At 59.6% G+C, this 53,794-nt stretch carries 51 protein-coding genes and 2 tRNA genes; 27 read left to right on the top strand and 26 right to left on the bottom strand.

Annotation, left to right across the window (positions count from 1 at the left end; genetic code table 11):
- Positions 1-474: 474 nt before the first annotated feature.
- From ACIPZE_RS22345 to ACIPZE_RS22395, 11 genes are all read left to right on the top strand, one after another.
- On the top strand, positions 475-1,878 hold the full coding sequence (locus ACIPZE_RS22345; protein ID WP_283438696.1) for a polynucleotide adenylyltransferase PcnB: 1,404 nt from the start codon (positions 475-477) through the stop codon (positions 1,876-1,878).
- A gap of 3 nt (positions 1,879-1,881) precedes the next feature.
- The gene (gene folK, locus ACIPZE_RS22350) at positions 1,882-2,367 is read left to right on the top strand and encodes a 2-amino-4-hydroxy-6-hydroxymethyldihydropteridine diphosphokinase (RefSeq protein ID WP_129395542.1); all 486 of its coding nucleotides are present in this window, start codon (positions 1,882-1,884) and stop codon (positions 2,365-2,367) included.
- Positions 2,368-2,765: 398 nt separating this feature from the next.
- Positions 2,766-3,566: a 3-methyl-2-oxobutanoate hydroxymethyltransferase gene (gene panB / locus ACIPZE_RS22355; protein WP_129395543.1), complete on the top strand. Its 801-nt coding sequence runs from the start codon at positions 2,766-2,768 to the stop codon at positions 3,564-3,566.
- A complete protein-coding gene (gene panC, locus ACIPZE_RS22360) occupies positions 3,563-4,423 on the top strand; it encodes a pantoate--beta-alanine ligase (protein WP_400775332.1) in 861 nt (286 codons plus the stop codon). Before panB ends, panC begins: the two co-directional genes overlap by 4 nt.
- Before the next feature lie 150 nt (positions 4,424-4,573).
- Positions 4,574-4,954: an aspartate 1-decarboxylase gene (panD, locus tag ACIPZE_RS22365; protein ID WP_003205654.1), complete on the top strand. Its 381-nt coding sequence runs from the start codon at positions 4,574-4,576 to the stop codon at positions 4,952-4,954.
- A gap of 231 nt (positions 4,955-5,185) precedes the next feature.
- Positions 5,186-6,850, top strand: coding sequence for a glucose-6-phosphate isomerase (pgi, locus tag ACIPZE_RS22370; protein WP_129395546.1), 1,665 nt, complete (start codon positions 5,186-5,188; stop codon positions 6,848-6,850).
- Between the two features lie 225 nt (positions 6,851-7,075).
- A complete protein-coding gene (gene acs, locus ACIPZE_RS22375; RefSeq protein WP_400775335.1) occupies positions 7,076-9,013 on the top strand; it encodes an acetate--CoA ligase in 1,938 nt (645 codons plus the stop codon).
- 51 nt (positions 9,014-9,064) lie between these two features.
- Positions 9,065-9,937 (top strand): oxygenase MpaB family protein, encoded by an 873-nt coding sequence (locus ACIPZE_RS22380; protein WP_283438700.1) that lies wholly within the window; start codon positions 9,065-9,067, stop codon positions 9,935-9,937.
- 148 nt (positions 9,938-10,085) lie between these two features.
- Positions 10,086-11,102: a class I SAM-dependent rRNA methyltransferase gene (locus ACIPZE_RS22385; RefSeq protein WP_283438701.1), complete on the top strand. Its 1,017-nt coding sequence runs from the start codon at positions 10,086-10,088 to the stop codon at positions 11,100-11,102.
- Between the two features lie 198 nt (positions 11,103-11,300).
- A complete protein-coding gene (locus ACIPZE_RS22390) occupies positions 11,301-14,252 on the top strand; it encodes a DUF748 domain-containing protein (RefSeq protein ID WP_400775338.1) in 2,952 nt (983 codons plus the stop codon).
- Positions 14,252-14,548 (top strand): DUF2845 domain-containing protein, encoded by a 297-nt coding sequence (locus ACIPZE_RS22395; RefSeq protein WP_283438703.1) that lies wholly within the window; start codon positions 14,252-14,254, stop codon positions 14,546-14,548. Before ACIPZE_RS22390 ends, ACIPZE_RS22395 begins: the two co-directional genes overlap by 1 nt.
- Before the next feature lie 234 nt (positions 14,549-14,782).
- Here ACIPZE_RS22395 and ACIPZE_RS22400 read toward each other — a convergent pair whose 3' ends face one another.
- Positions 14,783-15,136: a BON domain-containing protein gene (locus ACIPZE_RS22400; RefSeq protein ID WP_129395552.1), complete on the bottom strand. Its 354-nt coding sequence runs from the start codon at positions 15,134-15,136 to the stop codon at positions 14,783-14,785.
- A gap of 299 nt (positions 15,137-15,435) precedes the next feature.
- A complete protein-coding gene (locus ACIPZE_RS22405) occupies positions 15,436-15,858 on the bottom strand; it encodes a pilin (protein WP_283438704.1) in 423 nt (140 codons plus the stop codon).
- Positions 15,859-16,084: 226 nt separating this feature from the next.
- Here ACIPZE_RS22405 and pilB point away from each other — a divergent pair, with 226 nt between their 5' ends.
- From pilB to yacG, 5 genes are read left to right on the top strand one after another with little or no spacing between them, the layout of a single operon-like run.
- Positions 16,085-17,785, top strand: coding sequence for a type IV-A pilus assembly ATPase PilB (pilB, locus tag ACIPZE_RS22410; protein WP_400775341.1), 1,701 nt, complete (start codon positions 16,085-16,087; stop codon positions 17,783-17,785).
- Positions 17,786-17,787: 2 nt separating this feature from the next.
- Entirely contained in the window at positions 17,788-19,005 is a 1,218-nt protein-coding gene (locus ACIPZE_RS22415; RefSeq protein WP_283438706.1) for a type II secretion system F family protein, read from the top strand.
- Position 19,006: 1 nt separating this feature from the next.
- Positions 19,007-19,879, top strand: coding sequence for an A24 family peptidase (locus ACIPZE_RS22420; protein ID WP_283438707.1), 873 nt, complete (start codon positions 19,007-19,009; stop codon positions 19,877-19,879).
- Positions 19,876-20,499: a dephospho-CoA kinase gene (gene coaE / locus ACIPZE_RS22425; protein ID WP_129395557.1), complete on the top strand. Its 624-nt coding sequence runs from the start codon at positions 19,876-19,878 to the stop codon at positions 20,497-20,499. The genes ACIPZE_RS22420 and coaE overlap by 4 nt, the downstream gene beginning before the upstream one ends.
- Entirely contained in the window at positions 20,496-20,696 is a 201-nt protein-coding gene (gene yacG / locus ACIPZE_RS22430) for a DNA gyrase inhibitor YacG (protein ID WP_129395558.1), read from the top strand. The genes coaE and yacG overlap by 4 nt, the downstream gene beginning before the upstream one ends.
- 6 nt (positions 20,697-20,702) lie before the next feature.
- Here yacG and ACIPZE_RS22435 read toward each other — a convergent pair whose 3' ends face one another.
- Positions 20,703-20,918, bottom strand: coding sequence for a hypothetical protein (locus tag ACIPZE_RS22435; RefSeq protein ID WP_007909901.1), 216 nt, complete (start codon positions 20,916-20,918; stop codon positions 20,703-20,705).
- A 65-nt stretch (positions 20,919-20,983) separates the two neighbouring features.
- Positions 20,984-21,673: an energy-coupling factor ABC transporter permease gene (locus tag ACIPZE_RS22440; RefSeq protein WP_283438709.1), complete on the bottom strand. Its 690-nt coding sequence runs from the start codon at positions 21,671-21,673 to the stop codon at positions 20,984-20,986.
- 179 nt (positions 21,674-21,852) lie between these two features.
- On the opposite strand from ACIPZE_RS22440, the gene ACIPZE_RS22445 reads away from it, so the two are divergent.
- From ACIPZE_RS22445 to ACIPZE_RS22465, 5 genes are all read left to right on the top strand, one after another.
- Complete coding sequence (locus ACIPZE_RS22445; RefSeq protein WP_064392452.1) at positions 21,853-22,479, top strand: DUF1780 domain-containing protein; 627 nt, start codon at positions 21,853-21,855, stop codon at positions 22,477-22,479.
- Positions 22,476-23,003 (top strand): MOSC domain-containing protein, encoded by a 528-nt coding sequence (locus ACIPZE_RS22450; protein ID WP_129395560.1) that lies wholly within the window; start codon positions 22,476-22,478, stop codon positions 23,001-23,003. Before ACIPZE_RS22445 ends, ACIPZE_RS22450 begins: the two co-directional genes overlap by 4 nt.
- A gap of 51 nt (positions 23,004-23,054) precedes the next feature.
- Positions 23,055-23,228 carry a DUF3094 family protein gene (locus tag ACIPZE_RS22455; protein WP_003228304.1) on the top strand — a complete coding sequence of 58 codons (174 nt, stop codon included), beginning with the start codon at positions 23,055-23,057 and terminating at the stop codon, positions 23,226-23,228.
- Positions 23,229-23,294: 66 nt separating this feature from the next.
- Positions 23,295-24,593 carry an NAD(P)/FAD-dependent oxidoreductase gene (locus ACIPZE_RS22460; RefSeq protein ID WP_095121769.1) on the top strand — a complete coding sequence of 433 codons (1,299 nt, stop codon included), beginning with the start codon at positions 23,295-23,297 and terminating at the stop codon, positions 24,591-24,593.
- 283 nt (positions 24,594-24,876) lie between these two features.
- Positions 24,877-25,284, top strand: a complete 408-nt coding sequence (locus ACIPZE_RS22465) for an EF-hand domain-containing protein (RefSeq protein ID WP_129395561.1) — start codon at positions 24,877-24,879, stop codon at positions 25,282-25,284.
- A gap of 121 nt (positions 25,285-25,405) precedes the next feature.
- Here the strand turns inward: ACIPZE_RS22465 and ACIPZE_RS22470 are convergent.
- The 5 genes from ACIPZE_RS22470 to rluD form a co-directional block, all read right to left on the bottom strand.
- A tRNA-Pro gene (locus tag ACIPZE_RS22470) sits at positions 25,406-25,482 on the bottom strand.
- 9 nt (positions 25,483-25,491) lie between these two features.
- Positions 25,492-25,567: transfer RNA gene (locus ACIPZE_RS22475), tRNA-Asn, on the bottom strand.
- A gap of 297 nt (positions 25,568-25,864) precedes the next feature.
- On the bottom strand, positions 25,865-28,429 hold the full coding sequence (clpB, locus tag ACIPZE_RS22480) for an ATP-dependent chaperone ClpB (RefSeq protein WP_283438710.1): 2,565 nt from the start codon (positions 28,427-28,429) through the stop codon (positions 25,865-25,867).
- 129 nt (positions 28,430-28,558) lie between these two features.
- Entirely contained in the window at positions 28,559-29,281 is a 723-nt protein-coding gene (gene pgeF, locus ACIPZE_RS22485; protein ID WP_400775345.1) for a peptidoglycan editing factor PgeF, read from the bottom strand.
- Positions 29,278-30,240 carry a 23S rRNA pseudouridine(1911/1915/1917) synthase RluD gene (gene rluD / locus ACIPZE_RS22490; protein WP_122592797.1) on the bottom strand — a complete coding sequence of 321 codons (963 nt, stop codon included), beginning with the start codon at positions 30,238-30,240 and terminating at the stop codon, positions 29,278-29,280. The genes pgeF and rluD overlap by 4 nt, the downstream gene beginning before the upstream one ends.
- 151 nt (positions 30,241-30,391) lie before the next feature.
- Here rluD and ACIPZE_RS22495 point away from each other — a divergent pair, with 151 nt between their 5' ends.
- The 4 genes from ACIPZE_RS22495 (at position 30,392) to ACIPZE_RS22510 (ending at position 34,696) form a co-directional block, all read left to right on the top strand.
- Positions 30,392-31,408, top strand: coding sequence for an outer membrane protein assembly factor BamD (locus ACIPZE_RS22495; RefSeq protein WP_129395564.1), 1,017 nt, complete (start codon positions 30,392-30,394; stop codon positions 31,406-31,408).
- A 126-nt stretch (positions 31,409-31,534) separates the two neighbouring features.
- Positions 31,535-31,774 (top strand): PP0621 family protein, encoded by a 240-nt coding sequence (locus tag ACIPZE_RS22500; RefSeq protein ID WP_129395565.1) that lies wholly within the window; start codon positions 31,535-31,537, stop codon positions 31,772-31,774.
- Positions 31,764-33,353, top strand: a complete 1,590-nt coding sequence (locus ACIPZE_RS22505; RefSeq protein WP_400775377.1) for a sensor histidine kinase — start codon at positions 31,764-31,766, stop codon at positions 33,351-33,353. Before ACIPZE_RS22500 ends, ACIPZE_RS22505 begins: the two co-directional genes overlap by 11 nt.
- A complete protein-coding gene (locus ACIPZE_RS22510) occupies positions 33,350-34,696 on the top strand; it encodes a sigma-54 dependent transcriptional regulator (protein ID WP_283438713.1) in 1,347 nt (448 codons plus the stop codon). Before ACIPZE_RS22505 ends, ACIPZE_RS22510 begins: the two co-directional genes overlap by 4 nt.
- Positions 34,697-34,785: 89 nt before the next feature.
- Here ACIPZE_RS22510 and thiO read toward each other — a convergent pair whose 3' ends face one another.
- From thiO to ACIPZE_RS22545, 7 genes are read right to left on the bottom strand one after another with little or no spacing between them, the layout of a single operon-like run.
- Positions 34,786-35,886, bottom strand: coding sequence for a glycine oxidase ThiO (gene thiO / locus ACIPZE_RS22515; RefSeq protein ID WP_283438714.1), 1,101 nt, complete (start codon positions 35,884-35,886; stop codon positions 34,786-34,788).
- A gap of 57 nt (positions 35,887-35,943) precedes the next feature.
- Positions 35,944-36,345 carry a type IV pilin protein gene (locus ACIPZE_RS22520; protein WP_129395568.1) on the bottom strand — a complete coding sequence of 134 codons (402 nt, stop codon included), beginning with the start codon at positions 36,343-36,345 and terminating at the stop codon, positions 35,944-35,946.
- 15 nt (positions 36,346-36,360) lie between these two features.
- On the bottom strand, positions 36,361-39,444 hold the full coding sequence (locus ACIPZE_RS22525) for a pilus assembly protein (RefSeq protein WP_400775350.1): 3,084 nt from the start codon (positions 39,442-39,444) through the stop codon (positions 36,361-36,363).
- Entirely contained in the window at positions 39,431-39,910 is a 480-nt protein-coding gene (locus tag ACIPZE_RS22530) for a PilX N-terminal domain-containing pilus assembly protein (protein WP_400775353.1), read from the bottom strand. The genes ACIPZE_RS22525 and ACIPZE_RS22530 overlap by 14 nt, the downstream gene beginning before the upstream one ends.
- An 11-nt stretch (positions 39,911-39,921) precedes the next feature.
- Complete coding sequence (locus ACIPZE_RS22535) at positions 39,922-40,635, bottom strand: PilW family protein (RefSeq protein ID WP_400775355.1); 714 nt, start codon at positions 40,633-40,635, stop codon at positions 39,922-39,924.
- Complete coding sequence (gene pilV / locus ACIPZE_RS22540) at positions 40,632-41,081, bottom strand: type IV pilus modification protein PilV (RefSeq protein WP_129395572.1); 450 nt, start codon at positions 41,079-41,081, stop codon at positions 40,632-40,634. Before pilV ends, ACIPZE_RS22535 begins: the two co-directional genes overlap by 4 nt.
- On the bottom strand, positions 41,078-41,551 hold the full coding sequence (locus ACIPZE_RS22545; protein ID WP_400775358.1) for a GspH/FimT family pseudopilin: 474 nt from the start codon (positions 41,549-41,551) through the stop codon (positions 41,078-41,080). Before ACIPZE_RS22545 ends, pilV begins: the two co-directional genes overlap by 4 nt.
- 130 nt (positions 41,552-41,681) lie before the next feature.
- On the opposite strand from ACIPZE_RS22545, the gene ACIPZE_RS22550 reads away from it, so the two are divergent.
- On the top strand, positions 41,682-42,236 hold the full coding sequence (locus ACIPZE_RS22550; RefSeq protein ID WP_400775361.1) for a GspH/FimT family pseudopilin: 555 nt from the start codon (positions 41,682-41,684) through the stop codon (positions 42,234-42,236).
- On the opposite strand, the gene ispH is transcribed toward ACIPZE_RS22550, so the two are convergent.
- From ispH to murJ, 6 genes are all read right to left on the bottom strand, one after another.
- Positions 42,208-43,152: a 4-hydroxy-3-methylbut-2-enyl diphosphate reductase gene (ispH, locus tag ACIPZE_RS22555; RefSeq protein WP_129395575.1), complete on the bottom strand. Its 945-nt coding sequence runs from the start codon at positions 43,150-43,152 to the stop codon at positions 42,208-42,210. The genes ACIPZE_RS22550 and ispH overlap by 29 nt on opposite strands.
- A gap of 206 nt (positions 43,153-43,358) precedes the next feature.
- On the bottom strand, positions 43,359-43,796 hold the full coding sequence (gene fkpB, locus ACIPZE_RS22560) for an FKBP-type peptidyl-prolyl cis-trans isomerase (RefSeq protein WP_174823982.1): 438 nt from the start codon (positions 43,794-43,796) through the stop codon (positions 43,359-43,361).
- A 7-nt stretch (positions 43,797-43,803) separates the two neighbouring features.
- The gene (gene lspA / locus ACIPZE_RS22565; protein ID WP_053123968.1) at positions 43,804-44,316 is read right to left on the bottom strand and encodes a signal peptidase II; all 513 of its coding nucleotides are present in this window, start codon (positions 44,314-44,316) and stop codon (positions 43,804-43,806) included.
- Positions 44,309-47,140, bottom strand: coding sequence for an isoleucine--tRNA ligase (gene ileS / locus ACIPZE_RS22570; protein WP_400775364.1), 2,832 nt, complete (start codon positions 47,138-47,140; stop codon positions 44,309-44,311). Before ileS ends, lspA begins: the two co-directional genes overlap by 8 nt.
- Before the next feature lie 13 nt (positions 47,141-47,153).
- Positions 47,154-48,092, bottom strand: a complete 939-nt coding sequence (ribF, locus tag ACIPZE_RS22575; RefSeq protein WP_038361708.1) for a bifunctional riboflavin kinase/FAD synthetase — start codon at positions 48,090-48,092, stop codon at positions 47,154-47,156.
- Between the two features lie 129 nt (positions 48,093-48,221).
- Positions 48,222-49,760 (bottom strand): murein biosynthesis integral membrane protein MurJ, encoded by a 1,539-nt coding sequence (gene murJ / locus ACIPZE_RS22580; protein ID WP_400775368.1) that lies wholly within the window; start codon positions 49,758-49,760, stop codon positions 48,222-48,224.
- Between the two features lie 252 nt (positions 49,761-50,012).
- Here murJ and rpsT point away from each other — a divergent pair, with 252 nt between their 5' ends.
- Positions 50,013-50,285: a 30S ribosomal protein S20 gene (rpsT, locus tag ACIPZE_RS22585; RefSeq protein ID WP_003228351.1), complete on the top strand. Its 273-nt coding sequence runs from the start codon at positions 50,013-50,015 to the stop codon at positions 50,283-50,285.
- Between the two features lie 128 nt (positions 50,286-50,413).
- Here the strand turns inward: rpsT and ACIPZE_RS22590 are convergent, their stop codons facing one another.
- The 4 genes from ACIPZE_RS22590 to rpmA form a co-directional block, all read right to left on the bottom strand.
- A complete protein-coding gene (locus tag ACIPZE_RS22590; RefSeq protein WP_102900531.1) occupies positions 50,414-50,881 on the bottom strand; it encodes a CreA family protein in 468 nt (155 codons plus the stop codon).
- Positions 50,882-50,891: 10 nt separating this feature from the next.
- Positions 50,892-52,010, bottom strand: coding sequence for a glutamate 5-kinase (gene proB / locus ACIPZE_RS22595; RefSeq protein ID WP_283438724.1), 1,119 nt, complete (start codon positions 52,008-52,010; stop codon positions 50,892-50,894).
- Between the two features lie 137 nt (positions 52,011-52,147).
- Positions 52,148-53,371, bottom strand: a complete 1,224-nt coding sequence (gene cgtA, locus ACIPZE_RS22600; RefSeq protein ID WP_129395581.1) for an Obg family GTPase CgtA — start codon at positions 53,369-53,371, stop codon at positions 52,148-52,150.
- A 193-nt stretch (positions 53,372-53,564) separates the two neighbouring features.
- Positions 53,565-53,794: 50S ribosomal protein L27 (gene rpmA, locus ACIPZE_RS22605; protein ID WP_400775374.1), on the bottom strand; the 230-nt coding region annotated here is incomplete at its 5' end.

Here is a 53,794-nt window from a genome sequence, read left to right on the forward strand (position 1 = left end):
TCCCCCCACGCCGCCCAGCGGCGCCCCGACCGGATTCTTGAGGAGAGGCGCTGTATTTGGGGCTTGCCCCACGACCAGGCCGAGAACAACAAAAACTGTCCTAAGACAGAGCCTGTACTGGTTGGATCGTAAGATCACTGCAATTCAGCGACCAAAGCAATCCGTTTGCTCTTGGCTCCCGATTGGGAGGGTCATGAAGGTAAAGCTTCATGGCGAGGGCACTCAACAAAAACAAGAAGCCCGAATCAATAATAAAAAGAGCACGCAACTACTTCTTGGGGAGCTTCGGCTCCCCTTGTGGTTTCTCCCTCCCGGCAAAATCCTTCGAATTTCCCTTGCTCGACCCTTGCTGCTTGCGGCTTACAGCTCAAATCTGCCGTGTCCTACACCATCCCCCGACTAAATGCTAGAATCTGCGCCCATCATGCGGTCATTCTTTGGTATGGCCGAACATTCCTTCAAACAGTGCATCCCATGCTGAAGAAGTTGTTCCAGTCATTCCGAACTCCCGTGCGTCGTACGCAACACATCCGCAGCACCCCTGAAGTGCTCAACAGCGGCCAACATTCGCTGCAGAAAACGCAGTTCAGCCGCTATGCGGTGAATATCGTCGAACGTCTGCAAGGTGCCGGTTACCAGGCTTATCTGGTCGGCGGTTGCGTGCGTGACATGCTGCTGGGCATCACGCCCAAGGATTTCGACGTCGCCACCAGCGCCACACCCGAGCAAGTCCGTGCCGAATTCCGCAATGCGCGGATCATCGGCCGTCGCTTCAAACTGGTGCATATCCACTTCGGTCGCGAAATCATCGAAGTCGCGACCTTCCGCGCCAATCACCCGCAAAACGAAGACGACGAAGACAGCAACCAGTCTTCGCGTAACGAGAGCGGGCGGATTCTGCGCGACAACGTTTACGGCACCCTGGAAGAAGACGCGCAACGCCGCGATTTCACCATCAACGCCCTGTATTACGATCCGGTCAGCGAGCGCATCCTCGATTACGCCAATGGCGTACACGACATCCGCAATCACCTGATCCGCTTGATCGGCGATCCGAAGCAGCGTTACCAGGAAGACCCGGTACGCATGCTGCGCGCCGTGCGTTTTGCCGCCAAGCTCAACTTCGGCATCGAAAAGCACACTGTGCAGCCGATCCGTGAACTGGCACCGATGCTGCGCGAGATCCCTTCGGCGCGTCTGTTCGAAGAAGTACTCAAGCTGTTCCTCTCGGGGCACGGCGCGATCACCTTCGAAATGCTCGTCGACCTGCAACTGTTCGCCCCGCTGTTCCCGGCCAGTGCCGACGCGCTGGAACACAACCCGGAATACACCCACACGCTGATCAGCGAAGCGCTGACCAACACCGACCTGCGCATCAAGCAGAACAAACCGGTGACCCCGGCGTTCCTGTTTGCCGCGCTGTTGTGGCCTGCCCTGCCGGCCCGCGTGTTGCGTCTGCAGGAACGGGGCATGCCGCCGATTCCGGCGATGCAGGAAGGCGCGCACGAGTTGATTGCCGAACAGTGCCAGCGTATCGCGATTCCAAAGCGCTTCACCATGCCGATCCGCGAGATCTGGGACATGCAGGAGCGCCTGCCACGTCGCAGCGGCAAACGTGCCGACCTGTTGCTGGACAATCCGCGTTTCCGCGCCGGTTACGACTTCCTGCTGCTGCGTGAGAGCGCTGGCGAGGAGACCGATGGCCTCGGCGAATGGTGGACGGACTATCAGGACGCCAACGAAAGCGAGCGTCGCGACATGATCCGCGACCTCAGCGGCAAGGACGAGGGCGGCAGCGGTGCTCCGCGCAAACGTCGCCGCAGTGGCGGTTCCAAGCGCAAACGCGCCGGCGCCCCGAGCGCTTCGACCGGCGAGTAACGCATGGAACGCATCTACATCGGCATGGGCAGCAACCTCGCTGACCCTGCCGAACAATTGCGCAGCGCCGTCGAGGCGCTGGGGCAATTGCCGCAGACGACCCTCGCCGGTGTTTCCGCCTTCTATCAAAGCGATTCGTTGTTGCCCGGCCAACCGCGTTACACCAACGCGGTTGCCGCGCTCGACAGCGCGCTCGCCCCTCTGCAACTGCTCGATGCGTTGCAGGCGATCGAGAATGATCAGGGCCGCGAACGTCTTGAGCGCTGGGGTCCGCGCACACTGGATCTGGACATTCTGCTGTTCGGCGATCGACTGATCGACGAGCCACGCCTGAAAGTCCCGCATTACCAGATTCAGGAACGCGCCTTCGTGCTCTATCCCCTCGCCGAACTGGCTCCGCCGGAGCTGCGCCTGCCCGACGGCCGCAGCCTTCCCGACCTGCTGGCCGCCTGCCCGTTCGTCGGCCTCGAACGCCTCCCCCAGCCCTGACACTACTCCCCTGTAGGAGCTGTCGAGTGAAACGAGGCTGCGATCTTTTGACCTTCAAAACCAAGATCAAAAGATCGCAGCGTTCCGCAGCGCCTACAGGGAATAGCGTTCGGCATGCAGGATTTTTGTCGGACAAAAAGCCCTCGAATCAGGCCCGTCGTGCCGCTGAATCGCATCAGTAACGCCGGTAACACTCCCCTCGTAACATTGCGGTAACACACGCAATTGACTTCCTGTTGGCTCATCACGACTATAGGCGTCCCGCTGCCGCCAACCCGGCACATACGGGCGCAATCCAGGCCTTATAAGCACGACAAAAGAGCGTGCGCCTGAGTAGATGACGAATCACGCGCGTTACTCGCAGTAGTTTCCAGAGCGCCTGAACGAGGATTTTTTACATGCCAGCCATCACCCTGACCACGCTCCAGAGCCTCAAGCAGAAAGGTGAAAAGATCACCATGCTGACTTGCTATGACGCGACCTTCGCCCAAGCCTGCAACGAGGCTGGTGTCGAAGTGCTGCTGGTGGGCGACTCCCTCGGCATGGTCCTGCAAGGTCATGACAGCACTTTGCCGGTGACCACCGCAGAAATGGCCTACCACACCGCCAGCGTCAAACGCGGCAACACCGACGCGCTGATCCTCGCCGACCTGCCGTTCATGGCCAACGCCACCCTCGAACAAACCATGAGCAACAGCGCCATGCTGATGCAGGCCGGTGCGCACATGATCAAGGTTGAAGGTCAGTTGTGGCTGGCCGAGTCGATCCGTCTGCTCGCCGAACGCGGTGTGCCGGTCTGCGCGCACATGGGCCTGACCCCGCAAGCGGTGAACATTCTCGGCGGCTATAAAGTGCAGGGCCGCAACGAGAACCAGGCGCGGCAGATGCGTGCCGATGCGATCTCGCTGGAACAGGCCGGCGCGGCGATGCTGCTGCTCGAATGCGTACCGAGCGAACTGGCCGCAGAAATCAGTCAGGCAGTGAAGATCCCGGTCATCGGCATCGGCGCCGGTAACGCCACCGACGGTCAGGTGCTGGTACTGCACGATATGCTCGGCCTGTCGATCACTGGCCGCGTACCGAAATTCGTCAAGAACTTCATGCACGGCCAGGACAGCATCCAGTCCGCACTGAAGGCTTACGTCAGCGAAGTCAAAGCCACCACGTTCCCTGGTATCGAACACGGATTCTCTGCATGAACACCGTAAAAACCGTACGCGAACTGCGCGCCGCCGTCGCCCGCGCGCGCAATGAAGGCAAGCGCATCGGCTTCGTGCCGACCATGGGCAACCTGCACAGCGGCCATGTTGCGCTGGTGACCAAAGCCACCCAACGCGTGGACTTCGTCGTCGCGAGCATTTTCGTCAACCCGCTGCAATTCGGCGCCGGCGAAGACCTCGACAAGTACCCTCGTACCCTCGCAGCCGATCAGGAAAAACTTCTTGAAGCCGGTTGCTCCCTGCTGTTCGCGCCGACGGTCGAGGAAATGTACCCCGACGGCATGGCCGGGCAGACCCGGGTCAGCGTGCCGCAACTGTCCGAAGGCCTCTGCGGCGCCAGTCGTCCGGGGCACTTCGAAGGTGTCGCGACGGTGGTCAGCAAGCTGTTCAACATGGTCCAGCCGGATCTGGCGATTTTCGGCCAGAAGGATTATCAGCAACTGGCGGTCATCCGCGCGTTGGTGCATGACCTGAACATGCCGATCCAGATCATTGGCGAGCCGACCGTACGCGCTGCCGACGGCCTGGCGCTGTCGTCGCGCAACGGCTTCCTCAATGAGGAGCAACGCGCGGTGGCTCCGGTGGTCTATCGCTCGCTGAGCAACATTGCCGAGTCGATCAAGCAAGGCGAACGCGACTTCCCGGCGCTGATCAACGCTCAGTTGCAACAACTCGAAGCCGCTGGCCTGCGTCCGGATTACCTGGAAATCCGTCACGCCCTGACCTTGCGTCCGGCGACGGCTGAAGACCGTGACCTGGTGATTCTGGTGGCCGCGTTCCTCGGCACTACACGGTTGATCGACAACCTGCACCTGAATCTCGATACCTCGGTTTAACGGCAAGATCAAAAGATCGCAGCCTGCGGCAGCTCCTACCTATTCGCTCTGTAGGAGCTGCCGCAGGCTGCGATCTTTTGCGTTGTATTGCCGGCCCCAAAGCCTTCGGGCACACTGCCCGCCGTTCGATTCCAACCCGGGAAACCCCTCATGCACGCGATCATGCTCAAGGCCAAACTGCACCGCGCCGAAGTCACTCATGCGGTACTCGACTACGAAGGTTCGTGCGCCATCGATGGCGAATGGCTGGACTTGTCTGGCATCCGTGAATACGAGCAGATCCAGATTTACAACGTCGACAACGGCGAGCGTTTCACCACCTACGCAATCCGTGGCGAAGAAGGCTCGCGGATGATCTCGGTCAACGGCGCCGCCGCGCACAAGGCCAAGGTCGGCGACCGGGTGATCATCTGCGCCTACGCCCACTACAGCGAAGCGGAGCTGGTCAATTTCAAGCCGCGCATGCTCTACATGGCTCCGGGCAATGAGCTGAGCCATACCAGCAATGCCATCCCGGTTCAGCTCGCCTGATCGCGTTATCGCCCCGCTCCCCCTCCGTTGGTCGGCCAGTTCCCGCTCTCGATGTTAAAAAAGTACAGGGATCTGGTCAGACAAAGTCAAGACAGAACGCAGCGCGAGGTTTACTGTATTCGCCCTGTGTCCAGAAATCGTGTCGACACAGTTGGCCCCACGCCCAAACATGGCGTGTCGTGGCTGTTCAGTGTTCAAAAGGCCGTTCAAGTAAAAAGGAAAACCGCAGCGATGGCGTACTACCGCACTCCTCACGACGTTACCGCTCTGCCCGCCTGGCAAGCGTTGAAAGATCACCGCCAAGCCATGCAGGATTTCAGCATGCGCGAAGCCTTCAACGCCGATCCGCAGCGCTTCAATCAGTTCACCCTCAGCAGTTGCGGACTGTTTCTCGATTATTCGAAGAATTTGATCAACGCCGAGACCCGCAACCTGCTGGTGGGTCTGGCCAATGAAGTCGATCTGAAGGGCGCAATCAAAGCGCTGTTCGACGGCGAAATCGTCAACTCGTCCGAAGGCCGCCCGGCGCTGCACACCGCCCTGCGCCGCCCGGTGGGCGACAAGTTGTCGGTCAACGGCGTCAACGTGATGCCGGAAGTCCACAAGGTGCTCAACCAGATCACCGACCTGGTCGGGCGCATTCATGACGGTCTGTGGCGTGGCTACACCGAGAAGCCGATCACCGACGTGGTCAATATCGGCATCGGTGGCTCGTTCCTCGGCCCTGAGCTGGTCTCCGAAGCGTTGTTGTCGTACGCGCAGAAAGGCGTGCGTTGCCACTATCTGGCGAACATCGACGGCAGCGAGTTCCACGAACTGACGCAAAAACTGCGTGCCGAAACTACGCTGTTCATCGTTTCGTCGAAGTCCTTCAACACCCTCGAAACCCTGAAGAACGCTCAGGCCGCACGTGCCTGGTACCTGGCGCAGGGCGGTTCGGAAGCCGAGCTGTATCGTCACTTCATCGCCGTTTCGAGCAACAACGCCGCTGCCGTGGCGTTCGGTATCCGCGAAGAAAACATCTTCCCGATGTGGGACTGGGTTGGCGGTCGTTATTCGCTGTGGTCGGCGATCGGTTTGCCGATCGCCCTGGCCATCGGCATGTCCAACTTCAAGGAACTGCTGTCCGGTGCCTACACCATGGACCAGCATTTCCAGACCGCGCCGTTCGAACAGAACATGCCGGTGCTGCTGGCGTTGCTCGGTGTCTGGTACGGCAACTTCTGGGGCGCGCAAAGCCACGCGATCCTGCCGTACGACCACTACCTGCGCAACATCACCAAGCACTTGCAACAGCTGGACATGGAATCCAACGGCAAGAGCGTGCGTCAGGACGGCACCGCCGTGTCGACCGATACCGGTCCGGTGATCTGGGGCGGCGTCGGCTGCAACGGTCAGCACGCCTACCACCAGTTGCTGCATCAAGGTACCCAACTGATTCCGGCCGACTTCATCGTGCCGATCGTCAGCTTCAACCCGGTCTCCGACCACCACCAGTGGCTGTACGCCAACTGTCTGTCGCAGAGCCAGGCGCTGATGCTCGGCAAGACCTTGCCGGAAGCCGAGCAAGAGTTGCGCGACAAGGGCATGAGCGAAGAGCAGGTGCACAAACTCGCACCGCACAAGGTGATCCCGGGCAACCGTCCGAGCAACACCCTTGTGGTTGAACGCATCAGCCCGCGTCGTCTCGGCGCACTGGTGGCAATGTATGAGCACAAAGTGTTCGTGCAAAGCGTGGTCTGGGGCATCAACGCCTTCGACCAGTGGGGCGTGGAACTGGGCAAGGAACTGGGCAAAGGCGTCTACAACCGTCTGGTTGGCAGCGATGAAAGCAACGCTGACGATCCGTCCACTCAGGGCCTGATCAACTACTTCCGCGGTCGTCACCGCGGTTGATTGGATGGCTCGGCCCACAGGCTTTGGCTCAACCCAAATCCTTTGGGCACAGAGATCCTTTGTAGGAGTGAGCCTGCTCGCGATAGCGGTGTATCAGTCAGCGTTGATGTTGAATGACACACCGCTATCGCGAGCAGGCTCAGTCATCAGGTTACCTATCCGGCTTGAACCCTTTGCACTCTCGGCGCATCTTTATTCTTCGCACAACAAGAATAAGGAACCGTCATGTTCGATATCAGCACGTTCCCCAAAGCCGATGCCGTCCGCCGGGCTGCTCAGTTGAGTCAGGACGACTATCAGCGCCTGTACCGCGAATCCATTGAACACCCCAGCACCTTCTGGGCCGAACAGGCCACGCGCTTCCTCGACTGGAGCACGCCGTGGCAGACCGTTCAGCGCTACGACCTGAAAACCGGTGAAGCCGCCTGGTTTGCCGGGGGCAAACTGAACGTCAGCTACAATTGCATCGACCGCCACCTGGAACAACGCGGCGAGCAGACCGCCCTCCTTTGGGAAGGCGACGACCCTGCCGAATCAGCGCAAATCACTTACAAAAAACTCCACCACCATGTCTGCCGACTGGCCAACGTGCTGAAAAGCCGTGGCGTGAAGAAAGGCGACCGGGTGTGCATCTACATGCCGATGATCCCCGAAGCCGCGTACGCCATGCTCGCCTGTTCGCGGATTGGCGCGATCCATTCAGTGGTGTTTGGCGGATTCTCCCCGGATTCCCTGCGTGACCGCATTCTCGATGCCGACTGCCGCACCGTGATCACCGCCGACGAAGGCGTACGCGGCGGCAAGTTCGTGCCGTTGAAACAGAATGTCGACAAAGCCCTGCAAAGTTGCCCGGACGTCAGCACCGTGGTGGTGGTCGAACGCAGCCAAGGCAAGGTCGACTGGGTCGAGGGCCGCGACCTCTGGTATCACCAGGCCGTGCGCGATGTCAGCGACGATTGCCCGCCGGAGCCGATGGACGCCGAAGACCCGCTGTTCATCCTCTACACCTCCGGCAGCACCGGCAAACCCAAAGGCGTGCTGCACACCACCGGCGGCTATTTGCTGCAAGCCGCGATGACCTTCAAGTACGTGCTCGATTACCGCGACGGCGAAGTGTTCTGGTGCACCGCCGACGTCGGTTGGGTTACCGGCCACAGCTACATCGTCTACGGCCCGCTGGCAAACGGCGCGACCACGTTGATGTTCGAAGGCGTGCCGAGCTACCCGAGCAGCTCACGATTCTGGCAGGTGATCGATAAACACAAGGTCAACATTTTCTACACCGCACCCACCGCCCTGCGTGCGTTGATGCGCGAAGGGGCCGAACCGTTGAAGGAAACGTCGCGCGCCAGCCTCAGATTACTCGGCAGCGTCGGTGAGCCGATCAACCCGGAAGCGTGGGAATGGTATTTCAATGTGGTCGGCGAACAACGCTGCCCGATTGTCGATACCTGGTGGCAGACCGAAACCGGCGGCATCATGCTCAGCCCGCTGGTCAGCGCCCAACGGATCAAACCGGGCTGCGCTACCCAGCCAATGTTTGGCGTGCAACCGGTGCTGCTCGACGAGCAAGGCAAGGAAATCAAAGGCGCTGGCAGCGGCGTGCTAGCGATCAAGTCGAGTTGGCCGGCACAGATCCGCAGCGTCTACGGCGACCCGCAGCGAATGGTCGACACTTATTTCAAACCCTACCCCGGTTACTACTTCACTGGCGACGGCGCGCGCCGCGACGAGGACGGTGATTACTGGATCACAGGGCGCATCGACGATGTGATCAACGTCTCCGGCCATCGCATCGGCACCGCCGAAGTGGAAAGCGCGCTGGTGCTGCACGACAGCATCGCCGAGGCCGCTGTGGTCGGTTACCCGCACGACGTCAAAGGCCAGGGCATCTACGCCTTCGTCACGCCCATGAATGGCGCCGAGCCGAATGACGATCTGAAGAAGGAACTGCTGGCCCACGTCAGCAAGGAAATCGGCAGCTTCGCCAAACCGGACCTGATCCAGTGGGCGCCGGCCTTGCCGAAAACCCGCTCAGGCAAGATCATGCGGCGCATCTTGCGCAAGATCGCCTGCAACGAACTCGACAGCCTCGGTGACACCTCGACGCTGGCCGATCCGAGTGTGGTGCAGGGTTTGATCGACAAGCGCCTCAATCAGTAACACTTCGGGCGCGGCCAACCGGTCGCGCCCGCCCATCTTCACAGAGTGGTCATGGAATTCATCCGCAGTCGCATCGAACAGCAACTCATGAGCCTGACCGGGTTGTCCCTCGGCCAACTCGACCTGGAAAATCCCAAGGGCGATCCCGGCCTGTTCGGCCCCGACTCGATCAGTTGGCAGGTGCACGGCGATTTCAGCAGCATGTTGATCGGCGGCATCAGCGCATTATTGCTGCAAGCCCTGCATCCACTAGCGCTGGCTGGGGTTTGGGATCATTCGAACTTTCGCCAGGACATGCTCGGACGCTTGCGCCGCACCAGTCAGTTTGTCTCCGGCACCACGTTTGGCTCCAGGCGTGATGCCGACTGGTTGATCGAGAAAGTCCGCACCATTCACCTGCAAGTGGTCGGCACCGCGCCGGATGGCCGACCTTATGCGGCGAGCGATCCGGACCTGCTGACGTGGGTGCACGTGGCCGAGGTCAGCAACTTTCTCGGCGCCCATTTACGTTATCGCAATCCGCAGTTGTCCGTTTCGGATCAGGATCGTTACTACGCGGAAATCGCCGTGGTCGCCGAACGTCTGGGCGCACGCGATGTGCCCAAGTCGCGGCTGGCTGTGGCCGAATATCTGCAAGGCATGCGCCCACAGTTGCTGTGCGATGGCCGCAGCCGTGAAGTCTTGCGCCTGTTATTGGCCGCGCCGGCGCCGAGTGCTCTGGCGCGACCGTTTGGCGATCTGATGATGAAGGCGGGGATTGATCTGCTGCCGGACTGGGCCAGCGACATGCTTGATGTCCGCCAGAGCTCGTTGCAACGTCAACTGATTCGCGCCAGCGTCAAACGCAGCGCGCCCATGCTGCGCTGGGCGATGCGCAATGGCTCGGTGCAACGTGCCAAACGCCGGATGGGTTTGATCACCTGAAAGCATCGCGAGCAGGCTCACTCCTACAGGAGATTCGTATGCAACATAACTCCCTTGTAGGAGTGAGCCTGCTCGCGATGGTAGCCACTCGATCGCTCGCCAAGCTGATAAACTCCCGCGCCCCCATTCTCTCCAGCAAGGCGCATGCATGTCTTCCTTGAATCAGGCGCTGCGCGCCGCCCTCGATCAACGCCAGGATTTGCTGGCCGAGCTGCACCGCCAGGGCACCGATTGCTATCGGCTGTTCCACGGCAGCCAGGAAGGCGCCGGCGGTCTGACCATCGACCGCTACGGTCCGCAATTGCTGGTGCAGAGCTTTCACCAGACGCTGGAGCGTGACGAACTGCTGCAACTGCACGGCATGGTCAACCAGACCCTGGGCCTGGAAACCCTGCTGGTCTACAACGACCGCTCCCGTGGCAATTCGCGCATTGATCGTGAAGACAGCGTCTATAAAGCCGACGACGCGGCGCTGGCCGATCTCGTCGGTCACGAATGGGGCCTGAATTATCGCGTGCGCGGACGCCACGCCGGACAGGATCCGTTGCTGTTCCTCGACCTGCGCAACACGCGCGGCTGGGTCAAGGATCACGCCAAAGGCAAAAGCGTACTCAACCTGTTCGCCTACACCTGTGGCGTTGGCCTCAGTGCGGCAGCCGGTGGCGCGCGTGAGGTGTGCAATTTGGACTTCGCCGAAGGCAACCTGGCGGTCGGTCGCGAGAACGGTCTGCTCAACCCGCAATTGCCCGAGATGCAATTCATCCAGTCCGATTACTTCCCGGCGATCCGCCAACTCGCCGGCCTGCCGATCAGTCAGCGCCGCGGGCAGAAGCTGCCGAGTTATCAACGCCTCGATCAGCGTCAATACGATCTGGTGCTGCTCGATCCTCCGGCCTGGGCCAAAAGCGCGTTCGGCACCGTCGACTTGCTGCGCGACTATCAGAGCCTGCTCAAGCCAGCGCTGCTGACCACCGCCGACAATGGCGTGCTGATCTGCTGCAACAACCTGGCGAAAGTCAGCATGGACGACTGGCGCGAACAAGTCCTGCGCTGCGCCGAAAAGGCTGGCCGCCCGGTGCGTGAGTGGAGTGTGATGACCCCGGGTGCGGACTTCCCATCCATGGATCAGCAACCGCCACTGAAAACCCTGATCCTGCAGCTATAAGAAGATCCCTGTAGGAGCTGCCGAAGGCTGCGATCTTTTGATTTTGTCTTTTTTAAAACAAGATCAAAAGATCGCAGCCTTCGGCAGCTCCTACACAGTCGTGCATATTTCCAGACAAATCTGAACAATCCTGACCCAAGCGATGTACTTCGGAACCAGAATCGCGTGCCATACTCCAAGGCACTCCGATTCAGACAGATGAAGCCGCACATGCCCAAAGGATTGATTCGCGCAATAGGCGCCTTGTTGACTGCTCTGGCCCTTTACAGCCTGCTGGGGTTTCTGATTTTGCCGGGCATTGCCCTGCGCGTGGCCAACCAGCAACTGGCTAACTACGCCACGGTGCCGGCACACATCCAGCGCATCGAGCTCAACCCGTTCAGCCTTGAGGTCACCCTGTGGGGTCTGGTCATTGGTGAGCCGGGCAAGGAGCAGGTCGGTTTCGAACGCCTTTACGCCAACCTGCAAATCGACAGCCTGTGGACAAAAGCGCTACACCTGTCCGACATCGAGCTGGACAAACCGAAGAGCGAAATTCTCTTCGCCAAAGACGGCAAGCTCAACCTGCTCGGCCTGTTCAATGTACCGCCAAGCGAACCGACACCGACCGATCCGAACGCCAAACCCTTCCCGCTGCGCATCGACAACATCAAACTCGCCGGCGGCGTCGTGCACTTCCAGGATGTGCGTCCCAGCGAGCCCATCGAATTCCTCTACGACGACTTGAGCTTCGAGCTGAAAAACCTCAGCACCTTGCCCGAAGACAGCGCCGACATGACTCTGGTCGCCATCGGCCCTGCGGGCGGGCGGATCGACTGGAGCGGTAATTTCAGCCTGATCCCGTTCACCTCCGAAGGCACCCTGAAAGTCACCGACGGCAAGATGAAAGCGTTCTGGCCTTACGTGCGCGACTCGGTGCCGCTGGTGCTCGAAGACGGCGTGATCAGCCTCAGCACTGAATACAAACTCAATCTGTCGAAACAAACCGAACTGCTGCTGAACAACGTCGCGGTGAGCATCGCGCCTTTCGCGATCAAGGCTCCGGACGGGCGCCAGCTGGCGAAACTCGAACGCCTCGACGTCAGCGAAACCAGCGTTGACCTGGCCAAACAGCAGGTAGTGGTCGGCAAGATCCGCAGCCAGAAACTCGAAACCTGGGCCGCGCTGGAAGCCGACGGCCAACTGGACTGGCAAAAACTGTTCGCCAGCCAACCGTCGAAACCCGCCGCCAAAGCTGCTGCCGAACCGGCCAGTACACCGGCCGCCGCAGATTCGCCGAAAGCCGAACCGACAGCGCCGAGCAAACCGTGGCAGGTACTGCTCAAAGACGTGCAGTTGCGCAACTACACCGTCCATTTGGCTGATCGCTCGGCGAATCCGCCGGTGGCGCTGGATATCACGCCGCTGAACGTCGACCTGGAGGGTTTCGACAGCCTCAACGGCTCGCCCTTCAAGCTCAAGCTCGACAGCGGGCTGGGCAAGCAAGGCAAGATCAGCGCCGACGGCACGGTCAATCTGGCGCCGGTCAACGCTCAGCTCAACGTCAAGACCCAGGACATCGACCTGCGTGTCGCGCAGTCCTACATCAATCCGTTCATTCGCCTGGAACTGCGCAGCGGCATGCTCGGCAGTGATCTCAAGGTCAATCTCAAGAGCACCGCACCGTTGGCGCTCAGCGTGACCGGGCGTGCACAGATCGATCAACTGCACACCCTCGACACCCTGAAAACCCGCGACTTCCTCAAGTGGCAGCAAGTGGTGGTCGAAGGCCTGAACTATCAACACGGCGACAGCCTGTCGATCGACAAGGTCAATCTGTTCCAGCCGTATGTGCGGTTCATGATCAACGACGATCGCACCACCAACATCGACGACCTGCTGATCCCGCAACCCGCCGACGGTGGCGCAAAAACCGCCGCGGCCAAATCAGCCAGCAAAGACAAGCCGCTGGGCATTCACATTGGCGCTATCGCGATCAATGACGGCTCGGCCAACTTCGCCGACTTCAGCCTGACACCGAACTTCGCCACTGCCGTGCAGCAACTCAACGGTCAGATCGGCACCATCGACAGCCGTCAGGCGAAACCGGCCAGCGTCGACATCAAAGGCAAGGTCGACCGTTATGCGCCAGTGACCATCAAGGGCGCGGTCAATCCGTTCGACCCGATGGCCAGCCTCGACATCGCCACCAGTTTCAAACGCGTCGAGCTGACCACCCTGACCCCCTACTCCGGCAAGTTCGCCGGTTACCGGATCCGCAAGGGCCGGCTCAATCTCGACCTGCATTACCTGATCACCAAGGGCCAGCTCAAGGCCGAGAACAAAGTGGTGGTCGAGCAACTGCAACTCGGCGAAAAAGTCGACAGCCCGGACGCCGTCAGCCTGCCGCTGAAACTGGCGATCGCCTTGCTCAAGGACGTCGACGGCAAGATCTCCATCGAATTGCCCGTCACCGGCGACTTGAACAATCCGCAGTTCAGCGTGATGCCGATTGTCTGGCAGACCCTGCGCAACCTCATCGTCAAAGCCGCTGCAGCACCCTTCAAGATGATTGGCGGGCTGATCAGTGGCGGCGGCTCGGAAGACCTTGGCACCGTGTCGTTTGCGCCCGGCTCCAGTGACCTGAGCAAAGATGCTGAAGCGGCGCTGGTGAAACTCTCCCAGGCGCTGAAGGAGCGCCCGGCCCTGCGCCTGGAAATCGAAGGCACAGCCGCCAAAAGCAGTGACGGACCGTTGCTCGCCGAGCAACGCCTGGAACGTGAATACCAGTACAACTACTACAAGATGCTCCAGCGCCGTGGCGACAAGGTGCCGGCTCAAGCGTCCTTGCTGCAAGTGCCGGACGGCGAGAAAGGTCCGCTGCTCGAAGGCATTTATCGCACCCGTCTGAAAACCCAGCCACCGGCCGAATGGAAGGATCTGGGCAAGGAAGAACGTACGGCAAAAATGCGTGAAGGCATCATCCAGTTCTGGAGCAGCAGTGATGTACTGCTGCGTCAGCTCGGTCAGGACCGCGCCAGCAGCATCAAGGATTATCTGGTCGACAAGGGCCAACTCGCGGATGACCGGGTGTATTTCATCGACGCCAATCTTGGTGAAGCCGAAAGCGATGGCCGGGTGGTGACGCAAATGCATCTGGATGCCGAATGATGAACAGCAAATGGATCGCTGCGCTGGCCCTGACGCTCGCGGCCGGTCACGCATCGGCGTCCGATACCCTGCGCTGTGGCAGTCAGTTGGTCAGCCTCGGCGACCGTTCCAGCGAAGTCCTGCAGAAGTGCGGCGAACCGGTGGGGCGTGATGTATTGGGCTACAAGCGCAGCGCCAATCGCCGCGAGGAGTTTCAGGTCGAGGAATGGACGTACGGGCCTAACAACGGCATGTACCAATACCTGCGCTTTGAAGGCAATCGACTGCGGCAGATCAACAGCAAACGCGGTAACTGAAAGAGCAAAAGATCGCAGCCTGCGGCAGCTCCTACATTGGAATGCGTTTCCCTGTAGGAGCTGCCGCAGGCTGCGATCTTTTGCTTCTAGGAAATAGAACAAGCCCCGACACAAGTGGCGGGGCCTGTAATGGCTACATCCGTGTAACCGTTCGCATGAACTCTAAAGTTGCGGCAGACGTATGGCTCGGCCCGTCTGTCGCGCCCTCTCCCGGTCCAGGCGAGAAGTCATGCCTTACTCGGCTTTCAGGCCGTCAGCGGAGACCGCTTTGACGCCTTTGATTTTCTTGGTGATGTTCACTGCGGTGGTTTTCTGAGCTTCGGTGATCGCTACAGTCGACGACAGCGACACAACGCCTTTGTTGGTTTCTACTTTGATGTCGGTGCCTGGGATGCCTTTTTCGGTCACCAGGTCGCTTTTGACTTTGGTAGTGATCCAGGTATCGGAAGTACTTTCTTTAGCCTTGGTCATTTCACCGGCGGCCAGGGTCATAGGAGCCTGGGTAGCCTGGGTGGTTTGTGCGAAAGCGCCGGTCATGGTCAGGGTCAGCGCGGTAGCAGCAGCGGCAGTGATAGCGAACTTCTTCATACGAGTAACTCCTGTTTTTCTGGAAAGTCTGCTGTGTGTCTTGTCAGCAGGGTTACGGTAGATATTGCGAACGCTGTGCCAACTTTTTCAAAGAGATAAAATCGTTATAAATCAAATAGTTACTAATAACGCAAATTTTCGGATTCATGCAATTTGCATGACTGCGGATTAAATCGCATGCAAGTTGCGGTTTTTTGGAAAGTTCCTAACACGCTGAAATTATTGAAGCTTTTGTGAAGTGCCGGGCAATGAAAAATGCCCCGCAGTGCGGGGCATTTGGTTCAGCTCCAAAACGCGGATCATGTACCGCTGGCGGTGCAGCCTTTTGGCGAATAATCCGGGGATACCGTAGTACCGCAAGACCAGCCGTTGGCAGCGGTACGGGTCAGCGTAATGGTTTTGCCCAGCACAGGGGCCGGAGCATTGGCGATCGTGCAAACAATTGTGCCCGCGCCATCGGCAGCAGTGCCCGAAGCGGTCAGCGCGCAGTTGGATGTGGTGGTGCCGGCATCCCCTTTGACCAGAGCGAGCGTCGGGTTGGTACCTTGATTGATGGTGTCTTCGAACGGCACTTTCAGTGCGCTAATTTCCGCCAGGCCCGCCGTTACCTTGGATCGCGCCTGATATTTGGAGTACTGCGGCAAGGCGATGGTCGCCAGAATGCCGATGATCGCCACAACGATCAGCAGCTCGATCAGAGTAAAACCTTGTTGTTTTTTCATAGACACGCTCCATGCATGAGTCGAAATCTCATGATCTGAACAAGGATCAGCACAGCCCATGCCAACGCCGTCCAGGCCCCGTGCATTGGCCGGGAAGCGCAAGCAACGCCGTTTCCTACAACCTGCAACCGCACTATCTGACACTTTTTGTCACCTGCACCTGACGTGTTTGGCGCTGTCACTTGACTAGGCTATAAGTCATGAACTGCTAGCGTGCGGAATCCCCATGAATGACATCGCTCTGAGCGGTCTGGCCAAGCAATTGGTGCAGGCCGAACTGCTTACGGAAAAAAGCGCCCAGCAGGCCTGGCAGCAGGCCCAGCGCAATCGGCTGTCGCTGGTCAGTTATCTGGTGCAGAACAAACTGGTGAAGAGCTCGCAGGTGGCGGAAATCGCCTCGGAGCATTTCGGTATGGCGTTCCTTGATCTCAATTGCCTGGACAAGGAAACCCAGCCCAAGGGACTGGTCAGCGAAAAACTCGTGCGCCAGCATCACGCCCTGCCCTTGTGGCGGCGCGGAAACAAGCTGTTCGTGGGCATTTCCGACCCGAGCAACCATCAGGCGATCAACGACATCCAGTTCAGCACCGGGCTGAGTACCGAAGCCATTCTGGTCGAGGACGACAAACTCACCGAAGCCATCGAAAAATTCTTCGACACCCACGCCAGTGGCCTCGAAGACATGGCCGATGTCGATCTCGACGGCCTTGATGTCGAAGCCATCGACGACAGCAAGCAGGACGCCATTGCCGGACTCGACGCCGACGATGCGCCGGTGGTGCGTTTCGTCCACAAGATGCTGCTCGACGCGATCAAGAGCGGCTCGTCCGACCTGCACTTCGAACCTTACGAGAAGAACTATCGAGTGCGCGTGCGCACCGACGGCATGCTGCGCGAAGTGGCCAAGCCACCGATCCAGTTGGCCGGGCGCATTGCCGCGCGCCTGAAAGTCATGGCCAGCCTCGATATCTCGGAACGGCGCAAACCGCAGGACGGGCGGATCAAGATGCGCCTGTCGAAGAGCAAGTCGATCGATTTCCGGGTCAACACGCTGCCGACCCTGTGGGGCGAAAAAGTCGTGATCCGGATTCTCGACCCGTCCAGCGCGCAGATCGGCATCGATGCCCTCGGCTATGAACCGGCGCAGAAAGACCTGTACATGGCTGCACTCAAGCAACCGCAAGGGATGATCCTGGTCACCGGCCCCACCGGCTCGGGCAAGACCGTGTCGCTGTACACCGGCCTGAATATCCTCAACACCGTCGACATCAATATTTCCACCGCCGAAGACCCGGTGGAGATCAACATGGAAGGCATCAACCAGGTCAACGTCAATCCCAAGCAGGGGCTGGACTTTGCCCAGGCTCTGCGCTCGTTTCTGCGACAGGATCCGGACGTGATCATGGTCGGCGAGATCCGTGACCTGGAAACCGCCGAGATCGCCATCAAGGCGGCGCAGACCGGTCACCTGGTGCTGTCGACCCTGCACACCAACAGCGCCGCGGAAACCCTGACCCGTTTGCACAATATGGGCATCCCCGGTTTCAACATCGCCACGTCGGTCAGCCTGATCATCGCCCAGCGTCTGGCGCGCAAGTTATGCAGCCACTGCAAGAAAGCCATCGAGATCCCTCGCGAAACCCTGCTCAAGGAAGGTTTCCCCGAGGAACGCATCGGCCATTTCACGATCTACGAGCCGCTCGGTTGCGATCACTGCAACGGCGGATACAAGGGTCGAGTGGGGATTTATGAAGTGGTGAAAAACACACCGGAGCTGCAACGGCTGATCATGGCCGAGGGCAACTCGCTGGAAATCGAAAGCCAGATGCGCCGCGACGGCTTCGACGACCTGCGCACCTCAGGGCTGCACAAGGCCATGCAAGGCATCACCAGCCTTGAAGAAATCAACCGGGTCACCAAGGACTGAACATGGCGGTCAAGGCAGCGAAAATCAGCATCTATGCCTGGGAAGGCACGGACCGCAAAGGCAGCAAGGTCACCGGGGAACTGAGCGGGCAAAACCCCGCACTGATCAAGGCGCAGCTGCGCAAACAGGGGATCAACCCTGGCAAGGTGCGCAAGAAGTCCGCCTCTTTGCTGAGTTTCGGCAAACGCATCAAGGCGCAGGACATCGCCCTGTTCACCCGCCAGATGGCGACCATGATGAAGGCCGGCGTGCCGCTGTTGCAGTCGTTCGACATCATTGGCGAAGGCTTCGAAAACCCGGCCATGCGCAAACTGGTGGACGACGTGAAACAGGAAGTCGCGGCCGGTAACAGCTTCGCCACGGCCCTGCGCAAGAAGCCGCAATATTTCGACGAGTTGTATTGCAACCTCGTCGATGCCGGCGAGCAGTCCGGCGCCCTCGACACGCTGCTCGAGCGGGTCGCGACCTATAAGGAGAAAAGCGAACGCCTGAAGGCCAAGATCAAGAAAGCCATGACCTACCCGACGGCGGTGTTATTGGTCGCGGCCGTGGTGACCGGGATTCTGCTGGTAAAAGTGGTGCCGCAATTCCAGTCGGTATTTTCCGGTTTCGGCGCCGAGCTGCCCGCCTTCACCCTGATGGTCATCAGCCTGTCGGCGTTCATGCAGCAATGGTGGTGGGCGATCCTCGGCGTATTGGTGGTGGCGATTTTCGGCACCCGTCATGCGCTGAAAACATCTCAGGCCTTGCGCGACCGCAAAGACACCTGGCTGCTGAAACTGCCTCTGGTCGGCACGCTGCTGTACAAGTCCGCCGTCGCCCGCTTCGCCCGCACCCTGTCGACAACGTTCGCCGCCGGTGTGCCGCTGGTCGAGGCGCTCGACTCGGTTGCGGGTGCCACCGGCAACGTGGTGTTCAAACGCGCGGTGCTGCGGATTCGTCAGGACGTCTCGACCGGTATGCAGCTGAATTTTTCCATGCGCTCCACCGGGGTCTTTCCCAATATGGCCGTGCAGATGACCGCGATCGGCGAAGAGTCCGGTGCGCTGGACGAGATGCTCGACAAGGTCGCCGGGTTTTACGAAGAGGAAGTGGATAACATGGTCGACAACCTCACCAGCCTCATGGAGCCATTCATCATGGTGGTGCTGGGGGTGATCGTCGGCGGGCTGGTCGTGGCCATGTACTTGCCGATCTTCCAACTCGGCTCAGCGATCTGACATGCCTATCGACGAACTGTTTGCCCTGTATCCGCTGGCCTTTGTTTGCACCGCGTTGCTGCTCGGCCTGGTGGTCGGCAGCTTCCTCAACGTGTTGATCTGGCGTCTGCCGAAAATGCTCGAGCGCGATTGGCGTCAGCAGGCCCACGACGTATTGGGCTTGCCTGCCGAACCACCGCTGCCCACCTACAACCTGATGCTGCCGCACTCCGAATGTCCGCATTGCGCGCATCGAATTCGCGCGTGGGAAAACATTCCGCTGCTCAGTTATCTGGCGCTGCGCGGACGTTGCTCAGCCTGCGCGGCAGCGATCAGCAAACGTTATCCACTGACCGAACTGGCCTGCGGCTTGCTCTCGGCATTCATCGCCTGGCATTTCGGTTTTGGCTGGCCGGCCGCTCTGCTGATCTTCCTCAGCTGGGGGTTGCTGGCGATGAGCTTGATCGACATCGAGCATCAACTGCTGCCTGATGTGCTGGTGCTACCGTTGCTGTGGCTGGGTCTGATCGTCAACAGTTTCGGGCTGTTCGTGCCGCTGCATGACGCGTTGTGGGGCACCGTCGCCGGTTACATGGCGCTGTGGTCGGTGTTCTGGCTGTTCAAGTTGCTGACTGGCAAGGACGGCATGGGCCATGGCGATTTCAAGCTGCTGGCGTTGTTCGGCGCCTGGGGCGGTTGGCAGATTCTGCCGCTGACCATCCTGTTGTCATCGCTGGTCGGCGCGGTGATCGGGGTGATTCTGTTGCGTTTGCGCGCGCAGGAAACCTCGACGCCAATCCCTTTCGGCCCCTATCTGGCAATTGCCGGCTGGATTGCCATGCTCTGGGGTGGTCAAATAACCGACTTCTATTGGCAGTTTGTCGGTTTGAAATGAATACCCCTGTGGAAAAACCCTGGATTCTCGGCCTGACCGGCGGCATTGGCAGCGGCAAAAGCGCGGCGGCCCAGCACTTCATCGACCTTGGCATCCATGTTGTGGATGCCGATCATGCGGCGCGCTGGGTGGTCGAACCGGGACGTCCGGCGCTGGCGAAGATTGCCGAACATTTCGGCCCCGGCGTGTTACAAGCTGACGGCACACTCGACCGTGCGGCCTTGCGCAAACTGATTTTCGAGATTGCAGAGGAGCGCCGCTGGCTTGAAGCCCTGCTGCATCCGTTGATCGCCGAAGAGATCGCCCATCATCTGGCGCTGGCAAAATCGCCTTACGCGATTCTGGTTTCGCCGCTGTTGATCGAGTCCGGGCAATACGCGATGACCCAGCGCATCCTGGTCATCGATGCCCCGCAACAACTGCAGATCGAACGCACCTTGCAGCGTGACCAGACCAGCGAGCAGCAGGTTCAGGCAATCCTCAAGGCGCAATCAAGCCGTGAAGACCGTGTGAGCCGTGCCGACGATGTGGTGGTCAACGACCGCGACCTCGCTTGGCTGCAGAGCGAAGTCGAGCGTCTGCATCACTTTTACCTGACTTTATCCGGAGGCCAAGCATGAGCCAGATCCCCACCGTTGAATGCCCAACCTGCGGCGCCCCCGTGGAATTCACGCCTGAAAGCGAATTTCGTCCATTCTGCTCCGCGCGCTGCAAACTGATCGACCTCGGCGCCTGGGCCTCTGAAGAACACAAGATTCCAGTCGCACCGGATGCCGAGGACGAAATGTTTTCCGGGGACTTCGACCCGCGTCACTGATCCCGTTCAGGGGCGCATAAAGCCGTAGTCCTGATCGTCGTCGAGGTTTTCCGCGAGAAAGCGCAATTCGTCGGCCAGGTCTTCGGCGTTGCGCACGGCCTTGCTTTGTTGCACCACCGCACTGAGCAAAGCGCGCAAACTCAAGCCGGGGTCAAACCCCACCTCCTGCGCCATGTCCAGACTTTGCCGGGTTTCCTGCCTCGCCCACTCGTAAACACTCATGCCGCCGCTCCTGAAGGGATTTGCGCGAGCATGAAATTTCCCGTGGATGGCCGGTTTGATGTGGATCAAGACTTCCGATCGTCGTCCTTCCACGGCGCCGAAAGGTAGCGGGTGCGGTTGAAGGTCTCCAGCCATTCCGGGCAGAACACCACCAGGGCGCTGATGACCATGCCGTTGATGAACGCCTCGGGGAAAATGATCAGCCACAGGTAACCGATGAAGTCCTCGAGCCATTCCGGCATGGCGAAGAGACCGTCGTACCAGAGCAGCGTCAGGCTCAGCAGCAGGCAAAACAACGCCGACAGCGCGGCAGCCAGAAACCCCGAACAGAAAATATAAACGAAGGGATTACGCGGCTGCGCACGTTCGACCAGAATCGCCACGCACTCGGTGATCAGCACGGGCAGCAAAATAAACAATGAGCCGTTGACCCCCATCGCCGCGAGATCCTGGCGCCCGAGCAACACCAGACCGATTTGCGCCACCAGCCCGCCGACAATCGCCAAGGGCCAGTCCAGCAGCAAGGTCACCGCCGTCATACCGATAAAGTGATACGACACGCCGGTGTCGAAATCCCTGCGCACCAGCCACAGCAGAAACAACGCGAACACCGTGCCGAACAGCAGGTGTTGACGACGACTGTCACTGAACAATTCGAGCCACGGCACCCTCAAGACCGCCCAGAGCAGCGCCGGCAAGTAAATCAGCCAACCGAATGTCAGACTTGCCGTCGAAAGCAGTTCAGCCCCAATCATGACTCCCTCACCCTCCATCGACATTACCCTATAGGAGCTGCCGCAGGCTGCGATCTTTTGATCTTGTTCTTTTTACAGTCAAAAGATCGCAGCCTTCGGCAGCTCCTACAAGGCCGAGGTGAACGGGCGGTGCAAGCAAAGCTTTCAGCTTGTCGCATTTGGACGCTAAGCTTGGGCTTATGGATGACTCAGATTATTTACGCCTGCTGACCATCGCGGCCGAGCAGGCCAACGCGTTCCTGTCCAATGCCCGCAAATGGGAGCGTGAGCGTTGGGTTTGCCAGCGCCTGCTGCAAGGCTTGAATATTCCCTACCGCGTCGACGAATTCGCGCCGGCCGGTGAACCGCCGGACGTGCTGTTTCGCGAAGCCAATTTCGAAGTGTTCTTCGTCCTCGACGAGGGGCGTCGGCTCAATGACGAATGGCGCGATGAGTTGCAGCGCCGCCGCAGCGCGTTTTCTCTCAGCCAACTGGTTCGCCGCGAAGCCAAGCCCAAGCGCATCCCGGCCAATGAATTCCTCATGCGACTGGCACCGACCTTGCGCAAAAAAGCCCACAACTACAAAGAGCGCGGCATGGATCTCGGTGAACTGGACATCATCGCCTTCGCCAGCCTCAAGCGCGAAGTGCTCGACTTGAACAGCCACTTCCCGCCGCCCACCGAGTATCTGCGTCAGGGCTGGCGCTCGTTGTCGCTCGTCGGCCCGACCTTCGCCCGCGTGCTGTTCGCTCACCCGGACGCGCCGGACTTTCTGCGCAGCAACCTTGGCCGCAGCATCGTCTTCGATGTCGGGATCAGCCTGTGACACCACTTCAGCAATTGATCGCGGATGTGCCGCAGACCGGATGTGTACGCTGGATCGGCGTGCGCCCCGAATCCCGTGGGCCGATGATCGAACTGGATGCGGTGGAAGCGCGGCTGGAAGCAGGGCTGACCGGCGACCACGCCCGCCCCGGTGTGCGTAATGCGCGTCAAGTGACGCTGATCCAGTTCGAACACCTGGCGGTGATCAACGCATTGATGGGCCGCCCTGACGATCAACCGGTGAAACCTGAAGATCTGCGGCGCAATCTCGTTATCAGCGGTATCAATCTGTTTAGTCTGAAAGGTCGGCGCTTTCGCATCGGTCAGGCAATATTCGAAACCACGGGCTGGTGTCAGCCTTGCGCACGCCTGCAGAACAACCTTGGCCCCGGCACCTTTCAGGCCGTGCGCGGGCATGGCGGAATTACTGCGCGAGTGTTACAAAGCGGGATCATTCGCCTCGAAGACAGGGTGAGCGTCGAGCCGGTTCCGGACAGCGGCTATGCTCCGTTCAACCCCGGATAAAAACCGCTGTAGCTTGCGCCCATTCAGCAACGTCTACCTGACGAGGCAATTATGACCAGCCGCCTGAACCCCGAAGACCAGAAACATGTCGAAGAGTACCTGCAACTGTCCCAACACCGAGTCGAGCGCCGGCCATTCCGGCCGTGGATGCTCCTCGTGCTGGTGCTGGCAGTGACCATTGGTCTGGGCCTGTTGAGCCGACTTATCAGTTACCTGACGCTATGAGCAGCCTGGCGCTCGCTTGGGTAATGACGACAAAGATTTCCTTTAAAAACCTTGCGAGTTATCCCTATGTCCCATCGTATTGTTATTGTCGGCGGCGGCGCCGGCGGCCTGGAGTTGGCTACCCGTCTGGGTAAGACTCTGGGCAAGCGCGGCACGGCCAGTGTGATGCTGGTCGACGCCAACCTGACGCACATCTGGAAGCCTTTACTGCACGAAGTGGCCGCCGGATCGCTGAACTCCTCCGAAGACGAACTCAACTATGTTGCCCAGGCGAAATGGAACCACTTCGAGTTCCAGCTGGGGCGCATGAGCGGGCTTGATCGTGCGCAGAAGAAAATCCAGCTAGCGGCGACCTACGACGAAAACGGTGTCGAACTGGTACCGGCGCGTGAAGTGCAATACGACTCGCTGGTGATCAGCGTCGGCAGCACCACCAACGATTTCGGCACTCAGGGTGCGGCGCAACACTGCCTGTTCCTCGATACCCGCAAACAGGCCGAGCGCTTCCACCAGCAACTGCTTAATCACTATCTGCGTGCACATGCCGGCCAGACCGACGTGATCGAGCAGATCAGCGTGGCCATCGTCGGCGCGGGCGCCACAGGCGTCGAGTTGGCGGCAGAACTGCACAACGCGGCGCATGAACTGGCCGCTTATGGCCTGGACCGGATCAAACCGGAAAACATGCACATCACCTTGATCGAAGCCGGCCCACGGGTGTTGCCAGCCCTGCCCGAGCGCATCAGCGGGCCAGTGCACAAGACCCTGGAGAAACTCGGGGTCAATGTCATGACCAACGCATCGGTCAGCGAAGTGACCGCAGACAGTTTGATCACTGCCGACGGCAACGAGATCAAGGCCAGCCTGAAAGTCTGGGCTGCCGGTATCCGTGCGCCGGGTTTCCTCAAGGACATCGATGGCCTGGAAACCAATCGCATCAATCAACTGCAAGTGCTGCCGACCCTGCAAACCACCCGTGACGAAAACATCTTCGCTTTCGGCGACTGCGCAGCCTGCCCACAACCGGGCACCGATCGCAACGTGCCACCGCGTGCACAAGCAGCGCACCAACAGGCCTCCTTGCTGGCCAAATCGCTGAAATTGCGCATCGAAGGCAAGACCCTGCCGGAATACAAGTACACCGATTACGGCTCGCTGATCTCGCTGTCGCGTTTCTCGGCTGTGGGTAACTTGATGGGCAACCTGACCGGCAGCGTGATGCTCGAAGGCTGGCTGGCACGGATGTTTTACGTGTCGCTGTACCGCATGCACCAGATGGCGCTGTACGGGCCGTTCCGCACGGCAATGCTGATGCTGGGCAGCAAGATTGGTCGCGGCACCGAGCCACGCCTGAAGCTGCATTGATATAAGACCTGTAGGAGTGAGCCTGCTCGCGATAGCGGTGTGTCAGTCGACATCATTGTTGAATGACACACCGCTATCGCGAGCAGGCTCACTCCTACATTTGATCTGTGATTCTGTCTCGTAATGTATCTGCGTCGGTAATATCTAACCTGCGCTTACAAACTCCCCGCTGCGCGACACAGTCGCGATACACCGCCACCGCCTAATGGTCACACCCGAGCAACACCTGCTCAGGCAATCGTCCTTAACGTGTGGTTGCGCAGCGCAGCCCAGGAGAATGTATATGTCCCGTACTTCGACTCTCGGTAAAAAATCCATTGGCCTGATCGGCGCCGCGCTGGCTGGCGGTCTGATGCTGTCCGGCTCGGTATTCGCCGCGCAACCATTGGCCCAGGGTTACATGGTCGCTTCTGCAGAAACCTCGGTAAAAACCCCTGAAGGCAAATGTGGCGAAGGCAAGTGTGGCGATGCGTCGATGGCCAGGACTGACAGCGATGGCGACGGCAAGGTATCCCGGGCGGAGTTTCTGAAAGTGGCGCCGAAGTCCGACTTCGACAAGATCGACACCAACCATGACGGTTTTATCGATGAGCAGGAGGCCTACAACAATGTGAAGGCCAACTTCGAAGCCAATGGCAAGAAAATGCCCAAGGGGCTGTTCGAACATCTGAAAGATCAAGACGGCGCCTGATTGCCAGGAAAAACCAGGCCGCGCGCTCTTCCGGGAGACGCGGCTTTTTTGCGTCTGCTGTCCGCCAGTAAACGTCGGGCAAAAAAAATCCCCGTATCTTTCGATACGAGGATTTTTAATATGGTCGGGGTAAGGGGATTCGAACTCCTGACATCCTGCTCCCAAAGCAGGCGCGCTACCGGACTGCGCTATACCCCGGCTTGAAATTGGCTCCGTGACCAGGACTCGAACCTGGGACCCAATGATTAACAGTCATTTGCTCTACCGACTGAGCTATCACGGAACTACATATTTCAATTTACAACGGTGAAACTTACTGCTTCCAGTCACTCGCTCGCATCGCTGCGTTCGTGTGTCTGAGGCGCGCTATTCTACAACCTAGAACACCTCTGTCAACCCCCTAAATTGCTTTCAAGTTAATGATTTGCAACTTATTTCAGATTTCAACTCAGTGAGCTGAGACCGTCTTGGCGACTGACTGCGGGGCGCACTTTACAAGCCTTTTCCTTTGAGTTCAACAGCCTAACGAAAAAAAAGGCCCCACAAGGTGGGGCCTGCCAATTTTCATTGGTGTTCGGACTTAGTTGAAAACGATTTCGTCGTTCTCAACCGCGCCGGTTGCCGTGTCGCCAGGCATGAAATGACCCGAGAGGATCAATTGCGCCAGCGGGTTTTCGATCCAGCGCTGTATCGCCCGTTTCAAAGGACGTGCGCCATACACCGGGTCGTAGCCGACAGCGATCAGCTTGTCCATCGCTTCCGGGCTCAGTTCCAGCTTCAGCTCGCGCTCGGCCAGACGGCTGCGCAGACGGCCCAACTGGATCTCGGTAATGCCTGCGATCTGATCCCGTGCCAAAGGCTCGAAAATCACCACTTCGTCGACCCGGTTGATGAACTCCGGGCGGAAGTGCGACGTCAGCGCATCCATCACCGCAGCACGCTGCGCTTCACGATCACCGACCAGTTCCTGAATCTGCACAGAACCGAGGTTCGAGGTCATGACAATCACGGTATTGCGGAAGTCCACCGTGCGGCCATGGCTGTCGGTCAGGCGACCATCTTCAAGCACTTGCAGCAGGATGTTGAACACATCCGGGTGCGCCTTCTCGACCTCGTCCAGCAGGATCACCGAGTAAGGCTTGCGACGCACCGCCTCGGTCAGGTAACCGCCCTCTTCATAGCCAACATATCCCGGTGGCGCACCGATCAGACGCGCCACGGAATGTTTCTCCATGAACTCGGACATGTCGATCCGCACCATCGCCTCTTCCGTATCAAAGAGGAATTCGGCGAGCGCCTTGCACAGTTCGGTTTTACCGACACCGGTCGGGCCGAGGAACATGAACGAGCCGCTCGGACGATTCGGGTCGGACAGCCCGGCGCGCGAACGCCGTACTGCGTTAGACACGGCAACTACGGCTTCTTCCTGACCGATCACCCGTTTGTGCAACAAGCTTTCCATCTTCATCAGTTTGTCGCGCTCGCCTTCGAGCATTTTCGACACCGGAATGCCGGTCCACTTCGACACGACTTCGGCGATCTCTTCTTCAGTCACCTTGCTGCGCAGCAACTGGTTCTCGCTTTTGCCGTGCTGATCGACCATTTGCAGGCTGCGCTCCAGATCCGGGATCACCCCGTACTGCAACTCGGCCATGCGGTTCAGGTCGCCTTTGCGGCGCGCCGCTTCCAGTTCCTGACGCGATTGTTCGATCTTCTGCTGAATCTGTGCAGAACCCTGCACCTCGGCTTTCTCCGAGTTCCAGATTTCTTCCAGATCGGAATACTCGCGCTCCAGACGGACGATTTCTTCCTGGAGTTTCTCCAGACGTTTCATCGCCGCTTCGTCGCTTTCTTTCTTCAGCGCCTGGGATTCCACCTTCAACTGAATCAGCCGACGCTCAAGACGATCGAGCACTTCCGGCTTCGAATCGATTTCCATGCGGATGCGGCTGGCGGCCTCGTCGATCAGGTCGATGGCCTTGTCCGGCAACTGCCGGTCAGTGATGTAGCGATGGCTGAGCTTGGCCGCGGCGATGATCGCACCGTCGGTGATCGCCACCTTGTGGTGAACCTCGTAACGCTCTTTAAGGCCCCGCAGGATCGCGATGGTGTCTTCTTCGCTCGGCTCATCCACCAGGACTTTCTGGAAGCGTCGCTCGAGCGCCGCGTCCTTCTCTATATATTGGCGGTACTCGTTGAGCGTGGTCGCGCCGACGCAGTGCAACTCGCCGCGCGCCAGTGCAGGCTTGAGCATGTTGCCGGCGTCCATCGAGCCTTCGCCCTTACCGGCGCCGACCATGGTGTGCAGCTCGTCGATAAACAGAATGATCTGCCCTTCCTGCTTCGACAGCTCGTTGAGCAGTGATTTCAGGCGCTCTTCGAACTCACCACGATACTTGGCACCGGCGATCAGCGCGCCCATGTCCAGCGACAGCAGACGTTTGCCTTTAAGGCCGTCCGGCACTTCGCCGTTGATGATGCGCTGCGCCAGACCTTCGGCGATCGCGGTTTTACCCACGCCAGGCTCACCGATCAGCACCGGGTTGTTCTTGGTGCGGCGTTGCAGAACCTGAATGGTGCGACGAATTTCGTCATCACGGCCGATCACTGGGTCGAGCTTGCCGTCTTCGGCGCGCTTGGTCAGGTCGACAGTGTATTTATCCAGCGCCTGACGCGACTCTTCGTGGTTGGCGTCATTCACTGCCTCGCCGCCACGCAGGTTATTGATCGCGTTTTCCAGGGCTTTCTTGCTCACACCCTGGCCGAGCAGCAACTTGCCAAGCTTGCTGTTCTCGTCCATTGCCGCGAGCAACACCAGTTCGCTGGAAATGAACTGATCACCTTTCTGCTGAGCCAGACGGTCGGCCTGATTGAGCAGGCGCGCCAAATCCTGCGACATGTTGACGTCGCCGGTCGGGTTCTGGATTTTCGGTAATTGGTCGAGCTCTTTGGTCAGCTCTTTACGCAAGCTGTTGACGTCGAAGCCGACCTGCATCAGCAGAGGTTTGATCGAACCACCCTGCTGTTCAAGCATGGCTTGCATCAAGTGCGCCGGCTCAATCGCCGGATGATCGTGGCCGACTGCCAACGACTGGGCGTCGGACAAGGCCAACTGTAATTTGCTGGTTAAACGGTCTATTCGCATAAGTCACCTTCCTTTTGAGCAGGCCGGACCTAAAAACCATCCTGAATAAAGAAACCTGCCAGATACCACTGTAGATGCGGTCGATTCTGGGAGATTCAAGCGTCAAAGAGTTGATGCAGATCAGAGAGTTTAGCGGGTGAGCCAAACGAGGGAGGCGAAGCGACCGGTGCGCGACGCACGACGGTAGGAGAAGAAGCGCGGATCGGTCACGGTGCAGAAACCGCCGCCGTAAACCGCTGTAACTCCTCGGGCGGCCAGACGTAGGCGCGCCAGTAAATAGATATCCGCCATGAACTTGCCGGCATTGTCGCTCGGTACGAACGCTTCTGCTGCTTCAGGCAGTTGATTGATGAAGACTTCCCGCACTTCCGGGCCGACTTCAAAGGCTTTCGGGCCAATCGCCGGACCGAGCCAGACAAGAACGTCCTTGGCCGGAACATCGAGGCTATCGAGCGTCGCTTCAAGTACACCCGCCGCCAGACCACGCCAACCGGCATGGGCCGCCGCCACACGGGTGCCAGTGCGATCGCAAAACAACGCTGGCAAGCAATCAGCCGTCATCGCCGCACAGGCGATACCGGGTGTTGCTGTCCAACTGGCATCTGCGGTCGCAACAATGCCCGGATCAGCATGCGCCACGGCAATCCCGTGCACTTGCTGCAACCAGGCAGGCTGTATAGAGAAGTGATCGGTCAGGCGCCGACGGTTCTCGGCAACAGCCTCAGGACGATCATCGACATGATCGCCCAGATTGAGGCTGTCGAACGGTGCCTCGCTGACACCACCCTCGCGAGTGGTAACGCAGGCTTTGACGCTGGCCGGCGCGGGCCAGTCCGGCGTCAGCCAATTCATCCGATGAATGCCTCGCGATCCTGCTTGAGCAGGGTCAGCAACCAGACGAAATCTTCTGGCAGCGGCGATTCCCAGCTCATGCGCACACCGGTCGTCGGATGATCCAGCTCAAGGAAACGCGCGTGCAGGGCCTGACGCGGGAAATGCTTGAGCGATTCAACCATCGTCGGGTTAGCGGCTGGCGGAATGCGGAAACGACCGCCGTACGCCGGGTCGCCGACCAACGGGAAGTTGATGTGCGACATGTGCACACGGATCTGGTGGGTACGACCGGTTTCCAGCTTCACCCGTACGTGGGTGTGCGAGCGGAAACGCTCCAGCACGCGGTAGTGGCTGACGGCAGGCTTGCCGCCTTCCATCACTGCCATGCGCTGGCGCTGCTGGCCGTGACGACCGATCGGGGCGTTGATCTTGCCACCGGCGGTGACCACGCCGATCACGATGCACTCGTAGATCCGGCTGACGCTGCGACTCTGCAATTGAGTAACAAGCTTGGTCTGGGCCTGAATGGTCTTGGCCACCACCATCAGACCGGTGGTGTCCTTGTCCAGACGATGCACGATACCGGCGCGCGGGACATTGATGATGTCCGGCACGTGGTGCAGCAAGGCATTGAGCAAGGTGCCATCGGCATGACCGGCAGCCGGGTGCACCACCAGGCCCGCAGGCTTGTTGATCACCAGGATGTCGTCGTCTTCATAGACGATGTCGAGTTCGATGTCCTGGGCGATCCACTCGCCCTGGGCTTCCTGCTCGGCAGTCAGCTCAAGGATGGCACCGCCATGCACGATGTCGCGAGGGCGGATGACCGCCCCGTCCACAGTCAGGCGACCTTCTTTGATCCAGGCGGAAAGGCGCGAGCGAGAGTGCTCAGCGAAGAGTTGGGCAGCGACTTGATCGAGGCGTTGGCCGCCCAATTCGGACGGCACCTCTGCGCGAAGTTCAATTTTATCGGACATGCTCTGACTGTGCGTCGGCACAGCTTTTGGTTTCGGCTGCGCGCTTGTGGTTAAATACGGCGTCTTTTGCCCCGAGGCTTTTCAACGGGGCGCTCATCATAACAGGACGGCCCCGCCCAAGACAGCGGCCGTCATAGGGACGCAAGCCGCCATGCAAGTGAAACACCTGCTGCTGATCGCCATCCTCGCATTGACCGCTGCTTGCTCATCGAAGGAAGTCGTAGACGAAAACCTCAGCGAAGCCGAGCTGTATCAGCAGGCTCAGACTGACCTGGATAACAATAGCTACACCAGCGCCACAGCCAAGCTGAAGGCTCTGGAGTCGCGTTATCCGTTCGGTCGCTACGCCGATCAGGCACAGCTGGAGCTGATCTACGCCAACTACAAGAACGCCGAGCCGGAAGCTGCAAAGTCCGCTGCCGAGCGTTTCATTCGTTTGCATCCGCAGCATCCGAACGTGGATTACGCGTACTACTTGAAAGGTCTGACTTCTTTCGACCAGGACGTCGGCCTGCTGGCGCGCTTCCTGCCGCTGGACATGACCAAGCGTGACCCGGGCGCCGCGCGCGACTCGTACAACGAGTTCGCCCAGCTGACCAGCCGCTACCCGAACAGCCGCTACGCGCCGGACGCCAAGCAGCGCATGATTTATCTGCGCAACCTGCTGGCAGCCTACGAAATCCACGTGGCCGACTACTACCTGACCCGTCAGGCGTATGTAGCCGCTGCCAACCGTGGCCGGTACGTCGTGGAAAACTTCCAGGAAACCCCATCGGTCGGCGACGGCCTGGCGGTGATGACCGAGGCTTACCAGCGTCTGCACCTGGACGAACTGGCCAACACCAGCCTGGAAACCCTGAAGCTGAACTACCCGAACCACCCGAGCCTGCAAGACGGCCAGTTCGTGCCACGGGTTGCTGAAGCCGATAACCGTTCGTTCCTGAGCAAGGCAACACTCGGTCTGATCGAGTCGCGTCCGCCGCTGCCGCCGGGCGAAACCCGCGCCAACCAGGACGTGCAGAAACAGTACCAGGACGCGAAAGACGCGATCCCGAACGATCTGAAGCCTAAAGACGAAAACGGCGACGTGATCGAAGAACCAGAGCCAGAGTCGAGCAGCACCGACCGCTCGTGGTTCAGCTACATGACCTTCGGCGTGTTCGACTGATCACACCGGATGGACAAGAAAGGGAGATCTGCGGATCTCCCTTTTTTATTGCCGCGCGTTAATAGGCTGTGCGCTTGTCGGGAGCTTGGCTAAACTGCCGGATCATCAGTCGAAAAGCCGCTCATCATGCTTCGTTTATTGTTCTGGATTGTCCTGATTTTTGCTGCGGTATGGCTGTGGCGAAAATTCAAGGCACCCGCTGCCAATCAGTCCGATCGCGCCCCCCGCGAGCAGGACGCCCCACCCATGGTCCGTTGCGCCCATTGCGGCGTGCACTTGCCGCGTGATCGCGCATTGAGCGTGCAACAACAGTGGTATTGCAGCCAGGCACACCTTGAGCAAGGCCCGGGTGCCAGTGATCGCTGAGGCCGCCAACGCCGACAGCAAACAGGCTCAGCGCCTGCTGCGCCTTTATCATCTCTACCGTTTAAGCGTCGGCATCACTTTGGTGCTGCTGATCTCCAGCAACATGGACAACCGCCTGCTGACGTCGGCCAACGACGATCTGCTGCGCGGCGGCAGCTGGTTATATCTGGTCCTCAACATCTTGCTGGTGGTGTTTCTCGAGAACACCCGGCGACCGGCGCAACTGTTCAGCCTGGCCCTCGTCGATGTGCTGTTGCTGTGCGGCCTGTTCTATGCGGCGGGCGGCGTGGCCAGCGCCCTCGGCAACCTGCTGATTGTTTCGGTGGCGATCAGCAACACCCTGCTGCGCCGACGCATCGGCCTGCTGATCGCCGCCATCGGCGCTCTTGGCATCGTCGGCCTGAGTTTCCTGCTGAGTTTCAGCCACCCCCTGAGCGCCAACGAATACCTGCAAGCCGGCACGCTCGGCGCACTGTGCTTTGCCGCATCGCTGCTGGTGCAAGGGCTGATCCGCCGTCTTGAAGTCAGCGAAACGCTGGCCGAGCAACGGGCCAGCGAGGTGGTCGGCCTGGAGGCGTTGAACGCACTGATTCTGCAGCGCATGCGCACCGGGATTCTCGTGCTCGACGAGGAACGTCGCGTGCAACTGGCCAACCAGAGTGCGCAGAACCTGCTCGCGCGCTCACACCTGCAAGGCCATCTGATCGACGCCTACTCGCCCGCACTGGTCGAACGCCTGCAACTGTGGATGAACAATCCGAGCCTGCGCCCGCAAAGCCTGAAGATTCCCGGCAATGGCCTTGAATTGCAGCCGAGCTTCATTGCTCTCGAACAAAGCCCGAATCAGCAAACCCTGGTATTTCTCGAAGACCTGGCGCAAATATCCCAGCAGGCCCAGCAACTGAAACTTGCCGCACTCGGGCGCCTGACCGCCGGCATCTCTCACGAAATCCGCAATCCACTCGGCGCCATCAGTCATGCCGCACAGCTATTGGGCGAATCCGAGGAACTCGACAGCGCCGATCGGCGTCTGACGCAGATCATTCAAGATCACTCCCAGCGCATGAACCGAGTCATCGAAAACGTCCTGCAACTTTCACGACGCCAGCAAAGTGCCCCGCAACGGCTGGATCTCAAGCCGTGGCTGGAAAACTTCGTCGCCGAGAGCCGCGAACAGGCCAGCGAGCGCCAGCACATTCATCTGCGGATTAACTCGGGTGACTTCGCCACACTGATGGACCCCAATCAGCTCACGCAAATTCTCGACAATCTGTTACGCAACGGCTGGCGCCACAGCGCGTTACTGCACGATCAGGCCGAGGTCTGGCTGGCATTGTTCGTCGACCCGGACAGCCAATTGGCGGTGCTTGAGGTGCAGGACAACGGCCCCGGCGTGCCAGTCGACGAACAGACGCATCTGTTCGAACCGTTCTTTACCACCAGCAGCCAGGGCACCGGCCTTGGGCTTTATCTGTCCCGTGAGCTGTGCGAAAGCAACCAAGCGCGCCTAGACTTCAAACCACGCCAAGGCGGCGGCTGCTTTCGCATCACCTTTGCTCACGGACGGAAACAAAGTTGACTAACAGCCCACGGCAAAAAATCCTCATCGTCGACGACGAGCCAGACATCCGCGAACTCCTGGAAATCACCCTGGGACGGATGAAGCTCGACACCTACAGCGCGCGTAATCTCGGCGAAGCCCAAGCGTTGTTGCACCGCGAGCGCTTTGACCTGTGCCTGACCGACATGCGCCTGCCCGACGGCACGGGGCTGGATCTGGTGCTGCACATCCAGCAACGTTATCCACAACTGCCCGTGGCGATGATCACCGCCTATGGCAGCCTGGAAACCGCAATCAATGCACTGAAGGCCGGCGCCTTTGACTTTCTGACTAAACCGGTTGACCTCACCCGCCTGCGTGAACTGGTTGGCACGGCCCTGCGCATGCCGGCCGCGAGCGCTGCGAGCACTTCAATCGATCGACGCCTGCTCGGTGATTCGTTACCGATGCGCGACCTGCGCAAGCAGATCGACAAGCTCGCCCGCAGCCAGGCGCCGGTGTACATCAGTGGTGAATCCGGCAGCGGCAAGGAGCGGGTCGCGCGCCTGATTCATGAGCAAGGGCCGCGCGCCAGCCAGCCGTTCGTACCGGTGAACTGCGGGGCGATTCCGTCCGAGCTGATGGAAAGCGAATTCTTTGGCCATCGCAAAGGCAGTTTCACCGGCGCCGTCGAGGACAAGCCGGGGCTGTTCCAGGCGGCGAACGGCGGCACCTTGTTTCTCGACGAAGTGGCGGACTTGCCGCTGTCGATGCAGGTAAAACTGCTGCGGGCGATTCAGGAAAAAGCCGTGCGCAGCGTCGGTGGTCAGCAGGAAACCGTGGTCGATGTGCGCATTCTCTGCGCCACCCACAAGGATCTTGATGCCGAGGTCGCTGCCGAGCGTTTCCGCCAGGACCTTTATTACCGGCTCAACGTCATCGAACTGCGCGTGCCATCACTGCGCGAGCGGCGTGACGACATTGAAGTGCTCGCGGCGCACATGCTCAAGCGTTTGGCCAAAGACACCGGCCAACCGGTGGCGCGGTTGCATCCGCAGGCGCTGGAAGCACTGAAGAGCTACCGTTTTCCGGGCAATGTGCGGGAGCTGGAGAACGTGCTCGAACGCGCGCACACCTTGTGTGAGAACCGCGTGATCGAGTCTGCAGACTTGCGCTTGAGCGAAGGCAATTGCGCGGCTGAAGGAGGGATTGCCGACCTGACACAGATCGACAATCTGGAAGATTATCTGGAGAACGTCGAGCGCAAACTGATCTTGCAGGCGCTGGAGGAAACGCGCTGGAATCGTACGGCGGCGGCGCAGCGCTTGAGCCTGTCGTTTCGGTCGATGCGCTATCGGCTGAAGAAACTGGGCCTGGATTAGATCGCCAAAGATCGCAGCCTGTGGCAGCTCCTACATTGGAATACGTTCCCTGTAGGAGCTGCCGCAGGCTGCGATCTTTTGATTTTGCTTCAGATCCGACCAGCCGGTGCATACGGCGCCGGATCAATAATCGGCGCACGTCCGAGCATCACATCGGCAAACAACTGGCACGACGCCGGCGCCAGCACCAGCCCATTGCGGTAATGCCCGCAGTTCAGCCACAACCCCTCAAACCCCGGCACCCGGCCAATGTACGGAATCCCTTCCGGCGACCCCGGACGCAATCCCGCCCAGTGGCCCACCACCTCGGCATGCGCCAGCGCCGGCAGCAACTCCACTGCCGAAGCCTTGAGGCTCTCCAGCGCCACATCGGTCGGTGTCTTGTCGTAGCCTTCGTGCTCCAGCGTACTGCCGATCAGAATGTGGCCATCGCGCCGGGGAATCGCATAACGCCCCTTCGCCAGCACCATGCTCGGCAAAAAGTCCGCCGCGCACTTGTAGAGAATCATCTGGCCTTTGACCGGTTCGACCGGCAATGTCAGGCTCAGGGTCTTGAGCAGGTCGCCGCTCCACGCACCCGCCGTCAGCACGATCTGATCGCCGTTGATCACGCCTTGAGACGTCTCGACGCCGACAATCCGCTCGTCCTCGCGAACAAATCCGCTGACTTCGCACTGTTCGTGAATCGTCACGTTCGGCAGTGCCTGCAACGCCGCTTTCAGCGATTTCACCAGACGCGGATTGCGCACGTTGGCCACATCAGCCATGTAGATCGCCCGTGAAAACCCGCCACCGAGCACCGGCACCGCATCGTGCGCCGCCGAGATATCCACAGCCCGCAGCGGACGGCCTTCGCGCTCAGCCCAGGCCAACGCTTCGGCTTCATCATCCAGATCCAGCCAATACAGGCCAGTGGTGTGCACTTCAGGATCGACGCCAGTATCGGCGAACAGACGCTCGCCGAGCTGTGGATAAAAATCCTGCGACCAGTGCGCCAGTGCGGTGACCGCCGGGCTATAGCGCCACGGATACAACGGCGAAACGATACCGCCGCCCGCCCAGGAGGATTCCTGGCCGAGGTTCGCGCGATCCAGCAGCACCACGCTGCGCACTTCGGAGGCGAGGTTGTAAGCGGTCAGCAGGCCAATCACCCCGCCACCGACAATCACCACTTGCTGTTGCCTGGTCATGTTTGATCCAACCGTAAAAAAGACAGTGGGCGCAAAAGGCGCCCGAAGATGTGCGCCTCAGCGGCCCCAGCAATCCTTGGTGGCAAGCCCGGTGGTCGCGTTGTTCATGCTTCTGACACCGGTGTTGGTCAGGGTGAAATCCCCGCACTTGTCGGTGGCCATGGACGTACCCGTCTTGCGGGTGGCGGTCAGCAGGAAGGTCTGGTCAGCGATGGTCGGGGTAATGGTGTAGAAATCATTGCCCGTACTCAGACCGGTGACGCCGGTGTAGACATTGTTCTTGGTATAGAAACGTTCAAGGGTCTGCGCCTGCTCGGACAGCAGCGACACCACTTCGGCACGGCGACCCTTTTTCAGGTATTCGGTAAAGCTCGGGGCGGCGATGGTCATGACAATGCCGATGATCGCAATCACGATCATGATTTCGATCAGGGTAAAACCGCGGTTGCTTCTACGCATGCCTCAAACTCTCGCTTACTGTATTTGTCGCCACATGATACGACGGCTACCGCCGCCGCCCTTTTCCACCAGGGTGGTGATGTTGCCGCTGGAATCGTTGAAGATCTTGCGCGTCGCGCCGTTGACGACAGCGTTCAGGGTCGGGATGCCACCCGTGAATATCACACCACTGGAAATCGTGTCGTTGCTGTCGACCACGCCATCGCCGTTGGTATCGAGCACCGCATAGTTGAGCATCTTACCGCTGAATGCATCGGTTTCGACCAGTTTGCCCGTGCCAAAACTCGAACAGGGATCGGTGGTATCCACACTCGCCGTGGTGAAGAGGATACGTCCCAGAACCAGGCTGGCCTGATTGATCACCCGCTCACCGATCAACGCGTTGTTATACACCAACGGCAGGTACCAGCCCTTTTCTGCAGGATACGTTGTGTCGTTTTGCGTGGTAGTGACGAACTGACCACCACTCCCCGAGAACACGCCCGTGACCGCCTGCGCCTGCAAACTGCTGACGGTGAGTTGCCCCGAACCACCATCGGCATCCCATACTGAATAGAACGCCTGCAAATCCTTGTTGGTCTTGTCGGCCGTTTCGTTGAATTTACCGGTGCCGACAAAGATCTGTTTGCCGCCCAATGAGTTATCCGCCAGCAACGGCTGCGTGGTGATCGGCTGAGTTGCACCGCCCGCCGCGGTGAACAACGGCTTCCCGGAAAACGCTACCCCCCAGCTATCGGTGGACGTTGCGCTCAGATCGAACTTCCACAGCCGCCCTTTCAAGTCGCCGCCATAGGCGGCCTGGACCACGTTCGAGGAGTTGACCTTGAGCTTTACCGAGGACAAGCCGTTGGTGGTTTCCGTGCTGTCGATAACGATTTTCTTGATCAGCGAACCGTCGCGAACATCCAGGACATACAGCGCTGCCACTCCGGAGTTGCTGCCGTAACCGTTGGAAATGAACGCCGCCCAGCGACCATCGGCCAAGCGTGCCACTTCGGGGCGGGCATAGGCATAACCCAGATCATTAAACACATTGGCAGTGTTGGCGGTCGTGGGTGCACTGACCTCCCACAACGCGCGCAAAACGTTGCCCGCCGAGGCGTCGAACAATTGCAGTGCATAGAACGTCCTGCCCCCTGCCCCCGTACCGCCGATAGCAAGGGTTTTCCATGCGCTATTGAGTTGGGCGTCATACACGGCGACCTGCCCATCTACCAGAAACTTGTGGCTGACACCGTTGATGTAGGTTGGATCGGCGATAAAACGCAACGACGGCAACACACTGGAAGGCATGTAGGCATAACGCCGGGTGCCGTTGGCCGAGTTGATGACGTTGACGAAGCCGTCGTTGGCGTTCGCCACCAGACTGGCATTCATGTTTGCCGCTTTGGTGGTCAGGTAAGAGGTGTACGTGGTGTCGCCGGACAGATCGGATGCGGTTTTGTCCGAAGGCGACGCCAGTACCAACGGCGAGTTGATGATGTCGCCGAGCAGCACGCTGCGCACCTTGAGCCCGGTCTTGTTGGTGCCTTTGCTCCACTCCACCAGATCATTGCCGCTGATGCCGGTGGGCAGACTCTGACCGAGCGTGGTCTGCTGAGTGGCGGAAAAGTTGCCGTAGGCCAGGGTTACTGCAGCGTTGCTGGTGGTGTTCCACGATTGATAGGTCGGTGCGGTGGCGCCCGGGACGATGGTCGTATCAGTGGTCCAGAGTGTCGTCGAAGTATTCACCGCACCGGCCGCAGTGAAGCCGAATGACTTGATCGTGCCGCGCCAGTCCTTGGGGTCGTAGCTGGTCTGAAAATAGCTGGTGCCGCTGGCGAGCGTGGTGCCGCTGGTGACGCCGCTGCCGCCGGAACCGGCCTTGGAGGTGATATCACTCAAGGCGGACGACAACGCGGCATTGAGTCCCGTGCTGTCGGTCGCCTGGTAATACTTGCCCTGTCCGTAACTGGCGGCATCCGAGAGCATGTCATTGGCAGCGGTGAAGCCCACGGTGTAGGTGTTCATGTTCTGCCTGGGAAAATCCACTGCGTTCCAGCTCTTGCCGGCAGCATCGGTACCGCTCGAACGCATGTCGATGTCGAACGCGAACTTGGCGATGTCGTCCAGATACAGCGTATCGCCTTCGTTGTCGCCATTGAGGTTGTTGCCGTCATTGTTGACGCCATCCCAGTTCGGCAAACGGCTGCCACCCAGTGGGTCATTGCTTGGGAAGGTACGGTCATAGGTCGGCAAGCCGTCGGTGATCACCACACCGTAGTTTTTCTGGCAGCGATACTGGATCGGGCTGGTGTAGGTGCTCGGCGTGCTGTTGTAGTACGGCGCCATGCCGCGCATGTAGCGGGTGATCTCGTAATAGGTTTCCGCCAGAGGAGTGTTGGCGACGGCGCTCAACGCGTTGATCGAGGAGATCAGTGCGTTGTAGTTGGTGTCGGCCTGCGCCTGGGTGACGCTGCCGGATACCGGTGACAGATCGCTGATCGCCCGGGCGATGTAACCGCCATTGCCGGAGTTGTTGCTGGTGACCGGGTTGAACGTCGACAGGCCCATGCGCAATGTGCGGTTGCTGGTGACCAGTGCGGTGGAAACGTTACGCGCAACGTTGATCCGGTAATCGTTGGGGATCGCCCCCGTGGTGAAATCGCGCGTGCCATTGCTGATGGCGAGGCTGACCACATAGGAGATGTAATCGCCGGTATAGCGGGTGTTACCGCTGCCCACCGGGTCTGGCAGTTTCAGGCACAGGGGCGCGAGGCTGTTGTTGTAGAAGGCATAGGCGCCGCCGGAGCAACCGGCAGTCGGCAGGCTGGAAAGGAATATCGGGTCGCCGGTAATCGTTGTCGAACTCAGGCATAACCCGAGCAACGCGTTGCATTGCCGGGCCGGCGTGCGATCGACCGTCGGATCAAAACCGGCAGCGTAGATGATGCTGTTCATGCTCCCTGAATCGTCGATCAGCAACATCACGTTCGGTGCCACCGCTGCCGCACTCAACAGCGGCGAATCGGACGGCGTGAACGCATACGCCGGCGCTGCCAGATAAAAACTCAGCAGCATGCCGATCAGCAGTGACCGGCAGCGTTTAATACTTCGCATAAACACTCTCCACAACGCTACGCGAAGTGCCGGCGATGCCGACAGCGGTCACTCGATACAAGGTCGCCGAGGTATTGCTCGGCACGTTCACGGCGGTAAGGGTCGTGCCGATGTTCTGTACCCCGTAAAAGCCGTTGCCGGCGGCGATCCAGGTGACGCCGGACGTCGAGTTGAGCCCCGCAGCGCTGACCACTGACGATTCCGCCGGTGGCGCACATTGCGTGGTGCCGCTGCACACCGCCAGCGTGTAGTTGTCCAGTTGCACCGCACTTTCACCTACGCGCAACGCCGCCTCGGCGGTCTGGAACGATTGATTGCGCAGGCTCACGCTACCAGCCATCTTTTCCTGCAGATTGGCGCTTTGCATCGACGACAGGCCGATCACCGTGAGCAACAACAGGAACACCAGCGTGACCAGCAATATCATCCCGCGCTGCGCCTGACGCTTGTGCAGAGAGCGCCTCATCGTTACGCCCCTCATTGCAGACGGTTGCGCAAAGCGGCAACCACGTTGAAGGTTTGCGCGGCGACCCGGCTGTTGGGGTCGGTGAGGGTCAGGCTCAGGCGCACGCTGCGAATGCGCGCCGGATCACTGGGGTTGGCGCTGTAGGTCGAAGCTGCCACATCGGTCGCCGAACTGGCCAGACCGAAGGTCACGGTGAACGCGCTGACGTTGTTGATCAGTACCTGCTGGGTCGGCGTGCCGCTGCCGGTGCCCATCAGGATCTGGTTGTTGCTGAAACTGTAGAGCAGACGCCGGATCGGGAAGGCGATTTGCCCGGTCGCCGGGCTGCGCAAACCGGTGTAAGCGGTCGAGGTGTTACGACAATCGGAAACCACCGTCCAGGTCGGCGTGCCGCCGCTGCCACCGACATCCGCCGTCACCAGCGTCAGTTTAAGGTTGGCATTGTCCCAACTGATCGGGGTGATTTGCGCGGCGTTGAAATCCCCCGCCGTACTCGAATCGGTGATAGTGCCAAGGCAACCGAACATCCCCACCATGCGAATTTCCTGGATCATTTTACTCAGCAGGAAACGCGCGTCTTCCTGCATCGCAGCGGCACTGTTCTGGCTGACATAGGTGTTTTTTGCAGCGATGAACGTCTGCACCACGCCGAGCACCACAATCAGCCCCAGCGCCAAAGCAATCAGCAACTCGATCAGGCCGAAACCACGCGCACGACGGTTCATGGCGTCGCCACCGGATCAACCGCGGCACGGCTGCTCAGCACGAAACTGCGCGGGGCACTGGCGGTGTTGGCTGCGCGCGCATCGCTCCAGGTAATGGTGATGGTGTACACGCGTTGATTGAGGGTGATGCTGCCCGTGGCGGTCGGACCACCGAAGTTGACGATGTTGCTGGTGAAGTCGTAGAGGTCCTGATCCCGCGCAACACTGAGGTTGCCCGAGGTCGGTGGCGTGACGGTGTAATCAGCACCGGAGTTGGCGCGGATGCGGTCCATCATGTCGTAGGCGATGAAACTGGCCTGACTGGTCATGCGCGAACTGTCGGTGTACTTCAGCGCATTCAGTTGCACCGCCGCCGCGCCCAACAGCCCGACCGTCAGGATCAACAACGCGACCAGCACCTCGATCAGCGTCATGCCGTCCTGTGCGTGCTTGCTCCCTGCCCTCATCCGCAACTTCCACCCAATTGAATTCGTCCGTTCAGACACACGTTCAGCGTCCTGCTTTGCGTTCCCAGCGTGTAACTGATGACCACCGCCGTCGAAGGTGCCGCCAGACCGCCGAGGTTATTGAAATCCAGCGCAGTCACTCCAGAGGTTAGCGTCAGAGTGGCGCCGCTGCTCATCGCTGGAATAACCCGCAATACATTGGCCGGCGTGCCAGTACTGTCGTAGACCGACAATTCACCGGTCCAGACGCTGCCCCCCGCCGTCGGGCGCAGGCGCAAGGTGGTGCCGCGATCAATCGCTTCGAGCCTGGTGAAACTGAGTGCGCGCTGCAGGTCGCCCACCTCGGTATCGGCCTTGCTGCGCTGAATGGAACTGGTGAACGCCGGCACCGCCAGGGTGACAAGGATCACGAAGATCGCAATCGCGGCCAGCAACTCGACCAGCGTGAAACCTTTTGTACGAAGATCCATCGATGCCCTCCGTTGCCGTCGGCTATACCTGCTTCTACACGCTAGAACATTCGACCGACCTGTGTCGGTTGATTTGTCCTGCCTGGCGCACGGATCGCGCCTTTCATCACGCTCCAGGGAGGGAGTTTTCATGTCGCAACAGGGTTTCAGCCTGATCGAACTGCTTATGGGACTGGCGATTGGCGCAATTGTTCTGCTGCTGGTCAGTCCGGCATTTGCCACGCTCAAGGCATCCAGCCATCGGGAGGTGGCTGCGCAGTCGTTGCTCGACGGTATTCGCAACGCCCGATCGATGGCGATCACACACAATCAGAGCGTGGTGATCCATGGCATCAACGGCGACTGGAGCCAGGGCTGGCGGATCATTCTGGATATCAGCGGCAAGGGGCCGCAAGATGCGAGCAATCCGTTATTGCGCGAGCACGCCAGTGATGCGCAGGTGCCGGTGGTGGGCAATTGGGCAGTGAGTCGATATGTGCGGTTCAGCAGTCTGGGGCAACCACTGATGCCCGGGCGGGCATTTCAGGCAGGGACGCTACATATTTGCTCGGCTCACGAGCCGGTCAGCCAGCTCCAGGTGGTGCTGGCAGCGACCGGTCGTGTGCGCCTGAGCAGTGTGAAAACCGCGCAGGCGCTGTGTCAGAAACCCGAAAGGGTCAAATCGAACGGACGCGCAGCTCTTTAGGCATCGAGAAGGTGATGTTCTCTTCGCGACCCGCCAGCTCGTCGGCACCGGTCGCTCCCCAGGCTTGCAGTTGCTGGATCACGCCACGCACCAGTACTTCCGGCGCAGATGCACCCGCAGTGATGCCAATCCGTTCAACGCCATCGAACCAGCTTTTCTGCAGGTCTTCGGCACCGTCGATCAGATAGGCCGGCGTAGCCATGCGTTCGGCCAGTTCACGCAAGCGGTTGGAGTTGGAACTGTTCGGACTGCCGACCACCAGCACTACGTCGCACTCGTCGGCCAATTGCTTGACCGCGTCCTGACGGTTTTGTGTGGCGTAGCAGATGTCGTCCTTGCGCGGGCCACCGATGGCCGGGAAGCGCGTGCGCAAGGCATCGATGACGCGACTGGTGTCGTCCATCGACAGCGTGGTCTGGGTCACGAAAGCCAGTTTTTCCGGGTTGTGCACCTGCAACGCGGCAACGTCTTTCTCGTCTTCGACGAGGTAGATCGCGCCGCCATTGCTGGCGTCGTATTGGCCCATGGTGCCTTCGACTTCCGGGTGACCGGCGTGGCCGATCAGGATGCACTCGCGACCGTCGCGGCTGTATTTCGCCACTTCGATGTGCACCTTGGTCACCAGCGGGCACGTTGCGTCGAACACTTTCAGGCCACGACCGGCGGCTTCGGTGCGTACGGCTTGGGAGACGCCATGGGCACTGAAGATGACGATGACGTCGTCCGGCACCTGATCCAGCTCTTCGACGAAGATCGCCCCGCGACTGCGCAGGTCTTCAACGACGAACTTGTTGTGCACCACTTCATGACGCACGTAGATCGGCGGCCCGAAGACTTCCAGGGCGCGGTTGACGATTTCGATCGCCCGGTCCACGCCGGCGCAGAAGCCACGGGGGTTGGCGAGTTTGATTTGCATGCTGTGCCTCGTGTCTTGCGCGCGAAAACAATGAAAAACCATTGTAGGGATCAGCTCTCTGTGGCGAGGGGATTTATCCCCGTTCGGCTGCGTAGCAGTCGTCGACCTTTCAGCGCATTCATTCAGAATTGCGGTGCCTGGTTCGGGGGCGCTTCGCACCCCAACGGGGATAAATCCCCTCGCCACAAGGCCTCATTCCTACATTTTTACAGCGCTTTGACGGAAATGATTTCCACGTCAAAGGTCAGCGTCTTGCCGGCCAGCGGGTGGTTGAAGTCGATGGTCACTTGCGTGTCATCGAACTCCTTCACCACACCCGGCAGCTCAGTATTGGCCGCATCGTTGAAGATCACCAGCAAACCCGCTGACAACTCCATATCGACGAACTGCGAACGCGGAATGATCTGCACGTTCTGCGGGTTCGGCTGGCCGAAGGCGTTTTCCGGCTCGACGGTCAGCGTGCGCTTGTCGCCGGCCTTGAAGCCGAACAGCGCCGCCTCAAAACCCGGCAACAGGTTGCCGTCGCCGACCTTGAAGGTCGCCGGGGCTTTGTCGAACGTGCTGTCGACGGTGTCGCCGTTCTCCAGGCGCAATGCAAAGTGCAAGGTGACTTCCGTGTTCTGGCCAATGCGTTGCTCAGCCAATACCTGTTCAGTCATGAACGGCCTCTTCGGTTTTCTTGGTTTTGAACATATCCAGTGCCAGCATCACCGCGCCAACGGTAATCGCGCTGTCGGCGAAGTTGAACGCCGGGAAGTACCAACGGTTCTGCCAGTGCACCAGAATGAAATCGATCACATGACCGAGGGCAATGCGGTCATACAGATTACCCAGCGCGCCGCCCAGCACCAGCGCCAAAGCGACGGCCAGCCAGGTTTCGTTGCGGCCCAGACGCTTGAGCCAGACCACCAGCACCGCGCTGACCACGATCGCGATCAGGGCGAACAGCCAGCGCTGCCAGCCGGAGCTGTCAGCCAGGAAGCTGAACGCAGCGCCAGTGTTGTAGGCCAGGGTCCAGCTGAAGTAATCGGGAATGATCACGATCTGCTGGAACATTTCGAGCTTGCCTTCGAAGTAGAACTTGCTGGCCTGGTCAATGACCAGAACCAGCAAACTCAACCAGAGCCAGCTCAACCGTCCAAAACGGCCAACGGCATTAGGCATAGTGACGAACCTCGCCAGCGCCGCTGATGTTGTCGACGCAACGGCCGCAGATTTCCGGATGCTCCGGGTTTACGCCGACGTCTTCGCGGCAGTGCCAGCAACGGGCGCATTTCGGGAAGGCCGATTTGACGATCTTCAGTTTCAGGCCGCTGACTTCGGTGGTTACCGCATCTTCAGGTGCGCTAACAAAAGGCGCCACGCTGGCCGTCGAGGTGATCAAGACAAAGCGCAGCTCGTTGCTCAGCTTGGCCAGGTCAGCGCTCAGCGCGTCTTCGGCGTACAGCGTCACTTCGGCTTGCAGGTTGCCACCGACGGCTTTCGCCGCGCGCTGGATTTCCATCTCTTTGTTGACCGCTACTTTGACCGCCATCACGCGTTCCCAGTAGTCGCGGCCCAGCTCAACGTCGGCCGGCAGTTCGGTCAGACCTTCGTACCAGGTGTTGAGCATCACCGATTCGTTGCGCTCGCCCGGCAGGTATTCCCACAGTTCGTCGGCGGTGAAGGCGAGGATCGGCGCGATCCAGCGCACCAGCGCTTCGGAGATGTGGAACAGCGCGGTTTGCGCCGAACGGCGGGCCTTGCTGTTGGCGCCAGTGGTGTACTGACGGTCCTTGATGATGTCGAGGTAGAAACCGCCCAGCTCCTGCACGCAGAAGTTGTGGATCTTCGAGTAGACGTTCCAGAAACGGTATTCGCCGTAGTGCTCTTGCAGCTCGCGTTGCAGCAGCAAGGTGCGGTCGACCGCCCAACGATCCAGCGCGAGCATTTCTTCCGCCGGCAGGATGTCGCTGGCCGGGTTGAAACCGCTCAGGTTCGAGAGCAGGAATCGCGCGGTGTTGCGGATACGACGATAGGCGTCCGCACTGCGTTGCAGGATCTGGTCGGAAACCGCCATTTCACCGGAGTAGTCAGTCGAAGCGACCCACAGACGCATGATGTCGGCGCCGAGGGTGTCGTTGACTTTCTGCGGTGCAATCACGTTACCCAGCGATTTGGACATCTTGCGGCCGGCTTCGTCGACGGTGAAACCGTGGGTCAGCAGTTCGCGGTACGGCGCGTGGTTATCGATGGCGCAACCGGTCAGCAGCGACGAGTGGAACCAGCCACGGTGTTGGTCGGAACCTTCCAGGTACAGGTCGGCACGCGGGCCGCTCTCGTGACCCATCGGGTGCGAACCGCGCAGGACGTGCCAGTGCGTGGTGCCCGAATCGAACCAGACGTCGAGGGTGTCGCTGATCTTGTCGTACAGCGGCGCTTCGTCGCCGAGCAGCTCGGCAGCGTCCATCTTGAACCAGGCTTCGATGCCTTCCACTTCAACGCGTTTGGCGACTTCTTCCATCAGTTCAACGGTACGTGGGTGCAGTTCGCCGCTTTCCTTGTTCAGGAAGAACGGGATCGGCACGCCCCAGTTACGTTGACGCGAGATGCACCAGTCAGGACGGTTGGCGATCATCGAGTGCAGACGCGCCTGGCCCCAGGTCGGGACGAACTTGGTGTCTTCGATGGCTTTGAGCGAGCGCACACGCAGGGTGTCGCCGCTGGTTGGCTCTTTGTCCATGCCGATGAACCACTGCGCGGTGGCGCGATAGATCAGCGGAGTCTTGTGGCGCCAGCAGTGCATGTAGCTGTGTTCGATGACGGTGGTGTGCATCAGCGCACCGACTTCGGTCAGCTTGTCGACGATGGCCGGGTTGGCCTTCCAGATGAACTGGCCGCCGAAGTATTCCAGCGATGGCACGTACACGCCGTTGCTCTGCACTGGATTGAGGATGTCATCGTTGACCATGCCGTACTTCTTGCAGGTCACGAAGTCGTCCACGCCGTAGGCCGGAGCGGAGTGAACCACGCCAGTGCCAGCGCCCAGTTCGACGTAGTCAGCCAGGTACACCGGCGACAGACGATCGTAGAACGGGTGACGGAAGTTGATCAGTTCCAGCTCTTTACCGGTGGTGGTGGCGATCACCGAACCTTCAACGCCGTAGCGCGCCAGGCAGGCTTCAACCAGCTCTTCAGCCAGCACCAGCAGCTTGTCGCCGATGTCGACGAGGGCGTAGTTGAACTCCGGGTGAACGTTCAGCGCCTGGTTGGCCGGAATGGTCCACGGGGTGGTGGTCCAGATCACGATCGACGCCGGTTTGCTCAACGATGGCAGACCGAACGCGGCAGCCAGTCTGGCTTCGTCAGCGATCGGGAACGCAACGTCGATGGTCGAGGACTTTTTGTTCTCGTACTCGACTTCCGCTTCAGCCAGGGCCGAACCGCAGTCGAAGCACCAGTTCACAGGCTTGAGGCCCTTGAACACGAAACCGCCCTTGACGATTTCGGCGAGGGCGCGGATTTCACCGGCCTCGTTCTTGAAATCCATGGTCTTGTACGGGTTGGCCCAGTCGCCCAGCACGCCGAGGCGGATGAATTCGGACTTCTGCCCTTCGATCTGCTCGGTGGCGTAGGCACGGCAAAGCTCGCGGGTCTTGTCCGCGCCGAGGTTCTTGCCGTGGGTCACTTCAACCTTGTGCTCGATCGGCAGGCCGTGGCAGTCCCAACCCGGAACATACGGCGCGTCGAAGCCCGACAGGGTCTTCGAGCGGATGATCATGTCCTTGAGAATCTTGTTCAGTGCGTGACCGATGTGGATCGTGCCGTTGGCATACGGAGGGCCGTCATGCAGAACGAACTTCGGACGATCCTTGCCAATCTCGCGCAACTTTCCGTACAGGCCAATACTGTCCCAGCGCTGCAGAATCTGCGGTTCGCGCTGTGGCAGGCCGGCCTTCATTGGGACGGCGGTGTCCGGAAGGTTAAGCGGGGCTTTATAGTCGGTCATTTAAGGCTCTTCATTAGCGATGGGCGCTAGGTGCGGCTAGTGCACGGGCGGTGGCGACATCCGCATTGATCGCCGTTTTCAATGCCTCCAGAGAGGCGAAGCGCTGCTCTTCACGCAGCTTTTGGTGGAAAACCACCGTCAAACGCCGGTCATACAGATCGCCGGCAAAATCTAGAAGATGAACTTCAAGGTGGGCCTTGCCATCACCTTGTACCGTGGGCCGCACGCCGATATTGGCGACGCCGGGCCAGGTCTTGCCGTCGATATCGACATCCACCAGATACACCCCGGTGAACGGCACGCGACGACGCTTGAGTTGAATGTTGGCAGTGGGCGTACCCAGTTGCCGGGCCAGTTTCTGGCCGTGCAGCACGCGACCGGCGATCCGGTACGGGCGGCCGAGCAAGCGTTCGGCCAAGGCAAAATCGGCAGCGGCCAACGCGTTACGCACCTGCGTGCTGCTGACACGAATGCCGTCCAGCTCGACGGTTTGCGCGGCTTCGACGGTAAAACCGTGAACCTGCCCGGCCTGCATCAGGAAATCGAAATCGCCGAGGCGGTCGCAACCGAAACGGAAATCGTCACCGACCTCCAGGTGTTGCACACCGAGGCCATCCACCAGGATGGTATCGACGAACTCACTGGCGCTGAGCTTGCTCAAGCGCTGGTTGAAGGCCAGGCACAACACCCGGTCGACACCTTCGGCGGCCAGCAGTTGCAGCTTGTCGCGCAACCGCGCCAGACGCGCCGGGGCGGTCTCGGGGGCAAAGAATTCCCGTGGCTGCGGCTCGAAAATCACCACGCAGCTGGGTACGCCCAACTCGAGCGCACGCTCACGCAGTCGGGCCAGGATAGCCTGGTGACCACGGTGAACACCGTCAAAGTTGCCAATAGTGGCGACGCAGCCCCGATGCTGGGGGCGCAAGTTGTGGAGGCCTCGAACCAGCTGCATAACGCGCTTCTTGCTCATAAAGTGGTCGATTATAACCACACCCGACGGTCGACGACAGGCAACACCGTAACGCAAAGTGATCGAGCCGACAAAACTGCCGGCCCGCGCCCATCCATAAAGGGTAAAACCTCAGCTCAAGGCCTTGCGATTGAAGTCGCGCAGACGGAAACCGAGCAGTAGCAACATACCGAAATACGCCACCACGCCAGCAACGACCAAAGCGCCCAGGCGCAAGAAGCGCTCAAGCATGTGGCCTTGATCCCATGCCGGCATAAAGTGCATGCCAATCAGCAACACCACCGACATCACGGCCACCGCGACCACCAGTTTGAAGGCGAACTTGGCCCACCCTGGCTGCGGCTGATACATCTGTTGCTTGCGCAGTTGATAGAACAGCAGCCCGGCATTCAGGCAGGCACCGGCGCTGATCGCCAAGGCCAGACCGGCATGCGCCAGCGGACCGATCAGCACCAGGTTGAACAACTGGGTAACCACCAGAGTGAATATTGCGATTTTCACCGGGGTACGGATGTTCTGTTGCGCATAAAAGCCCGGCGCCAGCACTTTGATCACGATTATCCCGAGCAGACCGACAGAATAGGCAATCAGTGCGCGCTGCGTCATTTCTGCGTCGAAGCCACTGAACTGACCGTACTGGAACAGCGAAACGGTCAGCGGTTCGGCGAGAATCCCCAGCGCCAGCGAACACGGCAGCACCAGCACGAAGCACAGGCGCAGACCCCAATCGAGAATCCGCGAATACTCGTGGCGATCCTTGCTGGCGTAGGTTTTGGCCAGCGTCGGCAGCAGAATCGTACCCAATGCCACCCCCAGCACACCGGATGGCAACTCCATCAGGCGATCGGCGTAATACATCCACGACACCGAGCCCGCCACCAGAAACGAGGCGAAGATGGTGTTGATGATCAGCGAAATCTGGCTGACCGACACGCCAAGAATCGCCGGCAGCATCTGTTTCATCACCCGCCATACGCCGGTATCGCGCAGATTCAGACGCGGCAGTACCAGCATGCCGATCTTTTTCAGGTGCGGCAGTTGATAGAGCAACTGCGCCAGACCACCGACCAACACCGCCCAGCCAAGGGCCATGACCGGTGGATCGAAGTACGGTGTAAGGAACAACGCAAAGACGATCATGCTGACGTTAAGCAGGGTCGGCACAAACGCCGGCACCGAGAAGCGGTTCCAGGTATTGAGAATCGCACCGGCCAGCGATGACAGCGAGATCAGCAATATATAGGGGAACGTCACCCGCAGCAGATCGGAGGTGAGCTGGAATTTTTCCGGCGTGTCGGTGAAACCGGGAGCCGTGGCCCAGATCACCCAGGGCGCGGCGATCATGCCCAGTGCAGTGACGATCGCCAGTACCAGTGTCAGCAAACCTGAAACGTAAGCAATGAACGTACGCGTCGCCTCTTCGCCCTGCTGGCTTTTGTATTCGGCCAGAATCGGCACGAATGCCTGCGAGAAAGCGCCCTCGGCAAAGATCCGCCGCAGCAGATTGGGCAATTTGAAGGCAATAAAGAAGGCGTCCGTCGCCATCCCGGCGCCGAATGTACGGGCAATGAGCGTGTCACGAACAAACCCTAAAACCCGGGAAAGCATCGTGATAGAGCTGACGGCGGCCAACGATTTGAGCAGATTCATTGAGGGAATTTGTGCCTGTCGATAAACAGCAGGCGAACAAAGCGCCTACTTGTGCGATACTCCGCGCCGCAGCAGCACAGAGCCAAAGCTCGCGAGTTTACAGGTCAAGCGCCGGAAATAAATATCCCGCCTCTTTATACCTACCACTTAGCGGAACGTTTCAAGTGCCCTTGACAAGACTTCAACTCATCGGCATGATTCGCGGCCTATTTTGTTTGCTATTTCCTAAAAAGTCTTTCGAGGAGCTCGACGGTGGCCAACTCACCTTCCGCCAAAAAACGTGCAAAACAGGCTGAGAAGCGTCGCAGCCACAACGCCAGCCTGCGTTCCATGGTTCGCACCTACATCAAGAATGTAGTTAAAGCCATCGACGCAAAAGACGCTGAAAAAGCTCAAGCTGCATACGTTCTGGCTGTGCCAGTAATCGACCGCATGGCCGATAAAGGCATCATCCACAAGAACAAGGCTGCTCGTCATAAGAGCCGTCTGAATGGCCACGTTAAAGCGCTGAAAGAAGCTGCTTAATCGACGTAGTCATTAAAAAACCGACCTTAGGGTCGGTTTTTTATTGCCTGTGATTTAACAAAATCCAGCGCAAAAAAATGTAGGAGTGTGCCCGGATCAGGCTCACTCCTACAGTTGGTTTCGCGAGGTTATTGCTGGACCGGCACCCATGGCAGGATCGGGATTGCAGTCACGGCATTCTGCGGACTGCCTTCGATCAAGCGGTCGCTGTAGACCAGATACACCAGCGTATTGCGCTTCTTGTCGAGAAAACGCACCACTTGCATGGTCTTGAACACCAGCGAGGTGCGCTCCTTGAACACCTCATCACCGTCCTTCAGATCACCCTTGAACTTGATCGGCCCAACCTGACGGCAAGCGATCGAAGCTTCTGCGCGATCTTCAGCCAGACCCAAACCACCCTTCACGCCGCCAGTCTTGGCGCGCGACAGGTAGCAGGTCACCCCTTCAACCTTCGGATCATCGAACGCTTCGACGACGATCCGGTCGTTCGGGCCGACAAACTTGAACACCGTCGACACCTGACCGATTTCTTCGGCCGAGGCCAGCAATGGCAGCGCCATCAGCAAGCCCAACAATCCTTTTGCTAAACGCATGGAGTTTTCCTTAGACCAGAATCAGGTTGTCACGGTGAACCAGTTCCGGCTCCGCCATGTAACCGAGCAAACCGACAATCGTATCCGACGACTGACCGATGATTTTTTGCGCTTCCAGCGCGCTGTAGTTGGCCAGGCCCCGGGCAATCTCACGACCGTCCGGCGCCACGCAGACCACCATCTCACCGCGACGAAAGCTGCCCTGAACCAGTTTGACGCCCACCGGCAGCAGGCTTTTGTTGCCCTTGGACAACGCCGCCACCGCACCATCATCCAACACCAGGGTGCCGCGAGTCTGCAGATGCCCGGCCAGCCATTGCTTGCGCGCCGCGAGCATGCCGCGCTCAGGCGACAGCAACGTACCAATGCGCTCGCCTGCTTTCAGGCGGTCAAGCACGCGCTCAAGACGCCCGCCGACAATAATGGTGTGCGCACCGGAACGTGCCGCCAGTCGCGCCGCCCGCAGCTTGGTCTGCATGCCGCCGCGCCCCAGCGCCCCACCGGTACCGCCCGCCACCGCGTCCAGGCTCGGATCATCGGCGCGCGCTTCGTAAATCAGCTGCGCATCAGGGTTGTTGCGCGGATCGGCGTCGAACATGCCGTCGCGATCGGTAAGGATCACCAGCAGATCCGCCTCGACCAGGTTGGCCACCAGCGCGGCCAGCGTATCGTTATCGCCAAAGCGGATTTCGTCAGTGACCACGGTGTCGTTTTCGTTGATCACCGGGATCACTTTCAGTTCGACCAGCGCGCGCAAGGTGCTGCGGGCATTCAGGTAGCGCTTGCGATCAGACAGGTCGTCGTGAGTCAGGAGAATCTGCGCGGTGTGCCGGCCATGCTCGGCGAAGCTCGATTCCCATGCCTGCACCAGACCCATCTGGCCAATCGCTGCAGCCGCCTGGAGCTCGTGCATCGCACTGGGTCGTGCGGTCCAGCCCAAACGGCTCATGCCGGCTGCTACTGCCCCGGAGGACACCAACACCAGCTCGACGCCCGCTTCATGCAGCGCCACCATCTGCTCGACCCAGACACTCATTGCCGCGCGATCCAGCCCTTTGCCATCAGCTGTCAGCAAAGCGCTGCCGATCTTCACGACCCAACGCTGCGCACCTGTCACCTTGCTCCGCATCATCTTCAACCTTAGCTTGAGGGCAGCGCGACCCAGCGCCGCCCGTGACGTTATTCTTGGCCATTACCGACCAACAACCGATTTCCAGATACTAAAACGCCGCTCGATTGAGCGGCGTTCAAGTTTATCGCAACGAATCAGTCACGCACGTAAATGATTTCCGGACCGTCTTCGTCATCCACATCTTCTTCGTCCCAGTCATCGTCGCCGATGTCATGGACCGACTTCACGCCACTGCGACGCAGGGCACGCTTGTCGTCCAGCGCTTGCAGTTGCGCGCGCGCTTCGTCTTCGATGCGCTGATCGAGATCGGCCAGCTCTTCCTTGTAAGCCGGGTCGGCAGCAAGGCGATCGGCACGGTCTTCCATGTAACGCATGATGTCGTGGCACAGACGCTCGGTACCGATCTTGGCGATGGCCGAGATCACGTAGACCGGACCGGTCCACTCGAGGCGATCAACGATTTCCTTGACACGCTCATCGTGATCTTCTTCAAGGATCTGGTCGCACTTGTTCAGCACCAGCCAACGATCGCGCTCAGCCAGGGACGGGCTGAACTTGATCAACTCGTTGACGATGACTTCAGCAGCGTCCGGCGCACTGGTGTCATCCAGCGGCGCCATGTCGACGAGGTGCAGCAACAGACGCGTACGCGCCAGGTGCTTGAGGAAACGAATACCCAGGCCGGCACCGTCGGAAGCGCCTTCGATCAGACCCGGGATGTCGGCAATGACGAAGCTCTTCCAGCGATCGACGCTGACCACACCGAGGTTCGGCACCAGCGTGGTGAACGGATAGTCGGCAACTTTCGGCTTCGCGGCCGAAACCGAACGAATGAAGGTACTTTTACCGGCATTCGGCAAGCCCAGCAGACCGACGTCGGCCAGTACTTTCATTTCCAGTTTCAGGTCGCGCTGCTCACCCGGCTTGCCCGGAGTGGTCTGACGCGGAGCACGGTTGGTACTCGATTTGAAACGGGTGTTACCCAGACCGTGCCAGCCGCCCTGCACAACCATCAGTTTCTGACCAGCCTTGGTCAGGTCACCGATGACTTCCTGGGTGGCGGAGTCGATCACCGTGGTGCCGACCGGCACGCGCAGGATCAGGTCCTCGCCCTTCTTGCCGGTGCAGTCGGTGCTGCCACCGTTGGAACCACGCTCGGCATCGAAGTGCCGGGTGTAACGGTAGTCAACCAGGGTGTTGAGGTTTTCGTCAGCCATCATGTAGATGGAACCGCCGTCACCGCCATCACCACCGTTCGGGCCACCGTTTTCGATGAATTTTTCCCGACGGAAACTCATGGCGCCATTGCCGCCATCACCAGCCTTTACGCGAATCGATACTTCATCAACAAACTTCATAACCAACGCCTCTCGCCGTACGGACGAGCCGAAAAACAATCAAGACATAAGACTCTTGCAAAAATGAGCGCAGCGACCCCAATCCACGACCTACATCGTACGCCGACAGCCCATACAAACAGTTTTGCAAGAGACTCACCCCACAAACGAAAAAGCCCCGTCGCGAGACAGGGCTTTTCCAGCGATTGCGCAATTAAGCTGCGACAACGCTCACGTAACGGCGGTTGAACGCGCCTTTTACTTCAAACTTGATCACGCCTTCGATTTTAGCGAAGAGGGTGTGATCTTTACCCATGCCTACACCGTAACCGGCGTGGAATTGGGTGCCGCGCTGACGCACGATGATGTTGCCCGGAATGATTTTCTGGCCGCCATCCATCTGAACCCCAAGGCGTGTGGCGTCTGAGTCGCGACCGTTACGGG

It is taken from the genome of Pseudomonas sp. NPDC089741 (assembly GCF_044748825.1).
Lineage (GTDB): Bacteria > Pseudomonadota > Gammaproteobacteria > Pseudomonadales > Pseudomonadaceae > Aquipseudomonas > Aquipseudomonas helmanticensis.

Excerpts from the sequence above, each read along its gene's own strand:
- ACIPZE_RS22345 (WP_283438696.1), top strand. The coding sequence starts at position 475 with ATGCTGAAGAAGTTGTTCCAGTCATTCCGAACTCCCGTGCGTCGTACG.
- folK (WP_129395542.1), top strand. The coding sequence starts at position 1,882 with ATGGAACGCATCTACATCGGCATGGGCAGCAACCTCGCTGACCCTGCC.
- panB (WP_129395543.1), top strand. The coding sequence starts at position 2,766 with ATGCCAGCCATCACCCTGACCACGCTCCAGAGCCTCAAGCAGAAAGGT.
- panC (WP_400775332.1), top strand. The coding sequence starts at position 3,563 with ATGAACACCGTAAAAACCGTACGCGAACTGCGCGCCGCCGTCGCCCGC.
- panD (WP_003205654.1), top strand. The coding sequence starts at position 4,574 with ATGCACGCGATCATGCTCAAGGCCAAACTGCACCGCGCCGAAGTCACT.
- pgi (WP_129395546.1), top strand. The coding sequence starts at position 5,186 with ATGGCGTACTACCGCACTCCTCACGACGTTACCGCTCTGCCCGCCTGG.
- acs (WP_400775335.1), top strand. The coding sequence starts at position 7,076 with ATGTTCGATATCAGCACGTTCCCCAAAGCCGATGCCGTCCGCCGGGCT.
- ACIPZE_RS22380 (WP_283438700.1), top strand. The coding sequence starts at position 9,065 with ATGGAATTCATCCGCAGTCGCATCGAACAGCAACTCATGAGCCTGACC.
- ACIPZE_RS22385 (WP_283438701.1), top strand. The coding sequence starts at position 10,086 with ATGTCTTCCTTGAATCAGGCGCTGCGCGCCGCCCTCGATCAACGCCAG.
- ACIPZE_RS22390 (WP_400775338.1), top strand. The coding sequence starts at position 11,301 with ATGAAGCCGCACATGCCCAAAGGATTGATTCGCGCAATAGGCGCCTTG.
- ACIPZE_RS22395 (WP_283438703.1), top strand. The coding sequence starts at position 14,252 with ATGAACAGCAAATGGATCGCTGCGCTGGCCCTGACGCTCGCGGCCGGT.
- ACIPZE_RS22400 (WP_129395552.1), bottom strand. The coding sequence starts at position 15,136 with ATGAAGAAGTTCGCTATCACTGCCGCTGCTGCTACCGCGCTGACCCTG.
- ACIPZE_RS22405 (WP_283438704.1), bottom strand. The coding sequence starts at position 15,858 with ATGAAAAAACAACAAGGTTTTACTCTGATCGAGCTGCTGATCGTTGTG.
- pilB (WP_400775341.1), top strand. The coding sequence starts at position 16,085 with ATGAATGACATCGCTCTGAGCGGTCTGGCCAAGCAATTGGTGCAGGCC.
- ACIPZE_RS22415 (WP_283438706.1), top strand. The coding sequence starts at position 17,788 with ATGGCGGTCAAGGCAGCGAAAATCAGCATCTATGCCTGGGAAGGCACG.
- ACIPZE_RS22420 (WP_283438707.1), top strand. The coding sequence starts at position 19,007 with ATGCCTATCGACGAACTGTTTGCCCTGTATCCGCTGGCCTTTGTTTGC.
- coaE (WP_129395557.1), top strand. The coding sequence starts at position 19,876 with ATGAATACCCCTGTGGAAAAACCCTGGATTCTCGGCCTGACCGGCGGC.
- yacG (WP_129395558.1), top strand. The coding sequence starts at position 20,496 with ATGAGCCAGATCCCCACCGTTGAATGCCCAACCTGCGGCGCCCCCGTG.
- ACIPZE_RS22435 (WP_007909901.1), bottom strand. The coding sequence starts at position 20,918 with ATGAGTGTTTACGAGTGGGCGAGGCAGGAAACCCGGCAAAGTCTGGAC.
- ACIPZE_RS22440 (WP_283438709.1), bottom strand. The coding sequence starts at position 21,673 with ATGATTGGGGCTGAACTGCTTTCGACGGCAAGTCTGACATTCGGTTGG.
- ACIPZE_RS22445 (WP_064392452.1), top strand. The coding sequence starts at position 21,853 with ATGGATGACTCAGATTATTTACGCCTGCTGACCATCGCGGCCGAGCAG.
- ACIPZE_RS22455 (WP_003228304.1), top strand. The coding sequence starts at position 23,055 with ATGACCAGCCGCCTGAACCCCGAAGACCAGAAACATGTCGAAGAGTAC.
- ACIPZE_RS22460 (WP_095121769.1), top strand. The coding sequence starts at position 23,295 with ATGTCCCATCGTATTGTTATTGTCGGCGGCGGCGCCGGCGGCCTGGAG.
- ACIPZE_RS22465 (WP_129395561.1), top strand. The coding sequence starts at position 24,877 with ATGTCCCGTACTTCGACTCTCGGTAAAAAATCCATTGGCCTGATCGGC.
- clpB (WP_283438710.1), bottom strand. The coding sequence starts at position 28,429 with ATGCGAATAGACCGTTTAACCAGCAAATTACAGTTGGCCTTGTCCGAC.
- pgeF (WP_400775345.1), bottom strand. The coding sequence starts at position 29,281 with ATGAATTGGCTGACGCCGGACTGGCCCGCGCCGGCCAGCGTCAAAGCC.
- rluD (WP_122592797.1), bottom strand. The coding sequence starts at position 30,240 with ATGTCCGATAAAATTGAACTTCGCGCAGAGGTGCCGTCCGAATTGGGC.
- ACIPZE_RS22495 (WP_129395564.1), top strand. The coding sequence starts at position 30,392 with ATGCAAGTGAAACACCTGCTGCTGATCGCCATCCTCGCATTGACCGCT.
- ACIPZE_RS22500 (WP_129395565.1), top strand. The coding sequence starts at position 31,535 with ATGCTTCGTTTATTGTTCTGGATTGTCCTGATTTTTGCTGCGGTATGG.
- thiO (WP_283438714.1), bottom strand. The coding sequence starts at position 35,886 with ATGACCAGGCAACAGCAAGTGGTGATTGTCGGTGGCGGGGTGATTGGC.
- ACIPZE_RS22520 (WP_129395568.1), bottom strand. The coding sequence starts at position 36,345 with ATGCGTAGAAGCAACCGCGGTTTTACCCTGATCGAAATCATGATCGTG.
- ACIPZE_RS22525 (WP_400775350.1), bottom strand. The coding sequence starts at position 39,444 with ATGCGAAGTATTAAACGCTGCCGGTCACTGCTGATCGGCATGCTGCTG.
- ACIPZE_RS22530 (WP_400775353.1), bottom strand. The coding sequence starts at position 39,910 with ATGAGGCGCTCTCTGCACAAGCGTCAGGCGCAGCGCGGGATGATATTG.
- ACIPZE_RS22535 (WP_400775355.1), bottom strand. The coding sequence starts at position 40,635 with ATGAACCGTCGTGCGCGTGGTTTCGGCCTGATCGAGTTGCTGATTGCT.
- pilV (WP_129395572.1), bottom strand. The coding sequence starts at position 41,081 with ATGAGGGCAGGGAGCAAGCACGCACAGGACGGCATGACGCTGATCGAG.
- ACIPZE_RS22545 (WP_400775358.1), bottom strand. The coding sequence starts at position 41,551 with ATGGATCTTCGTACAAAAGGTTTCACGCTGGTCGAGTTGCTGGCCGCG.
- ACIPZE_RS22550 (WP_400775361.1), top strand. The coding sequence starts at position 41,682 with ATGTCGCAACAGGGTTTCAGCCTGATCGAACTGCTTATGGGACTGGCG.
- ispH (WP_129395575.1), bottom strand. The coding sequence starts at position 43,152 with ATGCAAATCAAACTCGCCAACCCCCGTGGCTTCTGCGCCGGCGTGGAC.
- lspA (WP_053123968.1), bottom strand. The coding sequence starts at position 44,316 with ATGCCTAATGCCGTTGGCCGTTTTGGACGGTTGAGCTGGCTCTGGTTG.
- ileS (WP_400775364.1), bottom strand. The coding sequence starts at position 47,140 with ATGACCGACTATAAAGCCCCGCTTAACCTTCCGGACACCGCCGTCCCA.
- ribF (WP_038361708.1), bottom strand. The coding sequence starts at position 48,092 with ATGCAGCTGGTTCGAGGCCTCCACAACTTGCGCCCCCAGCATCGGGGC.
- murJ (WP_400775368.1), bottom strand. The coding sequence starts at position 49,760 with ATGAATCTGCTCAAATCGTTGGCCGCCGTCAGCTCTATCACGATGCTT.
- ACIPZE_RS22590 (WP_102900531.1), bottom strand. The coding sequence starts at position 50,881 with ATGCGTTTAGCAAAAGGATTGTTGGGCTTGCTGATGGCGCTGCCATTG.
- proB (WP_283438724.1), bottom strand. The coding sequence starts at position 52,010 with ATGCGGAGCAAGGTGACAGGTGCGCAGCGTTGGGTCGTGAAGATCGGC.
- cgtA (WP_129395581.1), bottom strand. The coding sequence starts at position 53,371 with ATGAAGTTTGTTGATGAAGTATCGATTCGCGTAAAGGCTGGTGATGGC.